The sequence below is a fragment of the Lentzea californiensis genome (assembly GCF_024648825.1).
GTDB classification, from domain to species: domain Bacteria; phylum Actinomycetota; class Actinomycetes; order Mycobacteriales; family Pseudonocardiaceae; genus Lentzea; species Lentzea californiensis.
Genome location: NZ_JANBBE010000004.1, coordinates 337,928 through 394,533, shown reverse-complemented (window position 1 = coordinate 394,533; position 56,606 = coordinate 337,928). Strand labels below are relative to the sequence as shown.

Sequence of the window (56,606 nt, the reverse complement as noted above, 5' to 3'; positions counted from 1 at the left end):
GGCAGGGGTGCTGGTGGCGGTTCCACGGCTTCCGGGGTCTTGTCATCGGGCTCGCCGAACGGCTGGACCATGCGCCACCGGTCGGCGGCGTGTTGTCGGGCCGCGGACAAACCTTCCACGGTCATGTCTTCGGCAGCGCGCCGGACGCGCTTGACCTTCAGCCCGTCGCCCTTGCGGACCTGGACCGGGCGCCACTGCCGGAGTTGTTGCTTCAATGCGGCGGACAGCACGCCGTCGGTGACCACCTGCATGCCCTCGACGGGACGGAGCACGCTCGCCAGCTGCTGGTGCAGATCGGCGGGCTGGCGGTGGACGCCGGAGAACTCGGCGGCGAGCCGGGCACGCACCGCGTAGACGGCGCGCGCACGGCGGCGTTCGGCGGCGTGGGCGGAGCGCAGGTTCGTCAGCGCGTCAGCCAGTTCACCGGACACCTCGTGCACGTGGGCCAGCGCGAGCAGGCTTTCGGCCAGCAACGTGTCGAGCTGGTGGCGTTCGGCGCTCGCCGCGGCCTCACGCAGCATCTCCCTGGCCAGCGCGACCCTGCCGGCGGGCAGGTGCACGCGCGTGGCCAGTGCCAGGCGCAACCACCCCACCTCGGACGCCGACGGCGCACGCACCGGGCGGTCGAGCAGCGGCGCGCCGACCTCGTTCGCGTCGAGGAGGCGGTTCGCGTCCATCAGCGAGAGCACCAGCTCCAGCGTGAGCCGGCCGGCGGTCTGGCCGCTGTCCGCGCACGGATCGGAGAACCTGCTCAGCAGGTCGAGGCCTTCACGGGCGGCACCGATGGCGGCGGCGAGATCGCCCCACCGCCGGTGCTGCGCGGCCTGCACCGCGCGGATCAGGCCGCGCAGCAGCAGACGTGTGTCGTCGTCGAGCGTCGTGTCGGCGACGTAGAGCTGGTCCGCCTCGGCGAGAGCCTGGGTGGGCTCGTCACCGCGGCCGACCGTGACGAGGCATTCGCTGGCCTGCACCAGTGCGGAGGCCCGCAGTTCCGCGGGCACGTCCGGCGCTTCGAGCACCGGCGTGACCGCCGCGAACCCCGTCAGCGGGGCTCCCACGGACCTCGCGCACGCCGCGAGCTCGACCCGCAACAGCCACGCGGTCTCGTACTCACCGGCGGCCTCGGCCGCCTTCAGGGCGTCGATCGCCCTGTCGGCGATGCGGACGCCGCGGCCCATGCGGTTGCCCGCGAAGACCACCAGCGACTCCGCACGAAGGCGGTCGGCTTCGTCGCGGCGGGTGGAGGCGAGCGCGACCGCTCGCTCGCCCAGCACCAGAGCGAGCTCGGGTGCGCGCCAACGCAGCATCCAGGCGGGCACGACCAGCGTGCTCACCTCGACGTTCGCCTGCGTCTCGCCCCTCGCCGCCACGACGTCGCCGTTGCCCTCTCAGTCTCGTGTCAGCTTGCGGTACGTGACACGGTGCGGCCTCGCGGCGTCCGCACCCAGGCGCTCGAGCTTGTTCTTCTCGTAGCCCTCGAAGTTGCCCTCGAACCAGTACCACTTCGACGGGTCCTCGTCCGTGCCCTCCCACGCGAGGATGTGCGTGGCGACCCGGTCGAGGAACCACCGGTCGTGGGAGATGACCACGGCGCAGCCGGGGAACTGCTCGAGAGCGTTCTCCAGCGAGCCGAGGGTCTCGACGTCCAGGTCGTTGGTCGGCTCGTCCAGCAGGATCAGGTTGCCGCCGAGCTTGAGCGTGAGCGCGAGGTTGAGGCGGTTGCGCTCACCACCGGACAGCACACCCGCGGGCTTCTGCTGGTCCGGGCCCTTGAAGCCGAACGCGCTGACGTACGCGCGGGACGGCATCTCGACGTTGCCGACGTGGATGTAGTCGAGTCCGCCGGACACGACCTCCCACACGTTCTTCTTCGGGTCGATGCCGCCGCGGTTCTGGTCGACGTAGGACAACAGGACCGTCTCGCCGACCTTGACCTTGCCGGCGTCGGGCTCCTCGAGACCGACGATGGTTTTGAACAGCGTCGTCTTGCCGACGCCGTTCGGACCGATGACGCCGACGATGCCGTTGCGCGGCAACGTGAACGACAGACCGTCGATCAGGACCCTGTCGCCGAAGCCCTTCTTGAGCTTGTCGGCCTCGACCACGACGCTGCCCAGACGCGGGCCCGGCGGGATCTGGATCTCCTCGAAGTCGAGCTTGCGGGTCTTCTCCGCCTCAGCCGCCATCTCCTCGTAGCGGTCGAGACGCGCCTTCGACTTGGCCTGGCGGGCCTTGGCGCCGGAGCGCACCCACTCCAGCTCGTCCTTGAGGCGCTTCTGCAGCTTCTGGTCCTTCTTGCCCGAGATCGCGAGACGCTCGGCCTTCTTCTCCAGGTACGTGGAGTAGTTGCCCTCGTAGGGATGGGTCTTGCCGCGGTCGATCTCGAGGATCCACTCGGCCAGGTTGTCCAGGAAGTACCTGTCGTGGGTCACGGCGAGCACGGCGCCGGTGTACTGCGCGAGGTGCTGCTCCAGCCACAGGACGCTCTCCGCGTCCAGGTGGTTGGTGGGCTCGTCGAGCAGCAGCAAGTCGGGCTTGCTCAGCAGCAGCTTGCACAGCGCGACACGGCGGCGCTCACCACCGGAGAGCTTGGTGACGTCGGAGTCCGGCGGCGGGCAGCGCAGGGCGTCCATCGCCTGGTCGAGCTGCGAGTCGATGTCCCACGCGTTGGCGTGGTCGAGCTCCTCCTGGAGCTTGCCCATCTCCTCCATCAGCTCGTCGGAGTAGTCGGTCGCCATCAGCTCGGCGATCTCGTTGAAGCGGTCCAGCTTCACCTTGATCTCGCCCAGGCTCTCCTGGACGTTGCCGAGGACGGTCTTCTCCTCGTTGAGCGGCGGCTCCTGCTGCAGGATGCCCACCGTGTAGCCGGGGGCCAGGTAGGCCTCACCGTTGCCAGGTGTGTCCAGCCCCGCCATGATCTTGAGCACGCTCGACTTGCCGGCGCCGTTGGGACCGACCACACCGATCTTCGCGCCGGGGTAGAACATGATCGTGACGTCATCGAGGATGACCTTGTCACCGTGCGCCTTGCGCACCTTTTTCATGGTGTAGATGAACTCGGCCATGGCGGCGATCGTAGAGCGGTGCCCAGAGGCTCCTGACCTCGGTCGCCGACAAGCAGGCGCGCACGTCCGGATCGAGGGTCACGCGACTCGGTGACCAGCCCGTTCCGTTCGAACGTGAACGACTCTCGGCGATCGGTCCTCGGCGGCTCCGATCTACGAGCTTCCCTCCTTCGTGGATCTCGGTACGTGCATTCTTCTCCGGCGGTGCCGCCGGTTCGGGCGTGTTCCCGAAGTCCGGGACCGGGTTGCCCCGAACGGCTCAGAACGGAACGGGTTCCTCGGCGGGATCTTCTGCGGCCCGCGGTTCAACGAGCGGGGCGGAGCCCAGTGACTACACCCGGCTCAAGTCCAGCCCGACGTGCAACGCGTCGAGGCTGAACGCCTGCCGCTTCACGTCGTCCTTCTCGTAGTGACGGATCCGCAGCTTGCCCTGGACGATCACGGGGTCACCCTTGGACAGCGTGGTCTTCACGCTGTCGGCGAGCTTGCGCCAGCACGACACACCCATCCACAGCGTCTCCCCGTCCTCCCAGTCGCCGAGTGCCGTGTTGTACCGGCGCTCGGTCGAGTTGATGCGGAAGAACGCGTTCGTCTTGCCGTCCTCGCCGTGCTTGTACGTGATGTCGCTGACGACAGTGCCAACAACTGTGATCACGGTGGAATTCCAGGACATCGGGCTCGCCTCCAGGTCGCGGGGTTCTGGACCAGGTTGCTCCGGAGGCGGGTGGCCGGGGTGGGGTGGCGGCGGATCTGTGGACAACTCGCGGGTTGTGGACAGGTCGAGATCTTGAACGGCCTCGAACCGCGGAATCGTCGGGGATCCGTGCTAGGGCGACGCTGGAGCGAGACGAGTGAGTGAGCGCCCACTCATTGACATGAGTGAGTACTCACTCATACAGTTGCGGACGTGTCAGAGGAACCACGCCGCCGCCGCGCCCCCGCGATGAGCCCGGAAGACCGCCGCGAAGCGATCGTCCAGGCCACGCTGCCGCTCGTCGTGAAAGCCGGCGCGAACGTCACCACCAGCCAGATCGCCGCCGCGGCCGGAATCGCGGAAGGCACGGTGTTCCGCGTCTTCAAGGACAAGGCGGAGCTGCTCGACGCGTGCATCCAGCGCGCGTTGCACTCGGACGAAGAAGTCGCACGCCTCGAAGCGATCCCGGCGGACGTGCCGCTCGAGGAGCGGCTCACCGCGGGAGTGGCGACGTTCAGCGGCTACCTCGACCGCATGTGGGGTGTCATCGGCGCGCTGCGGGAGTCCGGCTACCAGCCGCGCGACGAGGACCACAAGAAGCACAAGGGACCGCCGATCGGCATGCAGCAGCTGTCCGACGCCGTCGCCGGCCTGTTCGGCGACGCGGAGCTGCGCGTCAGCCCCGACCTCGCCGGGCGGATGCTGCTCGGCGCCGTCTTCACGAACCGCATGGGCTCGGGCTTCGGCCAGACCGAGGCCGAACCCGCCGCCATCGTGGAGCTGTTCCTGCACGGAGCACTCAAAACAGGGGGAACAGATGTCTGAGCTCATGATCGAAGCCCACGAGGTGAGCAAGAAGTTCGGCGACGTGAACGCCCTCGACGGCGTGAGCGTCACCGCGAAGAAGGGCTCCGTCCTCGGCCTGCTCGGCCACAACGGCGCCGGCAAGACCACGCTGGTCAACCTGCTCACCACGATGCTGCCCCCGTCCAGCGGCACCGCGAGGGTCGCGGGGTTCGACGTCGTGAAGCAGAGCCACGAGGTCCGCAGCCGCATCGGCCTGACCGGCCAGTTCGCCGCCGTCGACGAGCAGCTCAGCGGCCACGACAACCTCGTCCTGATCGCCCGCCTGCTCGGCGCCAGCCGCAGGCAGGCCCACTCGCGCGCGGACGACCTGCTGGAGCAGTTCGACCTCGTCGACGCCGCCAAGCGCAACGCCAAGATCTACTCCGGCGGCATGCGGCGGCGTCTCGACCTGGCCGCGTCGCTGGTCGGCAACCCCGAGGTGCTGTTCCTGGACGAGCCGACCACCGGTCTCGACCCGGCCAGCCGCCTCGCGATGTGGGAGATCGTCGAGAAGCTCGTCGCGGACGGCACGACCGTGCTGCTCACGACCCAGTACCTGGACGAGGCCGACCGCCTGGCCGACTCGATCACCGTGCTGTCACACGGGAAGGTCGTCGCGTCCGGCACGAGCGCCGAACTGAAGGCCCAGGTCGGCCAGCGCACGGTCACCGTCACACTCGACTCGGTGTCCGAAGTGGACATCGCGCTGAAGGCCATCGGCTCCGTGGGGCTCAACCCGGTCGCCGAAGGCCTCACGCTCACGACCCCCGTCAGCGCGTCACGCGACCTTGCGACAGTCGTGCGCGCGTTGGACGACAACGGCTTGGAGGCGCACGAAATCGGCCTCAAGGAGCCAACTCTGGACGACGTCTACCTCACTCTCGCTGCGAACTAGGGGGAACTCATGGCGACTTTGACCTGGCACGGAAGCAGCTACCCGACGCAAGTCCTCGTGCTGACTGGCCGTTCTCTGCGCGCACTGCTGCGCACGCCCGCTCTCGTCTTCTTCAGCATCCTGCAGCCGTTGATCATGCTGACGCTGTTCAGCCAGATCTTCGGCAGCATCACGTCCACGGCGAACTTCCCGCCGGGCATGAGTTACATCAACTACCTGCTGCCCGCGATCCTCGTGAACACCGCGATGCAGTCCTCTCTCGCGTCCGGCATCGGGCTCGTGCAGGACATGTCGAACGGTGTGCTCGCACGGTTCCGTTCGCTGCCCATCCGCCCGAGCACGGTTCTGTTGGCGCGCAACCTGTCCGACGCCGTCCGCACGGCGTTCCAGCTGGTGCTGATGATCGCGTTCGGAATCCTGGTGTTCGGGTTCCGGCCGGACGGCGGCATGCTCGGCACCCTCGCCGCGCTGGGCCTGGCACTGGTCGTCGGCTGGGCGCTGAGCTGGGTGTTCATCGCGATCGCCGCGTGGGTGCGCAAGGCCGAGCTCATGCAGACCGTCGGCTTCCTGGCGATGTTCCCGCTGATGTTCGCGTCCAGCGCGTTCGTGCCGGTCAACGGCCTGCCGGGCTGGCTGCAGGCGATCGCGAAGGTCAACCCGCTGACCTACGCGGTCGACGCCGCCCGCAGCCTGGCGCTCGCCCACCCCGTCACGGGGGTGCTCGGCGCACTGGTCACGAGCGGCGCGATCGCGGCGATCGGCGCGTTCTTCGCGGTCCGCGGATTCCGCCGCCCGCTGTCCGTCTGATTCGTGTCCTTGCTGCGCTAACCCTTTCCGGCAATCTTCTTCAGCATCGCGTTGTAAGCCTCGAGGTCGGCTCCTCCATCGGAGTCGGCCTTGCGGTCGTACCGCTTCGCGTCACGGCCGTCCTGCCGCGCCCACTGCGTGAGCAGGGCGACCATGACCACCAGCAACGGGATCTCGCCCGCGGCCCACGCGATGCCGCCACCGAGCCGCTGGTCCTCCAGCAGGTTCTGCACCCACGGCAACGCGAGGCCGCGGTAGAACTGCTCGCCGATGACGTTCGCGGAGCTCATCAGCACGACGCCGAAGAACGCGTGGAACGGGATCGACGCGAACAGCAGCCCCAACCGGCCGAGCGGCGGCAGCTTGTTCGGCGACGGGTCCACGCCGATCACGGGCCAGTAGAAGACGTAGCCCGCGAGGATGAAGTGCGCGTTCATCGCGAGGTGCGCCCAGTGGAACGGCAGCGCGGCCTCGAAGAGTCCCGAGAAGTACAGGGCGTAGAAGGAACCGACGAACAAGGCCAGCGCCACGAAGGGGTTCGTCAGCAGCCGCGCGACCGGTGAGTGCACGAAGGCCAGCACCCACTCCCGCGGCCCCGGCACCTCCTTGTTGACCGGCAGCGCGCGCAACGCCAGCGTGACCGGTCCACCGAGGACGAACAGGATCGGCGTCAGCATGGACAGCACCATGTGCGCCTCCATGTGCACGCTGAACATCGCGGGCGAGTACCGGCCCATGCCCGACGACGTCGCGAACAACAGCGAGAAACACCCGCACAGCCACGCGACGGTCCGGCCCACCGGCCACTTGTCACCGCGCTTGGTCAGCCTGCGCACGCCCAGGACGTAGAGCAGCGCGAGAGCCAGCGCCGCGGTGCCGAAGACCAGGTCGAAGCGCCAGTCGAACAGGATGGCCGCGAGCGTCGGCGGGCCGTCGAGGTCGTAGCCGATCGCGATCTCCGTGCGGCTGGGCAGCTCGGTGCTGCCGCCGGGAGGAGGCGTGCGGGCCAGCGCCACGGCCAGGCCGATGGTGAACATCATCAGCAGGACTTCGAGACCGGCGAGCTTGAGCAACGCGTGCGGCTTGCCGTCGACCACGCCCTTCACACCGCGTTCGCGCTGGAAGTAGCCGAACACGCCGAGCAGCAGCAGGCACGCCAGCTTGCCGAGCGTCAGCCAGCCGTACGTGGACGTCACGAGGTCGGCCGGTGTGATGCGCACCAGCGCGTTCACCACACCCGAGACGGCCATCACGATCCAGCAGACCAGCGCGATCTTCGAGAACCTCGTCGCGGCGAGAGGGAGGTGCGCGCCGCCACGCCTGCCGTGCGCGAGCAACGCGATCAAGCCACCCACCCACAGCACCGCGGCGACGAGGTGGAACAACAGGCTGTTGGTCGCCATGTCGTGCGAGCCGCCGGACGACGAGTGTCCTGTGACCGCGACCGGGACCAACGCGAAGATGGCACCGAACAGCAGGACCGTCGTCCATCCCCACGACAGCACCAGACGGCAGCCCAGTGCGAGCAACGCCACGATGATCGCCGTCAGGAGCCACGCCTTCGACTGCTCCAGCAGCATCGCCGTCGCGATCATCTGGCTGAAGCTGAACGAGCTCACCGGACGGTCGATCGCGGCCGCTGTGGTGAACGGCACTGACAACAGGGCGCCCACGAGCCACACGAGCGCGAACCACCCGGCGGTGCGCATCGCGGCGTAGCCGTCCGCTGCGAGAGTGCCGGACTTCTGCGGTGGCACGAGGAACGCCGCCAGCAACAACGAGCCGATGGTCACCACCGCGCCCATCTCGGTCAGCACTCGCACGATCTGCACCCCGGCTGGGGGGTCGCTCTCGAACGAGCTCAGCACGACGGCCGCGATGGCCGCCACTGCGAAGCCGATGACGACGAGGGGCACCAAACCCGTTCTGGTGGAGCGTTCGATTGCCACGCCCCGGAGCCTACGACCCTCTAGTGTTGCGCCGTGTGAGACGTTCTGTCCTTCTCCTGCTCGTGCTGCTTCCGCTGACCGGTTGCACGTACTCCATCCAGGGCGAACCCATCGCGGCACCGCTTCCGCCGCTCGCCATCGAGACGCCGCGCAAGACCGCCGGCGTCGACCCGTGCGCCCTGGTGACGGAGAAGGACCTCAAGCCGCTCGGCACGCTGAAGTTCAAGCCCGTGCCGCGGACCGAGTTGGCGAACTCGTGCCTGTACACGCTCAACGAGGGCCCGTACGTGATGGTGGCGGTGCCCTACCGGTCGTTCGACGAGTCGAAGAAGTCCCAGGCGGACGGGCGCGAGATCGAGACCGCCAAGCACGCCACGTGGCTCAGCTGCTCCCGGCCGTCCTCGGACAAGGACATGGTGTGCACGGCCACCATCGCCGTGACGCGCGACGAGTCGTTGCTGGTCGCCGTCGGCATGGGCGGCGACGCCACCGAGAGCACGGCGAGCAAGGCGCTGGAGCCGATCCGCCGGGAAGCGCTCAAACGGATGCCGCCTGCCTAGCAGCCCTCCTGGCCAGCAAGGTCGTAGGAATGATCAGCGCCGTGACGAGCGCCACGAACCCGAGTGAGACCACGAGAGAGCTGACGTGCGCGAGCCCGCCCACGATCGGCGGCCCCGCGAGGAACCCGGTGTAGGCGATCGTCGTCACCAGCCCGAGCTCACGCTCGCCACCGCTGCCGTCCGCACGCTTGCCGATCTCGCTCGCGAGGTCCATGACCACGGGGAACGAGAACGCGAGCCCCAGCCCGGCCAGGCCGAACCCGACGTAGCCGGCCGCGGGGAACGGGACGACCACCGCGAGCGCCAGCCCCGTCGCGGCCAGGCCTCCACCCGCGGCGAGCAGGCGGTGCGGGCCCAGACGCCGTTGGATCGGTTCGCCGAACCACCGTGAGAGCGCCATCGTGACGGAGAAGCCCGCATAGGCGTATGCGCCCGCCGCGTCGCCCATTCCACGCTCACGCACCATGAACAACGCCGACCAGTCCGCCGCCGCCCCTTCCGCGATGGCACTGCACAGCGCGACGCTCGCCAACAGCCAGAGGACAGGGCTCTTGAGCACGTTCGCTCGTTCGGTGACTTCTTCCCTATGACGCTCCCCTACTCCTCCGGGGATGCTCTTGGCGATGAGCGCGGTCACCAGCACGCCGGCAACCGCCGCCAGGACGAAGTGCTTCATGGGCGTCCAGTGCGCCTGAGCGGCCGCGGCGCTGCCCAGCGACCCGATGAGCCCGCCCACGCTGAAGCCGGCGTGGAACTGCGGCATCAGCGGCCGTTGCAAGGCGCGGACGACGACGACCGCGGCGATGTTCATCGACACGTCCATCGCCGCGACGCTCGCTCCCAGCGCGATAAGCGTCAGTCCGAACTGCAGCGGTGACTGCGACAACGCGAGCACGGGCAGAAGCAGCGGACTGAGGAGGCTGCTCGCTATCAGGACCCCACGCGACCCGTAGACCGCGCAGATCCGTGCCGCCAGCGGTGCCGTGAACGCCAGACCGGCGCTCGCCCCGAGCAACGCCAGGCCGAGGCTGCCCACCTCCGCGCCGGTCTGTTGCGCGAGCGCGGGCACGCGGGAGGCCCAGGTGCCGAAGACAGCGCCGTTCAAGAGGAAGACGACGAACGTGGCCAGGCGTGGGGACATGCGCTCCAGCATGACTGAAGCGCTTCAGCAGCGCCAGCGATGGGGGTGCGATCTCTCGCATACGATGCGTCCGTGGACTCCGACCGCCGACGCAGGCCGACGCTGGACACCGTCGCCGCAGCCGTCGGGGTCTCCAGGGCAACGGTGTCGAACGCGTACAACCGGCCTGATCAGCTGTCGTCGACACTGCGCGAACGCATCCTCGAGACAGCGCGTTCCCTCGGCTACTCGGGCCCCGACCCGGTGGCCCGCTCACTCGCGACCCGTTCGTCCGCCGCCGTGGGTTTCATGCTGCCGCAGGGCCTGTCCGGCGCGTTCTCGGACCCGGCGCTCTCGATCGTGCTCGACGGCCTGGCCCAGACCGTCGACGGCCACGACCACAGCCTCGTGCTGATGCCAGGCGACTCCACGGGCGGTCCGCGTCCATCGATCGTGTCGCGCGCACAGGCAGACGTGATGGTCGCCTACTCACTACCCGACTCCGCCCCGGCGTTCGACGCCGTCGCCGCCCGCGGACTGCCGCTGGTGGTGATCGACCAGCCGGTGCTGCCGGACTCAGCGCGAGTAGAGGTGCAGGACTACACCGGCACATGCGCGGCCGCGGCACACCTCCTCGCCCTGGGACACCTCAGGTTCGGCATCCTGACGTTCGCACTGCACCCGGACGGCCTATCCGGACCGGTCTCACACGAGCGCCGTTCGGCCGTGCCGTTCCGAGTGAGCCGAGACCGCCTGGGCGGCTACCTCGACACTTTGGAAAAAGCCGGGGTGGAACCGGACAATGTTCCGGTGTGGGAGGCCCGCGGCAGTGATCGCGAACTCGGACGTCTAGGCGCGCGGTGGCTACTCACCCGCACGCCGCGCCCGAGCGCTTTGCTGTGCACGTCCGACCAACTGGCCTTCGGAGCCCTCCAAGCAGCCCGAGACCTGACGCTCACCGTCCCGGGAGACATCTCGATCGTCGGCTTCGACGACGTCCCCGAAGCGGCCTACAGCGACCCGCCGTTGACTACCGTGCGTCAACCCCTGGCTGACAAGGGCCGCAGAGCCGGCGAGCTGGCACTGAAATTACTGGCCGGCGGAAGACCGCCACGGCCAACGAGACTCGACGTTTCCCTCGTGGAGAGAGCCTCAACGGCCCCACGAAAGTGATCCGTGTCACGTTTAGACAGTTTTCGTAACCCGTTTGGACGTAGGGCCGAAACAGTCGATCGACTTCGGACGATGTGTCCGGTGGGGGCACCGGTGGTCGCACTTCGTGGCGGCCTTCGCACCCCTCCAGCCTCTGTAGCTCAGTGGAGAGAGCGAGGGACTTCTAATCCCGAGGTCGCAGGTTCGAATCCTGCCAGGGGCGCTGGTAAGTGGTACGTGGAGAGGGTCTGCCGTCATGACGGCAGACCCTCTCCACATCTAGACGCCCGCCATCTCAAGCTCACGCCGCTTCTTCTCGCGCAGAGCCAGAACACTGTCGTGTGCGGCACGCACCAACTCAGCATCCAGCTGGCTGTCCTCCATCGCCTCGAAGCACATGAACGGCGCGAGCCTGAGCAAACGCTTCAGGAAGTCGCGAAGAACCTCACGCTCGCTCACGCCGCTGCGCTCCAGCCCACCCCACACCCGCAGAATTGCCTTCACCAGGTAAGGGCTCCCGCCCAACGCTTTGCGGCGAGCGTAGATCTGGTCGAACGCGGCTTCTCCCAGAATCGCCAGTGCCGCGTAGGGGTCCTGCTCGCTCGGATCGTGGACGAGGTGCGCCCGCCACCAGAGCCGACCAAACACGTGACGGGTGATGTCGGACGCCTGTACGCGGTCAGGACCTGGGGCCGGATAACGCCAGTAGGCGACATCCGGGAGGAGCACCAGCGACAGGAATGCCCAGACGTCTCCGGACGCCGCTTCTGCCGGCACCAGCCCCATCTCGCTGTGCAACATCTCCGCAAGGGCCAGGTCGAAGCTGGCTCGGGCGGCCTGATCGGACGCGCCTGGATAGCCCGCCTCTGTGGCCAGTCCGACCACCTTGGTCCGTAGTGCGGTGAGCTCGGCTGAGCCGACACGGTCTCCACCTGTTGCCACGAACACGGCAGAGAGGTGGGTCACGTCATGGCGCAGGGTGAGTTCGGGCAGGTCCAGATCGCGGTACTCGTTGTGGAGTGCCTTGGCGTGCCAGGGCAGAAGGCGGGGATAAAGGCGGCTCATCACGCCTCCTCGAAGATGCTCACGGCGGCCTGAATCTCGGACGCGAAGAGGCTCGGGGCCTGGTCACGTCGTCGGCGAAGATGCTGAACAGATGTGTGCGGGAAGAGGTTGGACAGCAGGTTCTGGAGCGTCGCGCCCAGGCTGTCCTCCGCGTAGTCGCTCTCCTCGCTGAAGTCCGGGTCCGCTATCGCGTGCTCGATCATGGTTCTGGCGATGTCGGCGTACGCCGCGGACAGGTACACCTTGTCGATCGCCCTGGGCGACGCGGCGTTCTGGAAGGCGGCCACCACCGCCTTCTTCTGTTCGTTGACGAGCAGGAGCAAGGCTCCCATCGTGGCGGTGTTCAACTCTTCGCTGAGCTGCACGTGCCACGCGGCATCGGCAGGGAGCGGCGTGGACGCGAAGTCGACCACGGCGATGGGGAACTGCGGTGCGTCGCCTTGGAGGTGCAGGGCGCGTTTGTTCGTCCACAACACCGAACCACCGCGGCGTGGAGCCGCGATCGAACCGGTCTCCTGCGCTTCTGCGAGTACCAGCTGCGTGTCGAGGGTGAGCAGCCCTCCCAACTGGGTACCGGACAGTTCGATGTCCAGGACGACGTTGTGGGCCCCTCCTCCGGACAGGGAGGCCCGCTGGGCCGTCCCACGCAGACCTGATCCGGTCGCGGTCCACACGACCACGAGCGACAACCGGGCTTCCGGTGACAATCCTGTCGACGAGTACACGGCGTCCAGGTCGACATGAACCTCGTTCCTGAGTCTGAGGCTCATCTGGTAATCCCAGTCCGGCAACGCCTCTGGCAGGTCGACGCTCTCACCGTCTACGACAAGCATCCACTGCTGTGCCTTGACGGCCTCGTCGCCCGGCGTGCGGTACGGAAGTGCTCTGCGACTCACCTCGCCACCTCCGCACGCTTCACAGCGACGCCGATCTCGGTCACCGTGTCAGGCGCGGGAACTACCAGCAGCCGCCAGATGCCCGGGCCTCCCGAGACGACGAGGTCGTTCGTGCGGTCGAGCAGTCCTCGTTCACTCTCCCAACCGAAGAACTCCGGTCGAGCCGCGCCGATGGGGGGATCCATCTCCCGCACACCGTTGCCCGGCAACAGGATCGCCAGTTGGGGCGAGACCTGTTGTGTGCCGGGCACCGGCAACCGGAACTCCTGCACCAGAACCACGTTTCCGTCGCGGATCTCGTAGTAGGGCTCGGCGACGTACTGCACCTTCGGGCGTGCGGCCGGCGGCTGTGGTCGAGGTGCCGCAGGGAGCGTGCCGGCCAGAGAATCCCAGCCAGGCCGCGCGTCCTGCGTCGGCATGTCCGGTCGAAGCCCGGTTCGATCATCGGGAACCTCGTCGCCACCGGGATACCGTCCGCCGTCCCAGGCAGGCGTGTCAGGCACAGGATTCGAGCCCGGCGAGAGAGTTTCGGCCACGAACACATCGCGCCTTTCCGGCTCCCACTCGACGTCCTCGTCGTCGTTCTGCGCCACCGGGTTCACCTTCGGCTTCCCGAATCGGACGCCGCCGCCGATGCCCCACGATCCGGTCACCAGACTGGAGAACTCCCTGCTCGCCGCGCCTAGTGGCACCTCCGCGCCAGGCGACCTGACCTTGTCGTTGATCGCGACGAGTGCGTCGAGCTTCTCCTTCAAGCGTGTGAAGGCGACCCTCACGAAGGTTTTGTCTCGGCCCTCCAACGATTGCCACGCCCAGGCGTCGTGAGTCGGCGGCTCGGACGAAGCGAACGTCGCGTCCATCTCCTCCGTCACGCGGAACACACCGGCATAGGACAGGTACTCCGCAGCCGGTTTCGGACCTTGGTGGTAGGTCACGACGAGTTCAGCGGTTCGCATCAGACAGACGTGGTGAACCGTCTTCTCGATGCCCATCCCGGTGGCGGCCGGCGTGGGTTCCAACGGCAACGCGGGCCGCTTCTCCAGCCCTAGCCTGCCGAGCACGCGCCTCGGATTGAACGACTCGAGCACGTGGCCCTTCTCCGCCGAGCACATGTTCTCGTACGCCTCGACGAAGAGGTCGATCGGTCGAGTGTCCCTGGGGTCCGGGACGGTGACCTCAGACCCCTGATGCCGCACGGAGAAAGTCATCGGTGGCCGCTCGTCTGCAACGGACAGCATCTTCGGCCACAGATTCCACAGGATGGCGTCGGCCAGGTAGTCAGTCGCCTCGTGCGGTTCGCGGTCACCGAGTTCGGGATCAATCACCACGATGCTGGTCCCGGTCTCATCTGCTTCGAAAGCGCGCAGGCCGAGCCTGTAGGCCATCATCTCCGCGTCTGGGCCGGTCAGAGGCTCTACGACATCGGCCTTCCTGTTTCCCCACCAGTGACGCCCTGTGTAGCGCGTCGCCTTGGAGCCGTTGCCCTTGACGTGGCTCTGCCAGAGAGCACACCCGATGAGCCGGGTCTCGAATCCGCCTTCGACACGGCACCGGGTGTGCACGAGCACAGCACCGGATTTTGCGATCAAGTAGAAGATGCCCTTGCCGAAGCCGTAGGTGCCGCCGCCGTGGGCGGTGTCCCGAGGCTCACCGATGTTGCGCACGAAGGAGACGAAGTCGTGGTCCTGGGTGACCGCGCTGTCCGCTCGCGTCGGTCCGCCCAGTCCGCTGGTCCCCCGATCCGAGATCGTCAGGATGTCGATCGTCGACGCCGACAACGACGCTCTGAGCGGCAGATGTTCGGTCTGGGGTGCGTCCCGCAGGAGCTCATCACGCCAGACCGGAGCGTGAGCGGCGCCGACCGTCTGGTAGTCGATCCGGTAGTCGACGGTGTGTCCAGGAAGCCTTGCGTCCCAACTGTTCTGAGCAGACTCCCGCACCAGAACGGTCAAGAGGTCCAGCTCTGGACGGCCGAGCTGGTTGCGGATCCCTTCGGCAGCACTCGCTCCATCGGGCGGAAAGGGCTGTGAGTACCACGCGGCGTTGTTCATCAATTCCCCCGAAGGATCTCGGCGAGGCGATCCTCGATCTGCGACTTGTTCAGCGGCTGCGTCGCGACGGTGTCCAGGTCCACGGTGTAGTGAACGTCTCTGACGGACTCCGGAATCGACTCGGAGCGAACTCGTGGGAACGAGTCGTCGATCTCGTACCACCGCTCCTCGTGAACGATGAACCGAACATCTCGGTAGAGGTCCGCGTCCACCGGCCGATAGCCCACCATCGACAACTTGGTGAAGAAGCCGCTCTCGTCGTCGGCAAGTCGCCTGATCTGATCGAGCAGGTCCAACAGTCCCGCGCCCTGCCCCTGTGATCGGGAGAGCCTGAACCACACAAGGTCGAGGTCACCTCCCGCAGGTACCTCCAGCTGTGCGGCACCGTGAACGCGAAATCTGCGCTCTTCCGGAGCAAGCGACGACTTGACCTCGATGGCGTGCCCTTCCGCGACGAAGTCGTGTCGGGCACCATTCGGTCCGAACCACCAGTCGGTGGCGGTCGGCCACGACTCCAGCAGCCTCTTGAGCACGAGGAGCTCGCCGAACAGTCCGGCGAGTTGTTCGGGCCCGAGCTCCGAGGACGACTTCTGGAACAAGGACCGCCACCGGTTGAGCACCGAGTACAGCGCCTTCAACGGTCGGTCCGGCTTCGCCTCAACGGCCTGAAGCACGTCCACGCACAGACTCGTGAACACGTCGTTGAGATCGGTTCGTGTACAACACAAATCGGCGTACCGAACGTAGGACGCCTCGTCTTCGAGAGGTCGTTCCCTCAGGCGCAGTGCCGATCCGTCTCCACTCGTCCGCACGTGTTGCGTCGAGGACAACGGCACGAGCAGGTGGCGGAGTCCTTCGTGGTCCATGGCCGCGTTGAGACTCCCGTTGTCCGAAACGGACGGAAGTCGGGACGTTCGAAGCCTGTTCGGGGCGGAGGCCACCTCTTGTTCGAGCTTGTTCCAGTGCTCGTCCAACAGGCTTCGGAGATGGTCGGCCATCACCTCTCCTCTTCGTACAGGCTGGTGAGGTCTTCCTCCTCGATGTCGACCTTCGACAGGTCCGCGCTGACGTACGTCCACTTGACGGCGTTGTCCTGACCGCTCGGCTTCGGGAACACCAATCCGACGCCGATGGCGTCCTCTTCCAAGCCGAGCGGATCACGATGCGTCTTGTGAGGCTTGGAGTCCTTGTCGATCGCGTAGAGAACGAGGAGTCCGGTCGATGGCGACTGGGAACGACGCAGATCCTCGATCTCTCCCTCGCTCAGGCCGCTCTTGCTCTTGGGTGTCCGCAGGTCGATGGCCGCGTCCCTGCGGCTCATCAACGTCTTGATGTCGACGGTTCCGTCGGTGATGGCTCCCGGCAGTCGAGCGCGGGTGTTCTGTCCGATCTCGACGCCGGACGCGAACTCGAAGGACCTGGTGTTTGGCTTGCCCAACGGGTTACCGACGATCGCGACGTTCCATCGACGCAGCGCCGAGGCCGCGGTCACGCGCTTCTTGATGTAGGCGGAGATCAGGCCCGCGTCGCATTCCTGGGACCTCTCATGGAACTCGTAGGTCTCCAGGAAGTCCAGAACCCGCTCATGATCGACATCGCGGAACAGGAACCGTCCAGCAGGCACATCGGAATCCTGGAACGCCCCGTCGGCGATCGAGCCTGCGACAAGACTCTTGGCCGCCTGCTGGTTGTTCAACAACCACTTGGGGTCCGTCTTGAAGTACCTGGTCTGAATGCGCTGCCCGCCGTAAGCGAACTCCGCCTTGACGGCGTCCTTCATCTTCGCCGCCGCGGTGACTCTCAGCTTCGGATGGGTCCTGAGCCGTACCGCGAACTGCAGCGGTGTCTTGTCCTCGACCATGTAGACATCGACGTCACGCCGCATCTCGTTCTCCACCGTGGCGAGATGGCGGAACCAGTCACGAAGCTCGACGGTCATCCAGATCCGGGGCAAGTCCGCGTAACCGTTGCGATATCCGAACCAACGCCCCATCTGCAGCAGCGTGTCGTACGCCGAGACGGCCCGCACGAAGTAGCTCACCGCCAGACCTTCGAGAGTGAGGCCACGGGACAACGTGTTGCCGCCGACCGCGATGGCGGTGACCGGACCGCCCTCGTAGTCGAGCCTGTCCTTGCTGCTCGAGTTGTCCATGATGATCCGACACGACCGGATGGCCTCCGCCAGCATCGGCTCGAGTTCGCTGAACTCCAGTGTGCGTTCACCGAAAGCCGCGGCGTCGACTTTGCCGGTCTCCTTTTCCCAGATTTCACGGAACTCGTCGAGCAGGCCCCGATCGCCTGCTTCGACCGCTTGCAGGCACTTCTCTCGCAACCCTCGAAGCGGTGGACCGAAACTGTTGTGCACCGAGGTGTTCACACTCGTGTGGATCAGCATGGTGCAGTGGGCCTTGCCGGTGCCGCGCACACGCCGAGCCGCCGTGGTCAGCCAGAAGTAGAGAATCGCCTGGCGGAGACTTCCGGAGATCGTAGGCATGAAGCCGTCGACGTCCGTCTTCGAGACGGGCCGGACGAGGTGCACCTCGTCATCGGGCACATCACGGATCATGTCATGCCCGTCGAAGACGTCTTCCGGATCCTCGCCGTCCAACGCGTCCCGACCGAACAGCACCTCGGTGCCGAAGTGACCCTCCGGTTGGGGCAGGTTGACGATGAAGTCCTTGGGATAGAGGTCTTCTGGCACCGACGGGTCGATCAGGAGGTTCGCGAACGGCGTGGCCGTGTAGCCGACGTACGCGGACTTCGGCAGCCGGTTGAGGATCCGGCAGATCAAAGGGTTGATCGTGCCGGTCGCGACCGTGGCCTGGTCCGCCTCGTCGTCGATGATCAGCGCGGGGCTGTCGCGCAGATGTTCCTTCGCGGAAGCGAGCCACTGGTCGAACTTCTCGAGCACGGCCCGGTTCTTCTTTATGACGCACAGGACGTGCTGCTTGTTGGCCGTGGCGAAGTACGCCGTGGCGTTGGCGGGCGGAGAGAAGTCCTTGTCCGGGTCGGTGAGCTGCATCCAGCCCGAGGGGTTGGGCCTGACCAGCTGCTGCTCCAACCGCAACTGCGTTTGCCTGCGCAAACCGTTGTGGATACCCGCCAGCACGATGAACAACTTGTACCCGCGATCGGCGGCTTTGGCCATGACCGCGGTGAAGTTCGTGGTTTTACCTGATTGAACGTACCCGACGACCAAGCCGCGAGCGGAGAACGCCTTTTCCTTCGGATGACTGAGCATCGAGACGACCTTGGTCGACGCCGTGTCGAGATTATCGATCGACGACTCGGACCATCCGTCCTTGACCAGCAGGCCCTTGATAGCGGGCCAGCACTTGTCCTTGGGACGAGGTCCGGTGTACCAGGTGAAGCGATTACCAAGGACTACCGACCTCGGCTCCTCACGTTCCTTGATCTTGATCGTCTCTTGTTCGTGACGATCCCTGACCTGTTGCAACAGCTCCTGCTCGACGCTGAGGATCTCCATCTTTTTGATCGCCTCGTCCGGCGTCCCGGACTCGAGCAAATCCATGAAGACGTCGTACACCTGATCGAGCTTGGACGACACAGATCCTCCACCAGTGCGGGCAGAACGCGTTTCCGAGGCGCTTTTGAGCGAATACGCCCCAGGCCTCTCATCTGCCAAGTAACAACTACGATCGCACAAGCCGACCCATTCGTTACTCGAATCGCCACCATCTGGCGGAACTGACCTCAGATGGAGTACAAACGGATACCGCCCGCGATCCCGCGCCACGCCGGCGGGCATGGTAGATGCAACGACATCCGCCGGCTAGCATGTGAACACAGGTTCGATCAGCTGGTCGAACCATCCGAGGTCACAACGACCTCACCGGCTACGCAGAGTTGGAGCTCGATGTCCGATCGGTCCAGAGCCAGCGCGAAGACGCCACCGCTCAAGGTGATCGATCTGTTCGCGGGGTGCGGTGGTCTGTCCGAGGGGTTCCGCGAGTCGGAGCGCTTCACCCCGGTCGCCGCGGTCGAGAAGGATCTCTACGCCGCGGCGACCTACGCGGCGAACTTCGGCGAGGAGCACATCTACCAGGGCGACATCGCGGACTGGGTGAAGGGCGATCTGCCCGAAGCCGATGTCGTCGTGGGAGGCCCGCCGTGCCAGGGCTTCTCCAACCTCGGTGCCAAGCGCGAGGACGACGAGCGCAATGATCTGTGGGAACGCTACGTCGACACGCTGCTCAAGGTGAGGCCGAAGGCCTTCCTCCTCGAGAACGTCGACCAGTTCCTGAAGACGACGCAGTTCGCCGCGCTTCGCAAGCTGACCCAGCGAGGTGGCGAGCTCAGCGACTACAGCATCGACTTCGGCATCCTTCGAGCCACCGACTTCGGCTCGTCACAGCTCCGTCGCCGTGCGATCGTGATCGGCACGCACCGCGACGTGGAGCAGATCCCACTCCCCGCCGTCCAGGTCGCGCCTGCGGCATGGCCGACGGTCAAGGATGCCATCAGCGACCTCAACCAAGCAGTGCCTGAGACACAGGTCGACCTGCCGCCTGGCCGCGTGTACGAGGTCTTCGGTCGCGTGGTCCCCGGCAAGTACACCGCGAACGAGCTGCACATCACACGGAACTACCAACAGCTGTCGAAGGACAGGTTCGAGGCGATCCCGGAAGGCGGCAACCGGTTCGACCTTCCCGATCACTTGAAGGCCCCGTGTTGGATCAAGCACACGACCGGGTCAGGCGATGTGATGGGCCGGCTGCGATGGGACAAGCCGTCCGTCACCATCCGCACGGAGTTCTTCAAGCCGGAAAAGGGCCGCTACATCCACCCGTCCGAGAACCGTGCGCTGACTCATCACGAAGCCGCCAGGTTGCAGGGATTCCCTGACACTTTCGAGTGGTGTGGCCCGAAGCTCGAGATCGCACGCCAGATCGGCAACGCGGTACCGGTGCAGTTGGCCCAGTACCTGGCCAGGCACATCGCGAACGGATTGGCCGACCGACCGGCGAAGTGACCGCGATGAGCATCGAACGTCCGACGAAGGCCGCCAACGCCGGTGTGCGCCGCAGCATGCAGAGCAACAAGAGCCGCGACACGAAGCCGGAGTTGGCGATCCGCAGGCTGCTGCACGCGCGCGGCCTGCGTTATCGTGTCTCCTACCGACCGCTGCCGGGGGTCCGGCGCACTGCGGACATCGTGTTCACCCGGCTCAAGGTGGCCGTGTTCGTCGACGGCTGCTTCTGGCACGGTTGCGAAGAGCACCACACCGTCGCCGCGACGAACGCGACCTACTGGGCCGAGAAGGTTCGTGGGAACAGGGAACGCGACCAGGAGACCGACCAAATGCTGCGTGATGCCGGTTGGTTGCCCGTCCGCATCTGGGAACACCAGGACCCTGCGACGGCAGTGGAACAGATATCAGCCCTAGTGGAGTCGTCGGGCGAGCGAGGCGCACCTCCGAGCACCCCTGAATAATCAAGCTCGTGGACAAGACGCGGTTGGGCATCGGGCTGGTCGTCGGCGTGCTCGTGGTGCAGACGGCGGCGACCCTGCTGTGGAACCCCGGCGCGACGCTGACCGGCATCGCGCTGGCCTTCAACGCCGTGGCCGCGGTGTCGGCGTTCCTGTTCGCGCGGCGGGGCGGGCAGGCTGCCTGGGTGGTCGGCGGGTGGTGTGCCGGGTTCTTCGGGTGGCACGTGCTGGGGCTCGGTGAGCTGGCCGGCTGGTGGACGACCGGGCTGGACGCCGCGTTCCTCGTCGGGGGCGGGTACCAGGGGTCGGTCGTCTACCAGGCGGTGCTGGCCACGGCGGCTGGGTTCGCCGTGCACCTGTTGTTGCCTCGTCAGCGCCAGGTTTCCGCGACGTAGGCGTCGAAGCTGGTGGCTGGGCGGTTCAGGAGGCGGGCCACGTCGTCGGTCGGGGTGGCCAGCTGGCCCTTGCGCATGCTTTCGAACATGCCGTTCAGTTCGGTGGCCACCTCTTCTGGGGCGCCTTGGGCCAGCAGGGCTTCGCGGTACTCGGCCGGGGTGAGTTCGACCAGTTCGATGGTGCGGCCGGTGGCTGCGGCGATCTTGGCTACGGCGGTGGCGAAGGTGACTCCCTCCGGGCCGGTGAGGTCGTAGGTCTTGCCCTGGTGGTCGTCGGTGGTGAGGGCCAGGGCGGCTACCTCGGCGATGTCCTGGACGTCCACGAACGGTTCCGGGGTGTCGTCGACGGGCAGGGAGAGGCGGCCCGCGTCGATTTCGGGCTGCCAGACCTGCTCGGAGAAGTTCTGGTTGAAGTTGTTGGCGCGCAGGATGGTCCACGGCAGGTCGCTCGACCTGACCGCCTTCTCGGCGGCGTGCATGCCCCGGAAGACGTCCGGTGGGGTCTGGTCGAGGCCACGGCCTGAGAGCAGGACTACGCGGCGCAGGCCTGAGGCCGCGGCCAGTTCCACGAACGGTGACGCGGCGGACGGGTCTTCCGGGGCGATCAGGTAGGCGGCGGTGGCGCCGTGCAGGAACTGCTTCCAGGTCGACTGGTCGTTCCAGTCGAAGCCGGTCGCGCGGGAGGCCTTGCGGAGGGTGGCGCCGGCGGCTTCGAGGGTGCGGACCACGCGGCGGCCCGTCTTGCCGGTTGCGCCCAGGACGAGGATCTCTTCGGTCATGTGCTCAGCCAACCCGTGTGGGCGGGGAGAGGACATGGGTGAGAGTTCATCGACGATGTTCGATCGTTCGGGCCGTATCGTGGAGGGCATGGAGCCGTTCGACGAACTGCTGCGCGGGGTGCGCGCGGATGGTGCCGGTGTGCGCCGGACCGAGATCGACGGAACGCGCGTGTTGCCTGGGCTCACGTTGTACGCGGTGGCGTCGGGTGAGATCAGCGTGCGCGGGCAGACCGCCAGGGCCGGGGACATCCTGGTGGTGCAGGAGTCCGTCGCGACGCAGGGGCGTGCGTCGGTGGTGAGCGGGACGTACGAGGTCACGGGCGCCGTGGCGCGGCGGCTCACCGCGGTGTTGCCGGACGCGCTGGTGGCGCCGGGGGTGGACGGGTGCGCGGAGTTCTACGCCACCATCGGCATGGAAGGGCCGGGGGTGGTGGCGGACCGGTTGCTGGACTGGCTGATGGTGTGCGCGCTCAAGGAGTGGTTCGACCGCGAGCACGGCGACGGGTGGCTGGGTGCCCGGGCCGACGTGGTCGTCGGGCCGGTCCTCGAGGCGATGCACGCGAGTCCCGAACGCGCCTGGACGCTCGCCCTGCTGGCCAAGGAGGCCGGGGTGGCGCGGACGACGCTGGCGGGCAGGTTCGCGAAGCTGGTCGGGGTGCCACCGCTGACGTACCTCACGGAGTGGCGGATGGCGCTGGCGGCCGATCTGCTGGCCGAGTCGTCGGCGACGGTGGCTTCGGTGGCGCGCAGGGTCGGGTACGCGGACGCGTTCGGGTTCAGCGCCGCGTTCAAGCGCGTGCACGGGTTCAGCCCGAGCGAGTGCCGCACCCGGTGCGCCGCGAGCGCGTGACGTCGAGGCAGCAGCGGACGAAGTCGACGGCCGCCTCACCGGGGTCCGGCAGCCACGCAACGGCCACCTCGCTGGGACTCACGCCCCTCACGGGCACGTAGACGATGTCCGGCCGCGAGTAGAAGTGGGACGTGGACGCCGGAACCAGGGCGATGCCGCAGCCGCCGGCGATCGCGCCGAGGAACTCGTCGGGGTGTTCGGTCACGGCGCCGACGCGCACCTCGCGACCGTCCCTTTCGGACAACGCCAGCCAGTGCTCGCGCCAGGTTCCCTTCAGAGCGGGGGCGACGATGACCGGGTCGTCCCACAGCTCGGGAAAGTCGATCGAGGAACGGCCGGCCAGCCGGTGCGCGGAAGGCAGTGCCACGCAACGGGATTCGCTGAACAACGTCCGCACGCCGAACGTCTCCTCGCCCGGGAAGGGTAATCGCAGCAACGCGACGGGCACCTCCGCACCGGCGAGGCCTGCCGACGGGTCCGACCAGGGAGCCTGCTTCAGATCTACCCGCCAGCCCGGCCGGAGCCGCCCGAACTCGCGGACGATGGCCGGCGTCGCGTCGTTCGCCGCGCTGGCCAGGAAACCGACGCGCAGCACACGGGCGGCGCTCCTGGTCTCGCTCACCGCCACGTCCCAGCCCGCGAGCATCGGCGGGACGCGCGCGGCGAGGGCGTGACCGGCCTCCGTCAGCCTCATCCCGGTGCTGGACCGCGTGAACAGCCGCACGCCCAGCTGCGATTCCAGGTGCTTGAGCTGTTTTGTCAGTGATGGTTGTGACACGAAGAGCCGGTGCGCAGCGCGCGTGAGGTTGCCCTCCTCGGCGATGGCGGCGAAATACCTCAGCAGCCTCGTGTCCACGTCCATGCCGCCCAGGCTATGGAGCCGGACATCAACCACAAGTGAGCACACCCGCCAATTGGTGATCCACGAGGTACACGGCCGCCTCCGGGGGGACCTGACCGATCAGCACCTGGAGCATCAGGCCGTCGACGAACGCGAGCAGCGCCATGGCGTCTCGTTCGGCATCACCACCGGGACGTACCTCGGTGATCATTCCCGCCAGCCACGCCACCATCTCGCCGTTGCCCCGCCGCAACGGCTCCCCCAGGCGCGGTTCGACCACGGCCTGCGCGAGGAACGCGGCGAGCACCGGCGCCTCCGCACGGGCCGCGGGACTCAACGGCAGCAACTCCAGCAGGATCGCCCGCAGGTGCTGCGCGGGGTCGTCGGCCCGGACGGCGCCGAAACGCGCCGCCACACGGTCGCTGATCAGCTCGAACGCGAACATCAGCATCTCGTCCTTGGCCGCGAAGTAGTGCTGGACGCGTCCCATGGACACCCCGGCCTCCGCGGCCACGTGACGCAGGCTCACCGCTTCCAGCCCTCGTGCGGCGATCAACCTGCACACGGCGTCACCGATCTGGCGTCGGCGTTCGTCGTGGTCGACCTGCTTCGGCATGCACCAACTCCAATGCAATCGCATTGCAAACGACGAGCTCGGCCTCAAGCCCGGCAACGCCGTACTCGACATCGGCTGCGGCAGCGGAGCGCTGATTCCCGCGCTCGTGGAAGCCGTTGGACCACAAGGACGTGTGGTCGCCGAGCTGAGGGAGGTGTTCGAACGCGTGGAGCCGGTGTTCGCGGCCGAGGGCGAGACGACGACCGTGGTCGTGGCGACGAAGGTCATGGATACGGCCACCCGTTCGGCGCGCACACCTTCCCGTCCTGCGGAATGAACGCGCCCTGAGGAACTCCGCCGGTGATGCGGACGATCTCGTCGTTGGACACGCCGAACGTCTGCTGCATCATCACCGGCGCCGGGCCACCGGCGACGCCACAGGGCTGGTGTCCCTGCCCGAACGCGTGCCCGACCTCGTGGTTGACCATGTAAGTCCGGTACGTGTGGAGGTCCGGCAGGAAGGCCACGGCACCGCGGATCCAGCGGGCCGCGCTGAGGAACACGAAGTTGCCGTCACGGCACGAGACGTCGACCGGGATCTCGAACCCGCAGGCGGTGCGGGCGGTCTGCTGGGACGTCAGCCGCACACGCACCGACGCGGCACCGGAGACGCGCTGCACAGAGCGCGCGCCTCGAGCCGTCCAGCCACGCGGGTCGGTGAGAGTTGCGTCCACGAACGCCGCGAAAGCCTGTTCGTCGACGGTGATGCCGTTCTCGACTTCCACGGCGTAGGTGCGCAACGGACCCGAGCCGACCACCGGACCGCTGCCGGGGACGACGTGGAACGTGCCGGCGCCGGCCACCGGGAACTCCGGGCCGTCGGGCAGGTCGGAACTGGACGCGTAGACGCGCGGCGGTGGCGGTGCCGGCGAGGACGGGACCTCGGCGGACGTGACGGCGGACGTGACCGGTGGCGTGGTCGGAGCGGCAGCGGGGGACGTCTCGCCTGCCAACTGCGTCGTCGTCAGCAGGACCGCGGTCAGCCCGACCGCCGCCAGAGCCAGGTGCACCCTCATGACGGCAACGCTCGCCGGAACTGATGAAGAACCTGTTTGCGTTCCGCTTGACTGTCGTGAAGGCCTGCATACTTCGGACTGTGTGCGCTCACATTCTCGTCGCGGAGGACAACGTTCACCAGGCTGAACTCGTCCGCCGGTACCTGGAGCACGACGGGCATTCCGTGGTGGTCGTCCACGACGGGCGGGCGGCGATCGACGAGACCCGGCGCCGCAACCCCGACCTGCTGGTCCTCGACGTGATGATGCCGCTGGTCGACGGCATCGACGTGATGCGCGCCGTCCGGACCGAGTCGGACGTGCCGATCGTGCTGCTCACCGCGCGGTCCACGGAGGACGATGTGCTGCTCGGGTTCGACCTGGGCGCCGACGACTACATCACGAAACCGTTCCGGCCACGGCAGATGGTCGCGCGGGTGCGGACGATCCTGCGGCGCACCGGTCGTGCGCGCGAAACGAACGCCACGGTGCTCAAGGTCGGCGATCTGACCGTCGACCCGATCCGGCACGAAGTGCGCATCAAAGAGGAGCTGGTGAGCCTCACGCCGGCGGAGTTCCGTTTGCTGGCCAAGATGGCCGCACAGCCGCAACGGGTGTTCACACGCGAGCAGTTGCTGGAGGACGGGTTCATCACCGCGCGCACGGTCGACGTGCACATGATGAAACTGCGCCGCAAGATCGAGCAGGACTCGCGCCGGCCGGAACGGCTTCTCACCGTCTACGGCATCGGGTACAAGCTCGTTTGACTTCCTCTCCCTCGTGAACGAGGGAGATTCCCACGGCTCGCGCCGCAGGTTTTCTGCTTCGTCACCGACTGCCCGCCCGGAAGGTTTCGTTGAGGTCTTACACCGGCTCCACAAACTGTCACCGCCAGCCCGGCGGCCAGGATGTTGCGTGCCGCGTTCACGTCTCGGTCATGGGTCACACCGCAGACGCAGGTCCATGTGCGCACGCCCAGCGGCATCGCCGCAGCCAGCGCGCCGCAGACCGAGCACAGCTTGGACGACGGGAAGCAGCGATCCACGACGATCACATCCCGCCCGTACCAGTGTGCCTTGTACTCCAGCAGCTGCCGGAACTGCCGCCAGCCCGCATCACTGATGGCACGGGCCAGGCGAAACGCCAGCTCCTCCGTTCGCTTCCACGCGGTGAGCAAACCCGACGTGGCCTCGTAACCGACCCGCTCCCCACGCAGCGCCTACGCAACCGCACGGGCCCGCAACGCCAAGTTGTAGATCTTGCGGACACACCCGAACGTGCGCGACAGCTCCGCAGCCTGCGCCTCGCTCGGATAGAAGCGGTACCGGAACGCCCGCTTCACCAGCCCATTCACCGTTCACACACTACCCGGCAACTGCGTGTGCCCGTACGACTGAGGCGTGGACGCCGTATCGCCCTGAAGGCGCCCCCGCTGTTCCCTCTCTATTTCGCAGAGGTCCGATTCCTCCACGTCCAGAAGGACGAGGTCTCCTCGAAGGACTTCAGATGAAAAGCCTGCTGGTTCGGTTCTTCCTGTTCTCCTTGGTGATCGCGGCCTGCTCGATCGCCGTCACGGCGTGGCTCGCGTCGCAGGCGACGACGGGGGCGATCCGGCAGGAGCAGGGCGACGTGCTCGAGACGGACGCACAGATATTCGACGAGCTGGTGCGCCACGCGGCCACGCACGAGGACTGGACGGATGCGAAGTCCGCTGTGGACGGTATCGCGCAGAAGTACGGCCGCCGGATCGCGCTGACAGACGGCAACGGTACGACGCTGGTCGACACCGGCGGCGAGAACGCGCCGCAACTGCCCATCACCCCCAAGGCACTGGTCGACCCGCTGAACGTCAACGGAAAGATCGACCCCAGGGCGGTCGGGCCGTTCAAGCTCAACGACGAGGAGTACCGCACGCTGTACGCCTATGCGGACCAGCTCCTCCAGTGCAACAACAGGATCACGCTCGTGGAAGCGCCCAACGGCCGGCCGCGGCTGCCCGACCTCGGGCCCGGCGAGCTCTCGATCTGGGAGGACTGCCCGGTCGGCAATCGCCTCTACACGCTCACGGTGACGGAGAAGGCCGCGTACGGACAGCTCCAGGCGCTGTTCTCGAAATGCCTCGACCAGCGAGGCTGGAGCGGCAGGAACTACGGCAAGTCGCTCACTCCCACCACCTTCGACTGGGAGATCACGACCGTCGACGGCGCGCCGCCGGAGGTGGTGGCGTGCATGGACAGCTCGCGTCGCGAACAGCTCCGGCCGCACGTCGCGGCGCCGGCGCAGCTGTTCCTCACCTCACCGACCGGCGACGAGCCGATGGCGATCGACCTCTCGACGACCGGCGCCACCCGGATCACGTTGGTGGCGCTGGGAATCCTTGCACTTGCCGGGTTCGCGTCGTGGCTCACCGCCACACAGCTCGTGCGGCCGATCCGAGCCCTCACCGCCGCCACGAAACGCACTGCCGAAGGCGATCGGACGGCACGGGTGGACGGCGGCTCGGGTGAGATCGGCGAGCTCGCGCGGTCGTTCAACGCGATGTCGGAGAAGCTCGCCGAGACCGAACGCCAGCGGCAGGCCATGGTCAGCGACGTCGCGCACGAGTTGCGCACGCCGTTGGGCAACATCACCGGCTGGCTGGAGGCGACGCAGGACGGGCTGGCCGAACCGGACCCGCACCTGATCGACATGCTGCTGGAGGAATCCCTTCTGCTGCAACGACTCGTGGACGACCTGCACGACCTCGCACAGGCCGACGCGGGCACGCTGCGGCTGCACCCCGAGCCGATCGCGCTGGACGACGTCGTGGACCAGGTCGTCAACGCGCAGCAGAACCGCGAGATCCTGCTGCGCGCCGAGACCACGCCGGTGCACGTCACCGCGGACCCGGTGCGACTGCGGCAGGCGCTCGGCAACCTCGTCGCGAACGCCGTGCGCTACACCCCTCCGGGCGGCGAGGTCGTCGTGAAGTTGTTCCGGTGGCAGGACGAGGCCGTCCTGGAGGTCACGGACACCGGTACCGGCATCGCGCCGGACGACGTGCCGCACGTGTTCGACAGGTTCTGGCGGGCGGACAAGTCCCGCAGCCGCCGCACGGGCGGCAGCGGGCTCGGTCTCGCGATCACGCGGCACCTCGTGGAGGCGCACGGCGGCACGGTGTCGGTGACGAGCACCCTCGGCGAGGGGTCGACGTTCCGGATCAGCCTGCCGGCATGAGACCCAGCAGGTCCACGTTGATCATCCCGGCCGCCTGGGCGCCCTGAGCGGCGGCGACGATCACGATGGCTGTCGGGTCCGTGACGTTGCCGGCCGCGTAGACGCCGGGCACGCTCGTGCGGCCCTTCGCGTCCGTGCGCACGAACGGGCCGGCCATCGTCTCTGCGGTCTCGGCACCCAACGCCAGCAGGAACTCGTCACGCGGTTTGACCGGTGCGGAGTACACGAGCGCGTCGGCCGGTACCCGCTTACCGCCGGAGATCACGGCGACCAGCCGGTCGTCCTCGACCTCGATGCCGTCGACCGAAGGCACGTGGGTGACGTCGTCCGACCACTGCCGGACCAGCGCGACCTTCATCTCCTCGCCGAACACGACGAGCTTCTGGTCGCGGACCTCGTAGCCGTGGCAGTACGGGCAGCCGAAGACGTCGCGGCCCCAGCGTTCGCGCAGGTTGTCCGGCACCTCGTCGACCAAGCCGGTCGCGAACAGCAAGCGCTTGGCACGCACCGTGCGCTCGCTCAGGTCGACCGCGAACCCGTCGTCGAGCTTGGTCACGCCTCGAACCTCGTCGTTGACGATCTCTCCGCCGTACCCCTCGACCTCGGCCCTGCCGTGCTTGAGCAGTTCCAACGGTGAGAAGCCGTCGCGAGAGAGGTAGTTGTGCATGTGCGCGGCCGGGGCGTTGCGCGGCTCGGCACCATCGACCACGAGCACGCTGCGGCGCGCCCTGGTCAGCATCAGAGCGGCGCTCAGTCCGGCCGCTCCCCCACCAATGATCACCACTTCGTACGTCATGGTTCGAGAGTGCGGTCGACAGTCCAGTTTTGGCAAAGTAAGTTGCTGTTATGGCAACAACCGTGGGGCAACGGCTCGCCGCGCTGCGGGCCGAGCACGACCTGACGCTGGCGTCGTTGTCCGAGATGACGGGCATCTCGAAGTCGACGCTGTCGCGCCTGGAGACCGACCAGCGCAAGCCGACGCTGGAGCTGCTGCTGCCGTTGTCGCGGACCTACCAGGTGTCGCTGGACGACCTGGTCGGCGCGCCCGAGGTGGGTGATCCGCGCGTCACGATGAAGCCGCGCGAGCTCAGCCACGGCCGGGTCGGCATCCCGCTGACCAGGTCGATCGGGCCGCTGCAGGCGTGGAAGATGATCATCTCAGACCCGGAGCTGCACGAACCGCGCGCGCACGAGGGATACGAGTGGTTCTACGTGTTGAGCGGGCAGATCCGGCTGCGGCTCAGCGACAAGGAGGTCGTGCTGCGCGCGGGCGAGGTGGCCGAGTTCGACTGCCGGCAACCGCACAGCTTCAGCAGCGCGGACGGCAGGCCCGCCGAGATCCTCAGCCTGTTCGGCAAGCAGGGGGAACGCATCCACACCCGCGCGGCGCCGCCGAACAGGTCATAGTGGAGGCATGTGCCGAAACATCCGGGTGCTCCACAACTTCGAACCGCCCGCCACGTCCGACGAGGTGCAGGCCGCGGCGCTGCAGTACGTGCGGAAGGTGGGCGGGGCCGCGAAACCGTCCGCGGTGAACCAGGCCGCGTACGACAAGGCCGTCGCGGCCGTGGCGGCGGCTACGCAGGAACTGCTCGACGCGCTGGTGACCACCGCACCGCCGAAGGACCGCGAGGTCGAGGCGGCGAAGGCCAAGGCCCGTGCCGCCGAGAGGTACGGGAGCTAGTTCCGGACGCGGGTGTCGAGGTACATGCAGATCAGCTTGGCCGCGATGCCCGCGGAGCCGACGATGAAGGCCTGGTCGGGGCCGAGCGTGACGGCGATGGCCCACAGCAGCAGTGCGATCAGCACGAGGATGATCGTCACCTGCATCGCGTGCGGCCAGTTGCCGGGGTGGACGAGCCACCTCTCCAGCTGCCGAGGCTGCGGAACCTCCACGTCACCCGCTCTATCGGGTGAACGCTCCGCCTTGACCGCCATCGTGCTCCCTCGTCGCGACGCCTCCTGGTGAACTCCATTCTCCTGAGTTGATCTTCTACGGAGTGTTACTCCCGCTGGTCTTGCGGCAAGCGTTCGGTGAGCGTCGGCGAACGGCAGACGAACGGTCATCCGCATGATCGGTTACCGGCCGGTCACCATCCGTTTACCGATTGCGACGTAGGTCGCAACGCTATGTGTCACCCACTCGGGTGACTGCTCGACGCTGAGTAGCGGTTGCGCCGTTCGGAGCAGTCCCGTTTCTGTCAGACCTCTCGGATAACGTCAGGTGAAGCTCGCGGTACGAGGGGAGAAAACGTTGCCGGACAACAACGTCAGCGTCACCGCACTGTCGTTCACCGAGTACGTCATGAGCGGTCAGCGTGGGCGCATCAACATCGTGTCGGAACAGCGGGGGATGTACCTGGCCTCCGATACGCGGGTGTGCGGGTTCTACAACCCGATCCGCGACGCCATGCGACGAGCGGTCAACGCGACCGAACCCGAGATCGAGCTCAAGAAGGCGATCATGAACGCCAACCGCACGGGGCAGCCGCGGGCGTTCGAGGAGATCGCCGACGGCTTCCTGCCCTGGCTGGCGTCGTTCAAGGCGACGGGGGTGCCGGTGGAGGGCGCCACCTACCGCGCCGGCGAGCTGACCCTGAAGGTGCGGCCGCACCTGGGGCTGCGCAAGAAGGACGGCACGACGTACGCGGTGCTCGTGCACACCAAGGAGGTGCCGCTGACCAGGGAGGCCGCCAACGTGGGGCTGCGGATCCTGCAGCACACGGTCGCGGACACGCTGCCGGGCGCCATCCCGATGGTGCTCGACGCGCGGCGCGGCAAGGCGTACCAGATGCCGGCGCGCACCAACCTCGGCAAGCTCGACGTGCTGATCGCCGCCGAGGCGATGGGGTACGTGACGCACTGGAAGCTGTCCGGCCTGTTCGAGTCCGTTCAGGTCGGGTAGCGGGATGAGACGACGCGGCCCGCCTGGGGGGTCGGGCCGTGTCGTCGGCGAGTTCCCGTGATCGTCAGCAGGTCTTGAGCAACGCGGCCAGCGCGTCGTGCTCCGGCTGGTCCACGGTCAGCTTGTAGCTGACCTTCACCGAGATCCAGTGCCGCGCGTACGTGCACCCGTACGTCGTGACCGGCGGCTTCCACTTGGCCGGGTCCTGGTCGCCCTTGGAGCGGTTGGACTTCGCGGTCACCGCGATCAGCTGGATGCCGCCGAGGTCGTTGGCGAACGCCTTGCGCTCGTCGTCCGTCCACTTGTCTGCGCCGGACCGCCAGGCTTCCGCGAGGGGGATGGTGTGGTCGATGTCGACCTCGCCGGCGTCCTTGATCACCACGCCGTCGTACGCGCTGTTCCAGGTGCCGGAGACCGCCTTGCAGTCCTTGTCCTGCTTCACGTCGACGCCCTGCTTCTGCAGCACGATCTCCCTGGTGTCACAGGAGTTCCCCTGCGAGGCCCAGTGCGGGAAGCGGTCGCGGCTGTAGCCGGCCATCTTGCCCTCGGGCGCGATCTTCAACGCGGCGAGGTCCGACGAACCGGTCGGAACGGGCGCAGGGGTGTTGGGCGGATTCTCCTGGGACGACTGGAGATTCGTGAGGTACCAGCCGACTGCCACGAGCAGCACGAAGACCACCAGTGACGTCACCGCCGCGCGATTCATGCGGCAATGATCGACCATGCTGATCACGGACCGGTCACCCGGCCCGTGATCAGCGTGTCGGAGCTACGGGCGCGAGGTCAGGTAGCCGCCCATGTGCCGGAAGTACTCCTGCGCCTCGAGCTCGGTGCCATCCGCGGTACGAACCTTCTTGACCAGCAACGCCTTGCTCTTGCCGCGGCGGGCCTCGGCGCCGGCGACGACCGTCACGCCGTCGCCCTCGCGGTAGAAGATCCGGCCGGGAGTGCCGCCGTAGACCTCGGCGGAGACGTCCGCCTCGATGATCTCCAGGCGCTGGCCGCGGTGGAAGCAGAACGCGCTCGGGTACGGCGCGCACTGCGCTCGCACCAGGCGGTCCAGTTCCTCGGCGGTCCAGGTGAAGTCGATGCGCAGGTCCTCCTCGGCGCGCTTGTGGAAGAACGAGGCCTGCGAACGGTCCTGCTTCACGAAGTCGGTGCGGCCGGACGCGATCTCGGCGAGGCCGTCGACCGTGATCGGGCCGAAGAGCTCCAGCGTCTTCTCGAACAGCACGGCCGTGGTGTCGCGCGGGCCGACCGGCACCGAGCGCTGCAGCACGATGTCGCCGGCGTCGAGCGTGTCGTCCATCATGTGCGCCGTCACGCCGACTTCCTTCTCGTCGTTGAGAAGCGCCCAGATCAACGGCGAGAAGCCCGCGTACTTCGGCAGCAGCGAGTCGTGCACGTTCAACGTGCCGTGCTTGGGCAGCGCGAAGACCTGCGGCGGGATCCACGTCCGCCAGTTGCAGGCGACGATCACGTCGGGCTCGGCGGCCTTGAGCGCGTCGAGCAGCTCCTGGTCCTCCGGGCGTTCGCGGACCAGGACGTCGACGCCGTTCTCGCGGGCCAGGTCCTCGACCGAGTCGCTCCAGACCTTCTCGTACGCGCCTTCACCCTTGGGGTGGGTCACCACCAGGACGACCTCGTGCTCGGACGCCAAAAGTGCCTGCAGGGTGCGATGACCCCAGGTCTGGAACCCGAACATGACGACCCTCATGGGGGTGTCCTCCTTCACTCCGGTGCGATACGGTCAGGCTAACCTAACTGACGGCTTGCGAAGAGAGCTTAGGCTGCCCTAAGTTCAGTGCTCATGCATCCGATCTACGACATCGTCGGTATCGGGTTCGGTCCCTCGAACCTGGCGCTCGCCATCGCTTTGACCGAGCACAACGAGCAGGCCGAAATCCCCGTCACGGCGGTGTTCCTGGAACGCCAGCAGGCGTTCGGCTGGCATCGGGGCATGCTCCTGGACGACGCCACCATGCAGGTGTCGTTCCTCAAGGACCTCGTCACCATGCGGAACCCGACCAGCCGGTTCTCGTTCCTCTGCTACCTGCGGGACCGGGGACGGCTGATCGACTTCGTCAACCACAAGAACCTGTTCCCGCTGCGCGTCGAGTTCCACGACTACTTCGAGTGGGCCGCCGCCCAGGTCGACGACATGGTCGCGTACGGCACCGAAGCCGTTGGCGTGGAAGCGATCCACGACGACCTGTACGAGGTGACAACGGGCACGGGTGACGTGTACCACGCCCGCAACCTGATCTTCGCGACCGGACTGCGCCCGGCCGTGCCCGAGGGCATCGCGCTGTCGGACCGCGTGTGGCACAACAGCGAGTTCCTGCACCGCGTCGGCACGCTGGAGAACCCGAAGCGCTGCGTCGTCGTCGGTGCCGGGCAGAGCGCCGCGGAGGCCGTGGCGTACCTGCACCGCGAGTTCCCCGGCACCGAGGTGTGCTCGGTGTTCTCCCGCTACGGTTACTCCCCCGCGGACGACAGCTCGTTCGCGAACCGGATCTTCGACCCCGAGGCCGTCGACCACTACTTCGACGCCCCGGACGCCGTGAAGCGGCGGTTGATGGACTACCACCGCAACACCAACTACTCCGTGGTCGACGTCGACCTGATCGCGCAGCTCTACCGCACCGAGTACCAGGAGAAGGTGCTGGGCACCGAGCGCCTCAAAATGATGAAGATGACCCGGCTCGTCGCGGTCGAGGAGTCGGCGGACGGCGTGCGTGCGGTGGTCCAGTCGCTCGTCACCGGTGAGCAGGAGTTCGTCGACGCCGACCTCGTGCTGCTCGCGACCGGGTACGACGAGGCCGCGCCGATGCTCGGCGCGCTCGACGAGACCTGCTCCCGAGACGAGACGGGCCGTCTCGTCGTGGGCCGCGACTACCGCGTGCAGACCTCGCTCAGGGGTGGCATCTACCTGCAGGGCGGCACCGAGCACTCGCACGGCATCACGTCGTCACTGCTGTCCAACGTCGCGGTGCGGTCGGGTGAGATCCTGACGTCCGTGCTGACCAACACTCCTGTCCCGGTCCTCGCGACCGCGTGAAACTCGATCTCAAGCTGACGGGCTGCCGGGCCATCACGATGGACCCGGCTCGCCCCGCCTCGCACACGATCGGCATCTGGCAGGGCCGCATCGCGGGACTGGACGAGCAGGTCGCGGACCTGCCCGCCGCCGAGACCGCCGACCTGGGCGGAGCCGTGGTGCTGCCCGGTTTCATCGACGCCCACACGCACCTCGCGTGGAACGGCCGCCGCACGATCGACATCACCGGCCTGACCGCGGTCACCCAGGTCCTCGACCGGCTCGCCGATGCGCCCGGCACGGGCTGGATCGAGGCGTCCGGCTACGACCGCCGGAGCATGGACCGCCCGCTCACCGCGCTCGACCTGGACCGGATCAGCGGCGCCAGGCCGGTGTACGTCGCCGACCTGTCCGGCCATGCGTGCGTCGTGAACTCCGTGGTGCTGAAACAACTCCCGGGGATCACGAGCGACGGCTGGCTGACCGAGAACGAACAGCTGGCCGCGCGCACGTTGCGGCTGCCGTACTCGCTCGGCGAGATCACCGCCGAACTGCACGAGAGCGCCCGCCAGGTGCTGTCCGAGGGCGTCACGATGTGCGCCGAAGCGGGCATCGGTGCGGGCCTGATCGCCAGCAGCCCGCTCGAGGCCGCCGCCTACCAACGTGCCCGGCTGCCGATCCGCGTGCAGCTCATGGTGTCCGCGCACGTCCTGCACGACGTCTCCGCCGACCCGTCCGACGGTGTTCCGCGCGCGATCGACCTCGGCCTGCACACCGGGTTCGGCGACGACATGCTGTCGCTGGGAGCCCTGAAGCTGTGGACCGACGGCGGCATGATGGCGCGCACGGCCGCGTTGTCCGAGCCGTACCTCGGGACCGGCGGCTCGGGCCAGCTCGCCGACTCCGAGGAGTCCATGCGGGCGGCGATCGCCGACGGCCACCACGCCGGCTGGCAGCTCGCGATCCACGCGATCGGCGACAGGGCCATCGACTTCGCCTTGGACGCCGTCCAGGAAGCGCAACGGCAACGCCCGCGTCCCGAAGCGCGGCACCGCATCGAGCACTGCGGTCTCGTCCGCCCGGACCAGCTCGGCCGGATCGCCGAGCTCGGTGTCGTTCCCGTGATCCAGCCGTCGTTCCTGCACTCCTACGGCGACGACTACAGCGAGGTCATGGGCGCGCACCGGGCCCCGTGGATGTACCGCGGACGTGCGTTCCTCGACCACGGCATCACGATCGCGGGCAGCTCGGACCGGCCGGTCGCGGACGGAGCCCCGTTGCGCGCCATCGAGTTCATGGTGCACCGGAGGTCGTCCAGCGGCCGGGCGGTCGGGCCGGACGAGGCGATCACCGTCGAGGAGGCGATCCGCGCGTACACGCTCGGTGGCGCCTACGCGTGCCGCAAGGAGCACGTGCTGGGCAGCCTCACCCCGGGCAAGCTCGCGGACCTCGTCGTGCTCGGCGACGACCCGCGCACGAGCGACGCGATCGCGGAGATCCCCGTGCTGGCCACCATGGTCGGCGGCACCCTCATGACTCAGCGATCTTCTTGATCGCGGCCAGCCGCTGGTCCCACTGGGAGGCGAGCGAGGCCATCCAGGAGGCGGTGGCGTCGAGCGCGACCGACCGGACGGAGAAGTTGTTCTCCCGGCCGGCGCGCTCGGAGGCCACCAGCTCCGCCTTCTCCAGCACTGCCAGGTGTTTCACGATCGCCTGCCGGCTCACCGGCAGTTCGGCGGCGAGCGCCGACGCCGACGCGGCCCCCTTCGCCGCGACCAGGTCGAGGATCCGCCGGCGCATCGGATCGGCGAGCGCGGCCAAGACGTCGTCGACCTGACTCACGCGCACACCCTTTCTGCAACCGGACGGTTGCAGAACAGGCTACTGCAGGTGGAAGGTCGCGGCCAACGTCGTCAGGCGGTCGGTGATGTCGGCGTGGACGTTCGCGCGCCGGACCCAGTTCTCACTGCCCGACGCCGCGGACGGCGGGGTGCCCAGCGGCGTGACCGCGTCCGTGACGCCGTACTCCAGCCGGTACGCGAGCACCGCGGTCGCCGACTCGAGCCAGAACGACGGGTCCGGCGTGGGGATCTCGCCCAGTCCGACCCGGAACCACACCGGCATCCGCGCGTACTGCCCGAGCGCGTCCGAGAGGCGCCGCGCGGCCGCGTCCTTGATCTCGCCGCGAGCCTTGTCCCCGGCGAGCACGGCCTCGGTGCGCCACTCCTCGCTCATCGCGTCCTCGTCGGCCTCCAGCCGTTCGGCGGCCCGCTGCGCGCTGGCCTCGTTCGCGTTGATCAGCCACTCCATCTGACGCACCTCGTGCGACAGCGCGTCCCGCTCGAACCGGGGCACCCGCCCACCGTCCAGTTTGGACCTGGCGTCGTCGCGGCGGGCCTTGAGCCCGTCGAACTCCAGCACCTCCTGCCGCAGGGCGACCCGGGCCGGATCAGCGAGGATCTCCTGCTCCGCGTCCCACGCCCTGCGCAGCGCCTCGACCAGCGGCTCGATCTCGCCGGTCACCGCGTCGAGCTCGGCCGGCGGCCCGTCCCCGGCACCGGACAACCGCCGCTGCAGCACCGTCAGCCGGGCCGTGACGCGCTCGAGTTCCGCCGTGAGCTGACCGACGTGACTGATCAACGTGGCGACCTGCGGCTCGACCACGTCGAGCCGTTCCTTCTCCGTGGGCACCCGGCCAGCGAACCGGACACAGTGGACCGCGAAAAGCGGGTACCCGGTGAATGCACGCATTAGAGGCGTGGTTCCGCCCGGCCGTGGAACCACCCTCACGCACCGTCACCACACTGGGTGAACCCGGACAAAACGAGGTATTAATAGAAAATGGCGACCTCCGTTACTGAGACCGAACGCAAGTACGAGGCACCATCGGACGCGAGTCTGCCGGACCTCACCGAGATCACCGGCGTGGCGACCGGCCCGGAGGAGTTCGACCTCGAAGCCACCTACTTCGACACGGACGACTACCGCCTGGCCCGCGCGGGCGTGACCCTGCGCAGGCGGGTGGGCGGCAACGACGAGGGCTGGCACCTCAAGCTCCCGGCAGGTGAAGACTCCCGCCAGGAACTCCACGTCCCCCTGGGCCGCGCGGTGAAGAAGCCCCCGAAGGACCTCTCCTCCCTGGTCCGGGCGCACACCAGGGGCGGCGACCTGGCCCCGGTGGCGGAGATCCGCACGAACCGCCGCCGCTGGCAGCTCACCAACGGCAAGGGCGACATGCTCGCCGAGGTGGTCGACGACGTGGTCACCGCCCAGACCATGGGTTCCTCCACGACGACCACGTCGTGGCGTGAGATCGAGGTGGAACTGGGCGAAAGCGGCGACCGAGCCCTCCTCGACACCGTGGAGCGCCACCTGGGCGACGCGGGCATCGTCCCGTCGTCCTCGAAGTCCAAGCTCTCCCAGGTGATCGGCGTGAAGCGCGACTCCGGCCCCGCCCTGGGCAAGAAGCCGACGGCGGGCGACGTCGTCCTCGCCTACCTCTACGAACAACGAGCAGCACTCCAGAACCAGGACCCGCGAGTCCGCCGCAACGAGGACGACGCCGTCCACCAGATGCGAGTGGCCACCCGCCGCATGCGCTCGGCCCTCCAGGCCTTCGGCAAGATCGTCGACCGCGAACAGACCCGCGCCCTGACCGACGAGCTGAAGTGGCTGGCGTCAGTCCTGGGCACCTCACGCGACCTGGAAGTACTCCGCGCACGCTTCGAGGAGGGCCTGCACGCCCTCCCGCCAGAACTGGTCCTCGGTGACGTGGCAGCCCGCATGACCCGCCACTTCGCACCGCTGGAAGCCAAGGCGCACAAGGACTCCGTGGCGGCACTGAACAGCGAGCGCTACTTCACCCTTCTCAACACCATCGACACGCTGCTGACCACACCTCCCCTGACTTCCTCGGCCTCGGGCAAGGCGAAGGACGTCCTCCCTCGCCTGGTCGAAAAGGCCCGCCACCGCCTGGACGTCCGCGTGGAGGAGGCACTCGCCACCAGCGACAGCGACGAACCGCTCCACGAGGCCCGCAAGGCGGCGAAGCGCCTGCGCTACTCGGCCGAGGTCGCCGAGCCCGCGCTCGGCAAGCACGCCAAGACGTTGCGCGTGCGGGCGAAGGACGTCCAGACACTGCTGGGCGACCACCAGGACTCGGTGGTCGCACGCCCGGTCCTGCTGGAACTGGGCAGGGGCGACGAGAACGGCTTCACGTTCGGCCTGCTCTACGGCAAGGAGGTGGAGCTGGCGCACACGACGGAAGCAGCTCTCCCCGCCCTGTGGCACAAGCTGAGCAAGGAACACCTCTGACCACACGGGCAGAGCGGCGAAATTGGTCTGAACCTTGACACCGAATCCCCGCCACTGGAACCGTGACCGAACGCCGCCAGGTCCCCCCATGCCCCGTGGAGGATGGCGTGAAAGCGAAACGACTGCAGGCCGCGCTCGCGGCACTGGTGATCGCCGGATCAGGAGTGCTGGTGACCAACACGGCAGAAGCGGCAGCCCCGACCACACTGCAAGAGCTGGTCCCCCAGCCGGTCCAGGTGCAGCCCCGCCCGGACATCACCTTCACCCTCACCGCGGCCTCCAAGATCCAGCTGGCGACCCGGGACGCCCGCAAACCGGCCGAACTGCTGGCGAAGGTCCTCCGCCCGTCCACGGGCTACGCACTCCCGATCACGGACGGCGTCTCCGGCGCCGGCGTGGTCCTGACCGGCGGCGCGGACCCGAAGACCGGCCCTGAGGGTTATCAGCTGGACGTGACCCCGGAACAGGTGGTCATCCGGGCGAGCTCACCGGCCGGCCACTTCAACGGCATCGCGACCCTGCGCCAGCTGCTCCCGCCCAAGGCCGAGGCCAAGACCAGGCAGCCAGGCCCGTGGACGGTGCCGGGGGCAAGCATCCTGGACCACCCCCGGTACCACCACCGAGGCGCGATGCTCGACGTCTCCCGCCACTTCTTCACCCCGGACCAGGTGAAGCGCTACGTGGACCAGATCGCCGCCTTCAAGATCAACTACTTCCACCTCCACCTGAGCGACGACCAGGGCTGGCGACTGGAGATCAAGAGCTGGCCAGAGCTGACCAGGATCGGCGGCAGCACGGAGGTGGGCGGCCGGACGGGCAAGCTCTTCTACACGCAGGACCAGTACAGGGACATCGTCGCCCACGCGGCGAGCAGGGGCATCACGGTCATCCCGGAGTTCGACATGCCGGGCCACACCAACGCCGCCCAGGCGAGCTACGCCGAGCTGAACTGCGACGGCAAGAAGCGCCCGCTCTACACCGGCACAGAGGTCGGCTTCAGCTCCCTCTGCATCAACAACGACATCACTTACAAGTTCGTGGAAGACGTGATCCGGGAGGTCTCCGCGATCACCCCGGGCCTGTACTTCCACATCGGCGGCGACGAGGCCCTCAGCACCCCTGACGCCGACTACGTGACGTTCATGAACCGAGTCCTGCCCATCGTGGAGAAGTACGGCAAGACCACCGTCGGCTGGCACGAGTTCATCAAGACCACCAAGGACACGACGGTGATCCCGCAGTTCTGGGGCACCACCACGACCGACGCCAACGTGGCCGCGGCGGCACAGCGCGGCAACAAGGTCCTGATGTCGCCGGCGAACCGCATCTACCTCGACATGAAGTACGACAAGAACACCAAGCTCGGCCTGGACTGGGCGGGCCTGGTCGAGGTCAGGGACGCCTACAGCTGGAACCCCGGCGCGTACCTGAACGGCGTGACCGAGGCCAACGTGCGCGGCGTCGAGGCTCCTCTGTGGACGGAGACCATCAGGACCTCCGCCGACATCGAGTACATGGCGTTCCCGAGGCTGCCGGTCGCGGCCGAGCTCGGCTGGTCTCCGGCAGCCGTCCACGACTGGGACCGCTTCGCCCCGCGACTGGGCGCACAGGGACCGCGCTGGAAGGTCCAGGGCGTCAACTTCTACGCGAGCACCCAGGTGCCCTGGAAGCGTTAGAAGTAACCCTGCCCGCGGTCCGAGTAGCTGACCAGCAGGTGCTTCACCCGGCGGTACTCGGCGAGCACGGCGGTGTTCGCCGGGTACGCGTGGTAGTTGTTGACCCACACCCGTTCGGCGCGCAGGTCCTGGCCGACGTTGTGCGCGAGTGCGACGTCGCGGCACCAGATGCCGGCGCCGAACTGGGCGGCGGACTCGTTGGCGATCTTCAGGGCGTCGTCGCGGTCATCGAACCTCGTCACCGACACGACGGGACCGAGCACGTCGTCGGAGAACACGCCCGAACGGTGGTCGCCCTCGAAGATCGTGGGCTGCACGAAGTGGCCGGAGGCCTCGCCACCCGTCACCAGGCGGGCGCCCTCGGCCTTGCCGCGCTCCACGTACGCAAGAACTCGATCGCGCTGCGCAAGACTCACGACAGCGCCGATCATCGTGTCCGTGTCGAGCGGGTCGCCCGCACGCAACGCCTCCGTGCGGACCGTCGCGAGGTGCAGGAACTCCTCGTAGACGGCGGTCTGGATCAACGCGCGCGACGGGGCCGTGGAGATCTCGCCCTGGTTGGCCGCGAACATCGCGAAGCCCTCCAGCGCCTTGTCCAGGAAGCTGTCGCGCCGCGAGGTGACGTCGGAGAAGAAGATGTTCGGGCAGCGGCCGGCGACGACGGGGTGGTCGTCGGAGCCGGTGACGACGTTGACGACGCCGGGCGGCAGCAGGTCGGCGATCACACCCAGCAGGACGTGGATCGACGCCGGGGTCTGCAGGGCGGGCTCCAGCACCACGGCGTTGCCGGCGGCCAGTGCGGGCGCGAGCACGCGGCAGGCGTTCATCAGCGGGAACGTCCACGAGACGCGCTCGTGCACGACGCCGACCGGCTGGAACGAGCGGTAGTCGAAGGTGTCGCGGCCGAGCTGCTCGACCTCGCCCACCTCGGCGCGGACGACGGCGGCGTACTGGCGGAACAGCTCGATCAGCATCGGCAGGTCGGCGACCAGGGCCTCGCGGACCGGCTTGCCGTTGTCCCACGTCTCGGCGACGGCGAGTTCGGTCGCGTGCTCCTCGATGCGGTCCGCGATCTCGCACAGCACGGTGGCGCGCTCTCGGGGAGTGGTGTTCCCCCACGCGCGTGCGGCGCCGCTGGCCGCGTGCATCGCACGGGCCCGGTCGGCGTCGGTGCCACGGGCGACCTCGGTGAAGACGTCACCGGTCACCGGAGAGACGTTCTCGACGTACTCGCCGGTCACGGGCGACACGTAGTCGCCGCCGATGAAGTGGTCGTACCTCGCCCGGTACGCGACCACGCTGCCGGGCTGCCCCGGCGCCGCGTACTGCGTCATTTTCGACTCCCTGCCAAAGACGGCCCACCGGATACCTGGGATGGGGAAAATGAGAAAGTAGGCAGCAGAACGTTGCATGCTCGTTGCAAGCCGTGGATGGATCAGTGACCCACGAACCCGGGCAACACGCGCTGTTGCTGAGTCGAGTCAGAGATGCCGTGTTGAGTGGTACTCACACGGTTGATTTGCCACGCTCAGTGATTTCTGCGTCGTGGCAGCGGTCACTCGCCGCCAACGTCGATCCCGACCTGCACACCGCGCCGACCGTGTTCGCCGCCGACGAGCTTTCCGACCTGCGCGAACGGCATCCGCTGCACCCGACGCTGCCGCTGCTGCGCGAGACGTTGCTGGGCTTCGCGGAAGAGGCGAAGCACATCATGATCGTCGCGGACGCCCAGGGCCACATCCTGTGGTGCGAGGGCTCCAAGGACACCCGCGGCAGTGCCGAGGACGTCGGCCTGGCGGAGGGAACGCTCTGGTCAGAGGGCGCGGCGGGAACGAACGGCATGGGCACGGCGCTGGCGGTGAACTCGCCCGTCACGGTCCACTCGGCCGAGCACCTGGTGCGGACCTACCACCATTGGACCTGCGCGGCGAGCCCGATCCGCGACCCCGACACGGGCACCACGATCGGGGTCGTCGACCTCAGCGGCCCGATCGAGACCGTCCACCCCTCGATGGTGGCGCTGGTCTCGGCGTCGGCCCGGCTCGCCGAGTCGGAGATGCTCGCCAGGATGCACGCGCAGGACGAGGAACTGCGTGCGCGCAACATGCGCCACCTGATCGCGTTGCGCGGTGAGCCCGGCGCGTTGCTCAGCCCGACCGGCCGGGTCGTGGCCGTCGAGCCGTACGGGCTGCTGCCCTCTCGCGTCGACGTCTCCACGGATCGGGTCGAGCTCCCGGACGGCCGCGAGGCGGTGCTGGAACCGCTCGCCCACGGCTACCTGCTGCGCATTCCCCGGCAGCGGCACGTGCGGCGCAGCGTGCTGTCGCTGTCGTTCCTGCTGCCGGAGCCCAAGGTCGTGCTGGACGGCCGCGAGGTGCCGATCTCGTTGCGGCACGCGGAGATCCTGGCGGCGCTGACGTTGCAGGGCAGGCTGACGGCCGACCAGCTCGCGTTACGCCTCTACGGCGAGCGCGGCAACCCCACGACCGTGCGCGCCGAGCTGCACCGGCTGCGCGCCCAGCTGGGCCCGGACGTCCTCGCTACCAGGCCGTACCGGCTCACCGCCGACGTCGAGACCGACTTCCTGGCGGTGCGCGCCGCGCTCAAGGCAGCCGACGTGCCGCTGGCCGCGAGCAGGTACCGCGGCTCACTGCTGCGCCGCTCCGAGGCACCCGTCGTGCTGGCCGAACGGGACGACCTGGCGACCGGGGTGCGCAAGGCGGTCCTGCAACGCGGCGACGCGAACGCGCTGTGGACGTTCACCCAGACCGACTCGGGCGAACACGACGTCGAGGCGCTGGAACAGCTGGTCAAGCTGCTGCCGCCGGACGACGTCAGGCTCGCCCTCGCCACCGCGCGCCTCCGGAGACTCAGTCAGGACGATTGACAAGACTCTCGACAACTGAATATCTTCGTTGCTAAGAGACTTAGCGACGGGGGTTGTCATGCGCGTACTCATCATCGGAGCGGGGACCGGTGGCTTGTGCCTGGCGCACGGGCTGAAGAAGGCCGGCGTGGACGTGGCGCTGTTCGAACGCGACCGCACGCCGCGCAGCATGCTGATCGGCTACCGGGTCGGGATCAGCCCGGACGGGAGCAGAGCGCTGCACAGCTGCTTACCCCCGGACGTGTTCGCCGAGTTCGTCCGCACCACCGCCCGGCCGCCGAAGCACATCGTCATGCGCACCGAGAAGTACGGGGAACTGCTGGTCGGCGACGTCGACACCGACCGCGACGACAGCCGCAGCGAGAAGTCGGTCAGCCGGATCGCGATGCGCACGGCGTTGCTCGGCGGCCTCGACGACGTCGTGCGGTTCGACAAGACGTTCACGCGCTTCACCCAGAACGACGACGGCACCGTCACCGCGTTCTTCGACGACGGCACGTCCGAGACCGGTGACGTGCTGGTGGGCGCGGACGGCGCGCAGTCCAGGGTGCGCAGGCAGTACCTGCCGGGCGCCAAGGTCGTGGACACCGGCATCACGTCGGTCGCGGGCAAGCTGCCGCTGACCGACGAGAACGCCAAGCTGCTGCCGCCCCTTGCCGACGGCGGCATCACGTTGCTGTTCGGGACGCGCGGCGAGTTCGTGATCATCCACGTGATGCGCTTCGACGGCACGGGTGTCGAGGACGACTACATCATGTGGGGCTACGCGGCCTCGCACGACAAGTTCCCGGACATGAAGGACATGAGCCAGTCCGAGCTCAAGCAGGTCGTGCTGAACCTGACCCCGAAGTTCCACCCGCACATGCGCAGGCTCTTCGCGCTGGCCACGCCGGAGACCGTGTTCCAGGTCAGGGTCCGCACGTCCGAGCGGCCGCGGCCGTGGCAGCCGAGCAACGTCACGATGATCGGCGACTCGGTGCACCTCATGACGCCCGGCCGCGGCATCGGCGCGAACACGGCGCTGCGGGACGCGGAACTGTTGTGCCGCAAGCTCACCGAGGGCAAGGACACCGTGCAGGCGATCGGCGAGTACGAGCGGGAGATGGTCGAGTACGGCTTCCAGGCCGTGGAGGCGTCGCGCGAGATGATGAACGGCGGCAGCCTGGTCCACAAGCCCGTGATCGGACCGGTCGCGGCGGCGTTCCAGCGGACGTTCCTGCGCGTGACCAACGCCGTGCCCGTGCTCAAGCGCAAGATGCTGGCCGAGGACGCGGCGGAGCGTGATCACGTAAGTTCTGACCATGAGGTTGTTCACGCCCGGTGAGGTCGTGGTGCGGCGTGAGGTGCTGCACGGCAAGGTCTGGTCGGAGATGCCGACCAGGGTGATCGTCGACGAGCCGGGACTGCTCGCGGTGTTCGTCGAGCCGGGCACCAGGCTCACCTACCCCGACCACCACCACCCGCACCCGTGGGACAAGCCCGAACGCGGTTTCTGGCGCGGTCACGGCAAGCTCATGCTGCACCGCCCGCAGGACGCCTACTCCGTCGACCTGTTCTGGAAGGGCGACGACCGGGTGTTCGGCAACTACTACCTGAACCTGCAGGCGCCCTACCGCCGCGTCGAGGACGGGTTCGAGACCCTCGACCACGCGCTGGACTACACCCTGGCACCGGACGGCACCTGGGCGCAGCGCGACCTCGACGAGTTCGAGGAGCAGGTCGCGTCGGGCAAGTACTCCGCCGGAGAGGCCGAAGCGATCAGAGCCGAGGGGCTCGAGATCGAGAAGATGCTGGCGTCCGGCGAGATCTGGTGGGACACGGCCTGGGCGGACTGGCGACCCTCATCGGACTGGCGGTGAAGGTCCGGCCGCTCACGTTCGACACGCTCGTCGCCGAGATCGTCGGCCAGGTGTCGGAGATCGACGGGCGGGTGCGCGTGCTGATCGACGGCGCACCCGCCGCCGAACCCGGAAGGCTCGCGGACGCCGCCGTGGAACCGTTGCGCGCGTTGGGCCGCGCGGTGCAGCGAGTGTCCCTTCAGGACTTCCTGCGCCCGGCCTCGGTGCGGCTCGAACACGGCCGCACCGACTCGTACTCCTACCGGCACGACTGGTTCGACTACGGCGGCCTGCAGCGCGAGGTCCTCGACCCGGCGATGGACGGCAAGGTGCTGCCGTCGCTGTGGAACGCCGCCACGGACCGCGCCAGCCGCGCCGAGTACGTCGACGTGCCGCAGAACGGGGTCGTGCTCGTGGACGGCACCCTGATGCTCGACCGGTGGCTGCCGGCCGAGCTCACCGTGCACCTGTGGCTCTCCCCCGGCGCGCTCAAGCGCAAGACCACCGAGGAGTGGACGCTGCCCGCGTTCGAGGACTACGAGCCGGTGGCCGACCTCTTCGTCCGCTACGACCACCCCGGACGGCCGGGCCTGGTCGAGTCGTGAACCGCTCTGCCCGCCGCGGACATAGGCGGGACAGAGAGGAGGGTCCGTGACCGACGAAGAACTCTGGGGGCAGGTCCGGGCCGGTGTGAGCGAGGCGTTCGGGCAGCTGTTCGAACGCCACGCCCAAGCCGTGTTCGCCTACTGCCTGCGCCGCACCGGTACATGGGCGGTCGCCGAGGACCTGGTGTCCGTGGTGTTCATGGAGACCTGGCGCAAACGCACGTCCGTGACCGTGGAGGGCTCCTTACTGCCGTGGCTCTACACCGTCGCACTGGGCGTCACCCGCAACCACCAACGCGCCCGCAAGCGGTACAAGGCCGCGCTGGGCAAGGTTCCGCCGCAGCACGCCGACGACGACCACGCCGATGACGTGGCGCGGCGGGTGGACGCGGAGGCCAAAACTCGGGAGGTGATCGCGGAACTGGAGAAGCTGCCCGCCGCAGACCGGGAGGTGCTGGAGATGTCCGCGTGGTCGGACCTGAGCCAGGCGCAGATCGCCCAGGTGCTCGGCATCCCGGTCGGCACGGTGAAGTCCCGACTCGCTCGCGCGCAACGCACCGTGCGTGGCGCCCTGGTTGAGGAGGCCCTGTGAACATCACCCCCGACATCCCGCAGCTCGACCCGATGCGGCTCCAGGTCCGCAAGCACGCGCTGCTGAACGAGATCAGCTCGAAGCCGTCCCGCCGCTGGTGGCGCTTCACGGTGCCCGCGACGGCCCTCGTGGCCGCCGTCGCCGTGACGCTGGTGCTGTGGACGCCGACGAACCAGGACGCCTCCGCGGCGTGGACCGCCGAACCGAGGGCGCCCGGCGACCTGACACCCGTGCTGGCGGACTGCGGGAGGACGCTCGACCAGCACGACGCCGGACGGGGGGTGAACGGGCCGGACTGGCCGGCCCCCCGGGACGTGGCCGTCGTCGACCAGCGCGGGGACATGACGATGGTGCAGTACATCGGTCCGCAGTCCGAGATGCTGTGCCTGCGGACACCGGCAGGCGTCGACATGAACGGAAGGGGAAAGCTCCAGGACCAGGACCCGCTCGGCGACAGGCTGTTCGCCGACTTCCTCCCGTCCGTGAGAATGCACGACGTGGGCGGTCGCAACGCCATGACCGTCCTGACCGGATGGGTGAGCCGCGCGGTCGGCAAGGTGGTCATCAGCACCGAGGACGGGCTGGAGGTGACCGCGACCATCGGCAACGGCCGGGTTCTGGCCTGGTGGCCGAGCCTGGGCAAGGCGAAGGACGTCAGGCTCTACGACGAAGCAGGCGTTGTCCTGCAGACCGCCCCCATTCCCGTCAAGTCCAGGTAACCTGCAAGGCATGTGGCGGCCGGAGACCCGACAGCGAGCGATGCTGGTGCTCGCGGTCTTCCTGCCTGCCCTCTACGCCTTCACGTTGTTCTCGTCTCCGACCGAGGTCGTCGCGGCCGTGACCGCGCTCGCCCTCGCGTTGATCGTGGTCGTCGCGCTGGTGCCGCTGTCGGTGGCACCGGCGCGGTCGCTCTCGATCCGCGGACGGGCCCAGCGAACAGCACAACTGCGGCTGCGAAACCCTGACGCCGCAGGCAAGTCCCGTCCTCGAGCACCGGGATGCCGGACGTTCTGACACGTCCCGCACATCCCCAACTCAAGACGGAGAAACCTCCCTTGTTCGCTGACCTGGGCGCTGCCCTGGCGGGCTTCGGCATGCCCGCGCTCGCCATCGTTCTGTTCACGGTCGTCGTGCGGCTCGCGCTGCACCCCTTCTACCGCGCGGCCGTGCGCGGGGAGAAGGCCAAGGCCAAGCTCGCACCCGAGATCCAGAAGCTGCAGAAGAAGTACGGCAAGGACATGATGCGGTTCTCGGAGGAGTCGCAGAAGGTCTACAAGAAGAACGGCGTGTCGATGTTCGCGGGCATGCTGCCGATGCTCGCGACGGTCCCGTTCTTCATGGTCATCTACCAGGTGGTCACGACGCCGAACCCGTTGCTGGAGGGCACCTTGTTCGGCATCTCGCTCGGCACGCACTTCACGTCCGGCTTCGCGTGGGTGTTCTTCGTGCTGTTCGGGCTGCTGGCCGTGGTCGCCTATGTGACCGTGAAGTGGCAGCAGTCGCGGATGACCGCCACGCCCGCGCCGGGGTTCATGACCGGGCTGGTCAAGGTGCTGCCGTTCGGGACGATCCTGGTGGCCGCGTACCTGCCGCTGGCCGCCGGGCTGTACCTGCTCACCACGACGACGTGGACGATCGCGGAACGGGCGCTGCTCTACCGCATCCTGAGCTGAAGCTGGGCGACGAGCCGGACGAGCGGGTCGTCCAAGTCCAGGTCGATCCGCTTGAGCCGGTACCTGAGCGTGTTCGGGTGCACGTGCAGCCGGTCCGCCGCGGCGCGCACGTCCCCCAGCGCGTCGAGGTAGGCCAGCAACGACTTCGCGAGCTCGGAGTCGAGCGCGTCGATCCTCGGGTCCCTGATGCGTGGGTTGTCCTGGAGCAGAGCCAGGATTTCGCTGACCAGGACCTGCGAGCGGACGTCGGCGAGCGTCGAGACCTCGGCGTCGAGGTCGCGGGCCATCGCGTCCAGCACGCGTTCGGCCTCCTGGCGGGAGATCTGCGCGTCGTCCAGTGTGGACACCGTCGAGCCGACCGCCGCCTGGACCGCCGTGTGCAGGTGGCGGCGTGCGGTGGTGACGATTTCTCGCGTGAGGCTCAGGAGTTGGGCGTTCGGGGCGAGGTCCGGCAGCAGGACGTAGGTGCGGCCGCCGGACTCGCTGACCAGCGCGCTGCGCCGGTACGCCGCCGCGTGCACGGAGATCAGGCCGGTCATCTCGGCACGGCGCAGTTCGTGTTCGCTGCGGTCGCCCTCGGCGCTGCGCACCGCGAACACCACGACGGCGGCGGGTTTCTTCGGGTCTGCGCCGATCTGACCGGCGACCGTGGCGGCGTCCATCCGGCCGGTGAGCAGGGCGGCGAGGAGGTTCTCGCGGAACCGCGACGTGGGCTGGTTGCGCTGCTGGATGAGGTGCGGTGCGGTGACGCGGGCGGCGCCGAGCAGGGCCCGTTCGGCCTGCTCGGTCAGCGGCTGGTCGCCCTCCTGCACCCAGATCGTGCCCAGCGGCTGCTGGCCAGCGTGGATGCCCACCGCGATGCGCCGGCGGATGCCCAGCTCAGGGCGTTCGTCGATGCGGACGACCTCCTCGCCTGAACGCAGCAGGTTGTAGACGCCCCACTCGCGCAGCATCTTCAGGTACGGCTCGGGGCCCTGGCGGCCGAGGATCGACAGCCGGCGCAGCTCGTCGACCTCGTCGGACGAGCGGGAGTAGGCGAGCACGCGGCTCGCGGTGTCCTCGATGCTGACGATGCCGCCGGTCAGCGTGGCAATCGTTTGCGCTAGCGCGAACAGGTCGCCGAGGACCTCGCCGTCGTCGGTCGTGGTCGTGAGAACGCTCTTGGCCAGGGACTCCAGGTGGCCCCAGCGGACCTCGGGCCGGACTTCCAGCAACGCCACGCCCGCGTCCGTGGCGGCCTGCACAAGGGCTGAGGACGACTCCTTGACCGCGACGGCGGCGGCTTTGGCTCGTCCGGCGGCTCTGACCAGCGGCAGTGCCGCCCGGCCCCGTGCCCCGATGAGCAGGGCCAGGTCACCCTGGGCGACGTCCGGCGGGTCGTCCGGATCCATGATCACCACATCGCGCACGTCCACCTCCAGGCCGCGCGGGGCGACCTGGAGTTCGACGAGCGGATCGCCGAGCGCGATGAGGATCTGGCGGAGGCTCATACCCCGAAGGCAATCAGCACTGTTCGATCGTACATCTGACCTGGTGAATCTTGGCGTTTCGCACAACCGAGGCCAGGTCGCGCGGACTTACGGTTTGCGTACCGAACAAGCCCATAAGGAGTTGCGAGTGGACGCGGTCACCCAGGTTCCCGCCCCGGTCAACGAGCCGGTCCTGCAGTACGCCCCCGGTAGCCCGGAGCGCGCTGACCTGCAGGCCAAGCTGGTCGAGCTGCAGAAGGAGCCCCTCGACCTGACGCTGACCATCGGTGGCGAGCAGCGCATGGGTGGCGGCGAGCGCTTCGACGTCGTCCAGCCGCACAACCACCGCTCGGTCCTCGGCACGCTGGCCGGTGCGACCCAGCAGGACACGACCGACGCGCTGCAGGCCGCCCGCGAGGCCGCCCCGGCGTGGCGCGCGATGTCGTTCGACGACCGCGCGGCGATCATCCTGCGTGCGGCCGACCTGCTGGCCGGCCCGTGGCGTCAGACGCTGAACGCCGCGACGATGCTCGGCCAGTCGAAGACCGCGATCCAGGCGGAGATCGACGCGGCGTGCGAGCTGATCGACTTCTGGCGCTTCAACGTGCAGTTCGCCCGCAACCTGATGGCCGAGCAGCCGATCTCCTCCCCCGGTGTGTGGAACCGCACGGACCACCGTCCGCTCGAGGGCTTCGTCTACGCGATCACGCCGTTCAACTTCACCGCCATCGCCGGCAACCTGCCGACCGCGCCCGCGCTGATGGGCAACGTGGTGCTGTGGAAGCCGTCGCCCACCCAGTCGTTCGCCGCGCACCTCACCATGCGGCTGCTGGAAGAGGCGGGCATGCCGCCCGGCGTCATCAACCTGCTGCCCGGTGACGGCCTCGCGGTGTCCGAGGTGGCGCTCAACTCCCCCGACCTCGCGGGCATCCACTTCACCGGCTCCACCCCGACGTTCCAGAAGCTGTGGGCGCAGGTCGGCGCGAACATCGCGAACTACCGCTCGTACCCGCGCATCGTCGGCGAGACCGGCGGCAAGGACTTCATCCTCGCGCACCCGTCGGCCGACCCGGACGTGCTGCGCGTCGCGATGATCCGCGGTGCTTTCGAGTACCAGGGCCAGAAGTGCTCCGCCGCGTCGCGCGCCTACGTGCCGCGCTCGGTGTGGAACAAGATCAAGGACCAGTTCCTGGCCGAGGTCGACGCGCTGACCTACGGCGACGTCACCGACTTCTCGAACTTCGGTGGCGCGGTGATCGACCGCCGTTCGTTCGACAAGCTGTCGGGCGTGCTGCAGGCCGCTCGCACGGACTCCTCGCTGGAGATCGCCGCCGGTGGCACCGCGGACGACAGCGACGGCTTCTTCGTCCGGCCGACCGTGCTCGTCGGTTCCGACCCTGCGAACTCCGTGTTCACCACCGAGTTCTTCGGCCCGGTGCTCGCGGTCCACGTGTTCGAGGACGCGGACTACCTGACCGTGCTCAAGCAGATGGAGAGCGCGGCGCCCTACGGTCTGACCGGCTCGATCATCTCCCGTGACCGCGCCGCCGTGGCGCACGCGCAGGAAGAGCTGCGGTTCGCCGCCGGCAACTTCTACGTCAACGACAAGCCCACCGGTGCCGTCGTGGGCCAGCAGCCGTTCGGCGGCGGCCGCGCGTCCGGCACGAACGACAAGGCGGGGTCGGTCCACAACCTGCTCCGCTGGGTCAGCCCGCGCTCCATCAAGGAGACCTTCGCGGCGCCCACCTCCCACCTCCACCCGCACCAGGGCTGACACCCAAGCCCGAAATTGATGAGGGGAGCTTTCATCAACCACAAGTTGATGAAAGCACCCCTCATCAACCTCACCCCGAGGAAGTGATCTTGATGCGCAGTGTGCTGCTCGCGGCGTCCCGCAGCGCGGGTGCCCGCAAGCTCGTCGAGTCGACGCCGCTGACCCGGCCCGTCGTCGAGCGGTTCGTCGCCGGTGCCGACGTCTCCTCCGCGATCCGCGCGACCGCCGAGGTGCTCGGCGACGGCCGCCTGGTCACGCTGGACCACCTCGGTGAGGACACCTTCGAGGAGTCGCAGGCCAACGACACCGTCGAGGCGTACCTGACGCTGCTGTCGAGGCTGGAGTCGCAGGGCCTCACGCAGGGCGCCGAGGTGTCGGTCAAGCTGTCCGCCGTCGGCCAGTCGCTGCCGATCGACGGCGAGAAGATCGCGCTGGAGAACGCCCGTCGCATCTGCACGGCGGCCGCCGTCGTCGGCACGACCGTGACGCTGGACATGGAGGACCACACCACCACGGACTCCACGCTGGGCATCCTGCGTGAGCTGCGGGTGGACTTCCCGTGGGTCGGCGCGGTGCTGCAGGCCTACCTCCGCCGGACCGAGCAGGACTGCCGCGACCTGGCGTACGCCGGTTCGCGCGTGCGGCTGTGCAAGGGCGCGTACCAGGAGCCTGCTTCCGTCGCGTACCAGGACAAGCACGACGTCGACCTGTCGTACGTGCGGTGCCTGAAGATCCTGATGGAGGGCGAGGGCTACCCGATGGTGGCCTCGCACGACCCGCGCCTGATCGCCATCGCCGCCGACCTGGCGTCCGCGCGCTCGAAGGACACCTACGAGTTCCAGATGCTGTACGGCATCCGGCCCGAGGAGCAGCGCCGCATCGCCGCCGAGGGCAACCGCATGCGCGTGTACCTGCCGTACGGCGACGAGTGGTACGGCTACTTCATGCGCCGTCTCGCGGAGCGTCCGGCCAACGTGGCGTTCTTCGCGCGGTCGCTGCTCACCAAGAGCTGAGGTCCTCGACCGTTTCCAGGGCGAACTGCAACTTCACCGGCTCACCCGCCCCGCGGAGGATCTCGACCGCGCGGCGGGTGAGCCGGAGTGCTTTCTCCGTCCCGTACCCCGTCTCGGCGCAGAGCCGGCCGTAGATCGTCAGCGCGTCGGCGTAGTCGGCGTGCGCGTCGAGGTCGAGCCCGGCCATGTGCCACAACACGATCGCGATGTGCGCGGTGTGGCGCGCCTCTTCCTTCCGTTCCGCGGCAAGGAGTCTGCACACGTGCCTCTGCAGAGACGAGAGGTAGACGGTCGGCGCCGTCCTCGGGCGCAACGCCCGGCAGACCTCGACCGTGAACTCGGACATCCCCACCGCGCGGACGTGGTGGTCCGAATCGGACAGTGCGCGAGCCGTGTTCTGCAGCGGTGGCGCCAGTTTCGCGCCGAAGAACTCGACCAGCTGTGACGGCAGGCGCTGACAGAGGTCGAGGCACTCGTCGGCCGTCGTCATCGCCTGACCGTCCTGGCCGTGCAGGAGCTGCTGGTCGACCAGCGTCGCCAGGGCGATCACGAGGTCGGCCTGGTTCCGGACGAGGTCCTCGGCGACCAGTTCCCGGTACACCTCGACGGCTTCTTCGGCCGCGCCGACGTCACCGACGACCTTGGCGACGTTGAGCAGGGCGGCGGCCAGACCCTTGCGGTCGCCCGTCTCACGCCAGAGCATGACGGCTTCTCGCGCGGTGAGCGCGGCGTCGATGTCGTCGGCCAGCTCCAGCAACGCCTGGCTGCGCCGCGTCAGCGCGTCGGCGAGTTCGGTGCCGAACGTCTCGGGGTGGGCGACGGCGAGGCGGCGGAACAGGTCCACTGCCTCCTTCAAGGCCTCGTTCGCGGCCTCCGCCCTGTCCAGGTCGACGAACATGGCGCCCGCCGCGACGAGGTTGCGGGCCAGCTCGGGCTCGAAGCGCGGGTCCTCCTGCGCGACCACCCTCCAGTTCGCGATGGAGAGCTGCATCGAGTCCGCCGCGTGCTCCCCGTTGCCCTCGAACTGGAAGCGGCGGGCCATCACGGCGGCGACCCTGGCGAAGTCGGCGCGGAAGAGCGCCGGGTGGGTCTTCGCCAGTTCCTGGAAGAGCAGGGTGGCGCGGCTGATGGCGGTCGTCGCGTCCTCGTCGCGGCCGAGCGCCTGGTAGCGGTAGCTGATCTGCTCCAGCGCGGACGCGAGCTGCGGGATGGTCTCCGGGTCGTCCTCCGCGATCTCGCGCCAGAGGTCGATCGCCTCCTCAGAGACGGCGAGCACCTCGTCGTTGCGCTGTGCGTTGATCAGCCTGAGCGCCAGGTCTCCCAGCGAGTCCGCGAGCAGCGGCCGGTTCTCCCGGTCGCGCGCCACGAGCTCGCGGTAGCACCCGACCTCCGCCTCGGAGGCCTCGACGGACTCCTGGCGCAGGCCGCACAGCATCGTGCGGGCGCTCAGCATCCCGTACATCTCGGCCCGTTCGAGGACGTCGTCGGCACGTTCGAGCAGCCGGCGGGTGAGGATCGACGGGATCGCGTCGGTGGCGAACCGCTCGTCGCGGAAGACCTCACGGGCGATGGCCTCCGCGGTGGCGGTGGAGCCGATCTCCGCGGCGATGCGGAGGCTGTCGCGGGCCATGTCGCGCACGATCTTCGGGTTCCCGGTGACGAGCTCGTCGAGCCGGGGCCTCAGCGCGGGCCACCTGTCGGCGGCGCGCGCCAGCAGGTCCGGGTCCGGGGTGTCCGGGGTGGCGACCGCCAGGTAGTCCTCGGCGATGCGGCCGGTCTTGCGGCCGGTGTCGCGCTTGAGGAGCTGACGGACGAGCTGGGTGCGGTTCACGTCGCACGGATCGCCGTGCACCGCGGTCAGCGCGGCCATGTGCAGGTCGAGGACCGTCTCCTGGGCGATGTTCGGCGGCGGCTCGTCCGGGGCCGTGACGTCGAGCTCCTTGGCGAAGTACTGGCAGGCGAGCGTGAACGACTCCTCGCGGTCCTCGAGGCTCGCGGCGAGTTCGACGGCCATGACCTCGTGGTCGAAGTCCGCGATGCGCTGGCGCGTGGAAGACCACCACCAGCCCGTGGTCCTCGCCGCCAGCAGCACCCGCGTGCGCTCCGGTCCGTGCCGAAGCGTGTCCTGCAGCAGCAGGAAGACGTCCTGCCACCGGAGCCGGTCGGCGTCGTCGATCACCAGCAGCCTGCCGTGCGCGGCATCGTCCCAGCACTCCTCCTGGAACTGCTGGAGCAGCCTGGTCTTGCCCGCGCCCGCCGGGGCGTGCAGCAGCAGGGACGCCTGGGGCACGGGGCTGTCGCGCCAGAGCGTGAGCGTGTGCAGCTCGGTTTCTCTGCCGTGAAAGGGGACCACCTGCTGGGTGGGATCCAGCAATGCGGCAACGCTGAGTGCTCGGTCCACCGTCCCATAGTCGGTCGCTGGTCAGCCCGAGGGTAGGAAGACCACACCATCGTGGCCTTTTCCCGTTTTTCCTTCACCCCAATGTCTACTGGCTTGGAGAAGGTCCAACAGCTACCTGCGAGGGCGTCGGTTTCACCCTGGACTGAAATTGTCAGACCTCCCCGGCACAATCGGGGACGTGCTGGTCGCCCTCGTCATCGACGCTGACGGCGCCGGCCGGTGGCAGAAGCTGCACGACGACGGGACTCCGGCGGGTCCCGCGATGACGGCTTCGTCGCCGGCCGCCGCCGTCGCGTCGCTGGAGCGCGCCCACAGACCGCGCTGGGTCTGGGCGGACACGTCCGAGGTCTACCCCGTGCTGCTCGCCGCCGGGGTGCGCGTCGACCGGTGCTGGGACCTGCACCTGACCGAGGCGCTGCTGCTCGGCGTGGAGGGCCGGCACCGCGAGCCGAAGGAGCTCGCGGGTGCGTTGGCGCGGGTGCTCGGGCTGCCCGCGCCGGCCGACGCCGGGCCGCCCAAGAAGGACGACGCGCTGACGTTGTTCGGGCCGGATCCGGTGGTGCTGCCGGCCGGCACCGACCCGCTGGCCGCGTTGTCGCTGGTTTTCCGCGCGCAGCAACGGAATCCGGCGCTGGGACTGCTGATCGCGGCCGAGTCGGCGTCGGCGCTGGTGGCCGCGGAGATGACGCACCACGGGTTGCCGTGGCGCGAGGACGTGCACAACAGGCTGCTGGAGGAGGTCCTCGGGCCGCGTCCGGCTCCCGGCCAGCGCCCGAAGTTGTTGCAGGACCTGGCGGATGAGATCCAGGAGGCGTTCGGCGGCCGGGAGATGAACCCGGACGCGCCGGCCAGCATCGTCCGCGCGTTCGCCCGCGCGGGCATCGAGGTGCCGTCCGCACGGCGGTGGGTGTTGAAGAAGGTCGACCACCCCGCGGTGAAACCTTTGCTGGACTACAAAGAGCGTGCACGGCTGTGGGTGGCGCACGGCTGGTCGTGGCTCGACACGTGGGTCGAGGACGGGAGGTTCCGGCCGGACTACGTCGTGGGCGGCGTCGTCACCGGGCGCTGGGCGTCGCGAGGCGGAGCCGCGTTGCAGATCCCGCGGCTGATGCGGCAGGCGGTGATCGCCGACGACGGCTGGTGCCTCGTCGCGGCGGACGCCTCGCAGCTCGAACCGAGGATTCTCGCTGCCCTGTCAGGGGATCCGCGGCTGACCGAGGTCTGCGGCGACGACGACCTCTACGCGGCGCTGGCGGAGGACTCGTTCAAGGGCGAGCGGCCGCGGGCGAAGATCGCGATGCTGTCGGCGATGTACGGCGGCACGTCCGGTGAGGCCGGGCCGCTGCTCGCCGTGCTGCGCAAGAGGTTCCCGGTCGCGGTCGGTTATGTGGAGGACGCCGCCAGGGCCGGCGAGCAGGGCCGGATGGTGCGCACGCGGCTGGGCCGCACGTCGCCGACGCCGTCCGCGGCGTGGCAGGAGCTGACCGGGGGCGCCGACGACTCCGGCGAGTCGTCGAGCTCGTCGCGGCAGGCGGCGCGCAACTGGGGTCGGTTCACCCGGAACTTCGTGGTGCAGGGCAGCGCGGCGGACTGGACGGCGGCGTTGCTGGGCGTGCTGCGGGGAAGGCTGCCCGCCGACGCGCACCTGGTGTTCTTCCAGCACGACGAGGTGCTGGTGCACTGCCCGCGCGCCGATGCCGACGCGGTGGTCGAGGCGATCGCCGCGGCCGGGCGCGAGGCGACGCGACTGCTGTTCGGCGAGACATCGGTGCGCTTCCCGATGAACGCGGTGCCCGTGACCTGCTACGCCGACGCGAAGTAAGTCCGAACGAGACGGTTCGCCTCGGGTCGTTGGTCCGAACGGGCGCTTGCTCTTACGCCGTGAGAGCGCTCTCATAAATGGACTGCACCCGTGACAAGGAGGTCACCCGCGCATGAGGCAACGACGCCGCATCCTGGCGGCCACGACAGCTCTTATTGCCGCGGTACCCCTGGCGATCGCCGCCATGTCCGCCAACGCCGCTATCCCACCCCCTGCCCCGGGATGGACGCAGGTGTGGGGTGACGACTTCAACGGTTCCAACGGATCGCTGCCGTCGAGCGCCAACTGGATCATCGACACCGGCCACGGTTACCCCGGCGGACCTGCCAACTGGGGCACCGGGGAGATCCAGAA

56 protein-coding genes and 1 tRNA gene (2 of these 57 running past the window's edge) are annotated in these 56,606 nt (G+C 68.3%); 32 read left to right on the top strand and 25 right to left on the bottom strand.

Annotated elements, in window-relative coordinates; translation table 11 throughout:
* From LX88_RS43745 to ssb, 3 genes are all read right to left on the bottom strand, one after another.
* Positions 1 to 1,370, bottom strand: the 5' end (the start) of a protein-coding gene (locus tag LX88_RS43745; RefSeq protein ID WP_307790522.1) for a hypothetical protein. Its footprint begins 2,395 nt before the window's first position; 1,370 of the gene's 3,765 nt are visible here — the first part of the coding sequence; the start codon lies at positions 1,368 to 1,370; its stop codon lies off the left edge, out of view.
* A gap of 18 nt (positions 1,371 to 1,388) precedes the next feature.
* Positions 1,389 to 3,065 (bottom strand): energy-dependent translational throttle protein EttA, encoded by a 1,677-nt coding sequence (ettA, locus tag LX88_RS18900; protein ID WP_258949084.1) that lies wholly within the window; start codon positions 3,063 to 3,065, stop codon positions 1,389 to 1,391.
* A 331-nt stretch (positions 3,066 to 3,396) separates the two neighbouring features.
* A complete protein-coding gene (gene ssb / locus LX88_RS18895; RefSeq protein WP_258949083.1) occupies positions 3,397 to 3,720 on the bottom strand; it encodes a single-stranded DNA-binding protein in 324 nt (107 codons plus the stop codon).
* Between the two features lie 252 nt (positions 3,721 to 3,972).
* On the opposite strand from ssb, the gene LX88_RS18890 reads away from it, so the two are divergent.
* The 3 genes from LX88_RS18890 to LX88_RS18880 are packed head-to-tail and all read left to right on the top strand — an operon-like array spanning position 3,973 to position 6,307.
* Positions 3,973 to 4,584, top strand: a complete 612-nt coding sequence (locus LX88_RS18890) for a TetR/AcrR family transcriptional regulator (protein ID WP_090071325.1) — start codon at positions 3,973 to 3,975, stop codon at positions 4,582 to 4,584.
* Positions 4,577 to 5,500, top strand: a complete 924-nt coding sequence (locus LX88_RS18885) for an ATP-binding cassette domain-containing protein (RefSeq protein WP_258949082.1) — start codon at positions 4,577 to 4,579, stop codon at positions 5,498 to 5,500. Before LX88_RS18890 ends, LX88_RS18885 begins: the two co-directional genes overlap by 8 nt.
* Before the next feature lie 9 nt (positions 5,501 to 5,509).
* Positions 5,510 to 6,307: an ABC transporter permease gene (locus tag LX88_RS18880; protein ID WP_258949081.1), complete on the top strand. Its 798-nt coding sequence runs from the start codon at positions 5,510 to 5,512 to the stop codon at positions 6,305 to 6,307.
* Between the two features lie 17 nt (positions 6,308 to 6,324).
* Here the strand turns inward: LX88_RS18880 and LX88_RS18875 are convergent, their stop codons facing one another.
* Complete coding sequence (locus LX88_RS18875; protein ID WP_258949080.1) at positions 6,325 to 8,256, bottom strand: bifunctional copper resistance protein CopD/cytochrome c oxidase assembly protein; 1,932 nt, start codon at positions 8,254 to 8,256, stop codon at positions 6,325 to 6,327.
* A 35-nt stretch (positions 8,257 to 8,291) separates the two neighbouring features.
* On the opposite strand from LX88_RS18875, the gene LX88_RS18870 reads away from it, so the two are divergent.
* On the top strand, positions 8,292 to 8,816 hold the full coding sequence (locus tag LX88_RS18870) for a DUF3558 domain-containing protein (protein ID WP_258949079.1): 525 nt from the start codon (positions 8,292 to 8,294) through the stop codon (positions 8,814 to 8,816).
* On the opposite strand, the gene LX88_RS18865 is transcribed toward LX88_RS18870, so the two are convergent.
* Positions 8,794 to 9,957, bottom strand: a complete 1,164-nt coding sequence (locus tag LX88_RS18865; RefSeq protein ID WP_258949078.1) for an MFS transporter — start codon at positions 9,955 to 9,957, stop codon at positions 8,794 to 8,796. The two genes, LX88_RS18870 and LX88_RS18865, sit on opposite strands and share 23 nt — an antisense overlap.
* A gap of 72 nt (positions 9,958 to 10,029) precedes the next feature.
* Here LX88_RS18865 and LX88_RS18860 point away from each other — a divergent pair, with 72 nt between their 5' ends.
* Together LX88_RS18860 and LX88_RS18855 are read left to right on the top strand one after the other, a co-directional pair.
* Complete coding sequence (locus LX88_RS18860) at positions 10,030 to 11,109, top strand: LacI family DNA-binding transcriptional regulator (RefSeq protein ID WP_258949077.1); 1,080 nt, start codon at positions 10,030 to 10,032, stop codon at positions 11,107 to 11,109.
* A gap of 129 nt (positions 11,110 to 11,238) precedes the next feature.
* Positions 11,239 to 11,311 (top strand) — tRNA-Arg (locus LX88_RS18855).
* 56 nt (positions 11,312 to 11,367) lie between these two features.
* On the opposite strand, the gene LX88_RS18850 is transcribed toward LX88_RS18855, so the two are convergent.
* The 5 genes from LX88_RS18850 to LX88_RS18830 form a co-directional block, all read right to left on the bottom strand.
* On the bottom strand, positions 11,368 to 12,153 hold the full coding sequence (locus LX88_RS18850; RefSeq protein ID WP_258949076.1) for a DUF6339 family protein: 786 nt from the start codon (positions 12,151 to 12,153) through the stop codon (positions 11,368 to 11,370).
* Positions 12,153 to 13,049, bottom strand: coding sequence for a hypothetical protein (locus tag LX88_RS18845; RefSeq protein WP_258949075.1), 897 nt, complete (start codon positions 13,047 to 13,049; stop codon positions 12,153 to 12,155). The genes LX88_RS18850 and LX88_RS18845 overlap by 1 nt, the downstream gene beginning before the upstream one ends.
* Positions 13,046 to 15,001 carry a hypothetical protein gene (locus LX88_RS18840; protein ID WP_258949074.1) on the bottom strand — a complete coding sequence of 652 codons (1,956 nt, stop codon included), beginning with the start codon at positions 14,999 to 15,001 and terminating at the stop codon, positions 13,046 to 13,048. Before LX88_RS18840 ends, LX88_RS18845 begins: the two co-directional genes overlap by 4 nt.
* A gap of 98 nt (positions 15,002 to 15,099) precedes the next feature.
* The gene (locus tag LX88_RS18835; RefSeq protein ID WP_258949073.1) at positions 15,100 to 16,098 is read right to left on the bottom strand and encodes a PD-(D/E)XK motif protein; all 999 of its coding nucleotides are present in this window, start codon (positions 16,096 to 16,098) and stop codon (positions 15,100 to 15,102) included.
* The gene (locus LX88_RS18830; protein WP_258949072.1) at positions 16,098 to 18,668 is read right to left on the bottom strand and encodes a Z1 domain-containing protein; all 2,571 of its coding nucleotides are present in this window, start codon (positions 18,666 to 18,668) and stop codon (positions 16,098 to 16,100) included. The genes LX88_RS18835 and LX88_RS18830 overlap by 1 nt, the downstream gene beginning before the upstream one ends.
* Before the next feature lie 150 nt (positions 18,669 to 18,818).
* On the opposite strand from LX88_RS18830, the gene LX88_RS18825 reads away from it, so the two are divergent.
* From LX88_RS18825 to LX88_RS18815, 3 genes are read left to right on the top strand one after another with little or no spacing between them, the layout of a single operon-like run.
* The gene (locus LX88_RS18825) at positions 18,819 to 20,093 is read left to right on the top strand and encodes a DNA cytosine methyltransferase (RefSeq protein WP_258949071.1); all 1,275 of its coding nucleotides are present in this window, start codon (positions 18,819 to 18,821) and stop codon (positions 20,091 to 20,093) included.
* A 5-nt stretch (positions 20,094 to 20,098) separates the two neighbouring features.
* Positions 20,099 to 20,554, top strand: coding sequence for a very short patch repair endonuclease (locus tag LX88_RS18820; RefSeq protein WP_258949070.1), 456 nt, complete (start codon positions 20,099 to 20,101; stop codon positions 20,552 to 20,554).
* A gap of 8 nt (positions 20,555 to 20,562) precedes the next feature.
* Positions 20,563 to 20,946 carry a hypothetical protein gene (locus tag LX88_RS18815; RefSeq protein ID WP_258949069.1) on the top strand — a complete coding sequence of 128 codons (384 nt, stop codon included), beginning with the start codon at positions 20,563 to 20,565 and terminating at the stop codon, positions 20,944 to 20,946.
* Here the strand turns inward: LX88_RS18815 and LX88_RS18810 are convergent.
* Positions 20,922 to 21,725: an NmrA family NAD(P)-binding protein gene (locus LX88_RS18810; RefSeq protein WP_258949068.1), complete on the bottom strand. Its 804-nt coding sequence runs from the start codon at positions 21,723 to 21,725 to the stop codon at positions 20,922 to 20,924. The genes LX88_RS18815 and LX88_RS18810 overlap by 25 nt on opposite strands.
* An 88-nt stretch (positions 21,726 to 21,813) precedes the next feature.
* On the opposite strand from LX88_RS18810, the gene LX88_RS18805 reads away from it, so the two are divergent.
* Positions 21,814 to 22,575, top strand: coding sequence for an AraC family transcriptional regulator (locus LX88_RS18805; RefSeq protein ID WP_258949067.1), 762 nt, complete (start codon positions 21,814 to 21,816; stop codon positions 22,573 to 22,575).
* Here the strand turns inward: LX88_RS18805 and LX88_RS18800 are convergent.
* Both LX88_RS18800 and LX88_RS18795 read right to left on the bottom strand, forming a co-directional pair.
* Positions 22,532 to 23,437 carry a LysR family transcriptional regulator gene (locus tag LX88_RS18800; RefSeq protein WP_258949066.1) on the bottom strand — a complete coding sequence of 302 codons (906 nt, stop codon included), beginning with the start codon at positions 23,435 to 23,437 and terminating at the stop codon, positions 22,532 to 22,534. The genes LX88_RS18805 and LX88_RS18800 overlap by 44 nt on opposite strands.
* A 25-nt stretch (positions 23,438 to 23,462) precedes the next feature.
* A complete protein-coding gene (locus tag LX88_RS18795; protein ID WP_258949065.1) occupies positions 23,463 to 24,032 on the bottom strand; it encodes a TetR/AcrR family transcriptional regulator in 570 nt (189 codons plus the stop codon).
* Between LX88_RS18795 and LX88_RS18790 the strand changes: the two genes are divergently transcribed.
* Positions 24,031 to 24,309: a class I SAM-dependent methyltransferase gene (locus tag LX88_RS18790; protein ID WP_258949064.1), complete on the top strand. Its 279-nt coding sequence runs from the start codon at positions 24,031 to 24,033 to the stop codon at positions 24,307 to 24,309. The genes LX88_RS18795 and LX88_RS18790 overlap by 2 nt on opposite strands.
* Here LX88_RS18790 and LX88_RS18785 read toward each other — a convergent pair.
* Positions 24,257 to 25,048 carry a DUF3152 domain-containing protein gene (locus tag LX88_RS18785; RefSeq protein WP_258949063.1) on the bottom strand — a complete coding sequence of 264 codons (792 nt, stop codon included), beginning with the start codon at positions 25,046 to 25,048 and terminating at the stop codon, positions 24,257 to 24,259. The two genes, LX88_RS18790 and LX88_RS18785, sit on opposite strands and share 53 nt — an antisense overlap.
* A gap of 80 nt (positions 25,049 to 25,128) precedes the next feature.
* Between LX88_RS18785 and LX88_RS18780 the strand changes: the two genes are divergently transcribed.
* Positions 25,129 to 25,794: a response regulator gene (locus LX88_RS18780; protein ID WP_258949062.1), complete on the top strand. Its 666-nt coding sequence runs from the start codon at positions 25,129 to 25,131 to the stop codon at positions 25,792 to 25,794.
* Here LX88_RS18780 and LX88_RS18775 read toward each other — a convergent pair.
* Positions 25,767 to 26,081, bottom strand: a complete 315-nt coding sequence (locus LX88_RS18775; RefSeq protein WP_372511359.1) for a zinc ribbon domain-containing protein — start codon at positions 26,079 to 26,081, stop codon at positions 25,767 to 25,769. The two genes, LX88_RS18780 and LX88_RS18775, sit on opposite strands and share 28 nt — an antisense overlap.
* Before the next feature lie 165 nt (positions 26,082 to 26,246).
* Positions 26,247 to 26,381, bottom strand: coding sequence for a helix-turn-helix domain-containing protein (locus tag LX88_RS18770; RefSeq protein ID WP_258949060.1), 135 nt, complete (start codon positions 26,379 to 26,381; stop codon positions 26,247 to 26,249).
* 152 nt (positions 26,382 to 26,533) lie between these two features.
* On the opposite strand from LX88_RS18770, the gene LX88_RS18765 reads away from it, so the two are divergent.
* On the top strand, positions 26,534 to 28,243 hold the full coding sequence (locus LX88_RS18765) for a sensor histidine kinase (protein ID WP_258949059.1): 1,710 nt from the start codon (positions 26,534 to 26,536) through the stop codon (positions 28,241 to 28,243).
* Here the strand turns inward: LX88_RS18765 and LX88_RS18760 are convergent.
* Positions 28,227 to 29,039 (bottom strand): NAD(P)/FAD-dependent oxidoreductase, encoded by an 813-nt coding sequence (locus LX88_RS18760; RefSeq protein WP_258949058.1) that lies wholly within the window; start codon positions 29,037 to 29,039, stop codon positions 28,227 to 28,229. The genes LX88_RS18765 and LX88_RS18760 overlap by 17 nt on opposite strands.
* Positions 29,040 to 29,089: 50 nt before the next feature.
* Between LX88_RS18760 and LX88_RS18755 the strand changes: the two genes are divergently transcribed.
* Both LX88_RS18755 and LX88_RS18750 read left to right on the top strand, forming a co-directional pair.
* The gene (locus LX88_RS18755; RefSeq protein WP_258949057.1) at positions 29,090 to 29,650 is read left to right on the top strand and encodes a helix-turn-helix domain-containing protein; all 561 of its coding nucleotides are present in this window, start codon (positions 29,090 to 29,092) and stop codon (positions 29,648 to 29,650) included.
* Between the two features lie 7 nt (positions 29,651 to 29,657).
* Entirely contained in the window at positions 29,658 to 29,927 is a 270-nt protein-coding gene (locus LX88_RS18750) for a DUF2277 domain-containing protein (protein ID WP_258949056.1), read from the top strand.
* On the opposite strand, the gene LX88_RS18745 is transcribed toward LX88_RS18750, so the two are convergent.
* Complete coding sequence (locus tag LX88_RS18745; protein ID WP_090071354.1) at positions 29,924 to 30,139, bottom strand: hypothetical protein; 216 nt, start codon at positions 30,137 to 30,139, stop codon at positions 29,924 to 29,926. The genes LX88_RS18750 and LX88_RS18745 overlap by 4 nt on opposite strands.
* A gap of 358 nt (positions 30,140 to 30,497) precedes the next feature.
* Between LX88_RS18745 and LX88_RS18740 the strand changes: the two genes are divergently transcribed.
* On the top strand, positions 30,498 to 31,148 hold the full coding sequence (locus LX88_RS18740) for a hypothetical protein (protein WP_245983795.1): 651 nt from the start codon (positions 30,498 to 30,500) through the stop codon (positions 31,146 to 31,148).
* A gap of 64 nt (positions 31,149 to 31,212) precedes the next feature.
* Here the strand turns inward: LX88_RS18740 and LX88_RS18735 are convergent, their stop codons facing one another.
* Complete coding sequence (locus LX88_RS18735) at positions 31,213 to 31,854, bottom strand: HNH endonuclease family protein (RefSeq protein ID WP_258949055.1); 642 nt, start codon at positions 31,852 to 31,854, stop codon at positions 31,213 to 31,215.
* A gap of 63 nt (positions 31,855 to 31,917) precedes the next feature.
* Positions 31,918 to 32,865 (bottom strand): methionyl-tRNA formyltransferase, encoded by a 948-nt coding sequence (locus LX88_RS18730; protein ID WP_258949054.1) that lies wholly within the window; start codon positions 32,863 to 32,865, stop codon positions 31,918 to 31,920.
* Between the two features lie 93 nt (positions 32,866 to 32,958).
* Here LX88_RS18730 and LX88_RS18725 point away from each other — a divergent pair, with 93 nt between their 5' ends.
* Both LX88_RS18725 and LX88_RS18720 read left to right on the top strand, forming a co-directional pair.
* Entirely contained in the window at positions 32,959 to 34,209 is a 1,251-nt protein-coding gene (locus tag LX88_RS18725) for a lysine N(6)-hydroxylase/L-ornithine N(5)-oxygenase family protein (protein WP_258949053.1), read from the top strand.
* Positions 34,206 to 35,741 carry an amidohydrolase gene (locus LX88_RS18720; RefSeq protein WP_258949052.1) on the top strand — a complete coding sequence of 512 codons (1,536 nt, stop codon included), beginning with the start codon at positions 34,206 to 34,208 and terminating at the stop codon, positions 35,739 to 35,741. The genes LX88_RS18725 and LX88_RS18720 overlap by 4 nt, the downstream gene beginning before the upstream one ends.
* Here LX88_RS18720 and LX88_RS18715 read toward each other — a convergent pair.
* Positions 35,719 to 36,030 carry an ArsR/SmtB family transcription factor gene (locus LX88_RS18715; RefSeq protein ID WP_090071500.1) on the bottom strand — a complete coding sequence of 104 codons (312 nt, stop codon included), beginning with the start codon at positions 36,028 to 36,030 and terminating at the stop codon, positions 35,719 to 35,721. The genes LX88_RS18720 and LX88_RS18715 overlap by 23 nt on opposite strands.
* A 39-nt stretch (positions 36,031 to 36,069) precedes the next feature.
* Positions 36,070 to 36,879: a hypothetical protein gene (locus LX88_RS18710; protein WP_258949051.1), complete on the bottom strand. Its 810-nt coding sequence runs from the start codon at positions 36,877 to 36,879 to the stop codon at positions 36,070 to 36,072.
* Between the two features lie 150 nt (positions 36,880 to 37,029).
* Between LX88_RS18710 and LX88_RS18705 the strand changes: the two genes are divergently transcribed.
* Together LX88_RS18705 and LX88_RS18700 are read left to right on the top strand one after the other, a co-directional pair.
* A complete protein-coding gene (locus LX88_RS18705) occupies positions 37,030 to 38,502 on the top strand; it encodes a CYTH and CHAD domain-containing protein (RefSeq protein WP_258949050.1) in 1,473 nt (490 codons plus the stop codon).
* A gap of 107 nt (positions 38,503 to 38,609) precedes the next feature.
* Positions 38,610 to 40,178 carry a beta-N-acetylhexosaminidase gene (locus LX88_RS18700; protein ID WP_372511351.1) on the top strand — a complete coding sequence of 523 codons (1,569 nt, stop codon included), beginning with the start codon at positions 38,610 to 38,612 and terminating at the stop codon, positions 40,176 to 40,178.
* Here LX88_RS18700 and LX88_RS18695 read toward each other — a convergent pair.
* Positions 40,175 to 41,512, bottom strand: a complete 1,338-nt coding sequence (locus tag LX88_RS18695; protein WP_258949049.1) for an aldehyde dehydrogenase family protein — start codon at positions 41,510 to 41,512, stop codon at positions 40,175 to 40,177. The two genes, LX88_RS18700 and LX88_RS18695, sit on opposite strands and share 4 nt — an antisense overlap.
* Before the next feature lie 92 nt (positions 41,513 to 41,604).
* On the opposite strand from LX88_RS18695, the gene LX88_RS18690 reads away from it, so the two are divergent.
* The 8 genes from LX88_RS18690 to LX88_RS18655 are packed head-to-tail and all read left to right on the top strand — an operon-like array spanning position 41,605 to position 47,773.
* Entirely contained in the window at positions 41,605 to 43,065 is a 1,461-nt protein-coding gene (locus tag LX88_RS18690; protein ID WP_504928585.1) for a GAF domain-containing protein, read from the top strand.
* 58 nt (positions 43,066 to 43,123) lie between these two features.
* Positions 43,124 to 44,389, top strand: coding sequence for an FAD-dependent oxidoreductase (locus LX88_RS18685; protein ID WP_258949047.1), 1,266 nt, complete (start codon positions 43,124 to 43,126; stop codon positions 44,387 to 44,389).
* Positions 44,367 to 44,924, top strand: a complete 558-nt coding sequence (locus tag LX88_RS18680; protein ID WP_258949046.1) for a ribonuclease FAU-1 family protein — start codon at positions 44,367 to 44,369, stop codon at positions 44,922 to 44,924. Before LX88_RS18685 ends, LX88_RS18680 begins: the two co-directional genes overlap by 23 nt.
* Entirely contained in the window at positions 44,921 to 45,508 is a 588-nt protein-coding gene (locus LX88_RS18675; RefSeq protein WP_372511358.1) for a nucleoside/nucleotide kinase family protein, read from the top strand. Before LX88_RS18680 ends, LX88_RS18675 begins: the two co-directional genes overlap by 4 nt.
* Positions 45,509 to 45,554: 46 nt before the next feature.
* A complete protein-coding gene (locus tag LX88_RS18670; RefSeq protein WP_258949044.1) occupies positions 45,555 to 46,100 on the top strand; it encodes an RNA polymerase sigma factor in 546 nt (181 codons plus the stop codon).
* Complete coding sequence (locus LX88_RS18665) at positions 46,097 to 46,819, top strand: hypothetical protein (protein WP_258949043.1); 723 nt, start codon at positions 46,097 to 46,099, stop codon at positions 46,817 to 46,819. Before LX88_RS18670 ends, LX88_RS18665 begins: the two co-directional genes overlap by 4 nt.
* 10 nt (positions 46,820 to 46,829) lie before the next feature.
* Complete coding sequence (locus LX88_RS18660; RefSeq protein WP_258949042.1) at positions 46,830 to 47,114, top strand: DUF6412 domain-containing protein; 285 nt, start codon at positions 46,830 to 46,832, stop codon at positions 47,112 to 47,114.
* A gap of 41 nt (positions 47,115 to 47,155) precedes the next feature.
* Positions 47,156 to 47,773, top strand: coding sequence for a YidC/Oxa1 family membrane protein insertase (locus LX88_RS18655; protein WP_258949041.1), 618 nt, complete (start codon positions 47,156 to 47,158; stop codon positions 47,771 to 47,773).
* Here LX88_RS18655 and LX88_RS18650 read toward each other — a convergent pair.
* Entirely contained in the window at positions 47,755 to 49,263 is a 1,509-nt protein-coding gene (locus tag LX88_RS18650) for a PucR family transcriptional regulator (protein WP_258949040.1), read from the bottom strand. The genes LX88_RS18655 and LX88_RS18650 overlap by 19 nt on opposite strands.
* 127 nt (positions 49,264 to 49,390) lie before the next feature.
* On the opposite strand from LX88_RS18650, the gene pruA reads away from it, so the two are divergent.
* Positions 49,391 to 51,016 carry an L-glutamate gamma-semialdehyde dehydrogenase gene (pruA, locus tag LX88_RS18645; RefSeq protein ID WP_258949039.1) on the top strand — a complete coding sequence of 542 codons (1,626 nt, stop codon included), beginning with the start codon at positions 49,391 to 49,393 and terminating at the stop codon, positions 51,014 to 51,016.
* An 89-nt stretch (positions 51,017 to 51,105) separates the two neighbouring features.
* Positions 51,106 to 52,029, top strand: coding sequence for a proline dehydrogenase family protein (locus LX88_RS18640; protein ID WP_258949038.1), 924 nt, complete (start codon positions 51,106 to 51,108; stop codon positions 52,027 to 52,029).
* On the opposite strand, the gene LX88_RS18635 is transcribed toward LX88_RS18640, so the two are convergent.
* Complete coding sequence (locus LX88_RS18635; RefSeq protein ID WP_258949037.1) at positions 52,016 to 54,430, bottom strand: hypothetical protein; 2,415 nt, start codon at positions 54,428 to 54,430, stop codon at positions 52,016 to 52,018. The two genes, LX88_RS18640 and LX88_RS18635, sit on opposite strands and share 14 nt — an antisense overlap.
* 178 nt (positions 54,431 to 54,608) lie before the next feature.
* On the opposite strand from LX88_RS18635, the gene LX88_RS18630 reads away from it, so the two are divergent.
* Positions 54,609 to 56,252 (top strand): bifunctional 3'-5' exonuclease/DNA polymerase, encoded by a 1,644-nt coding sequence (locus LX88_RS18630; protein WP_258949036.1) that lies wholly within the window; start codon positions 54,609 to 54,611, stop codon positions 56,250 to 56,252.
* 112 nt (positions 56,253 to 56,364) lie between these two features.
* Positions 56,365 to 56,606: the start of a carbohydrate-binding protein gene (locus LX88_RS18625; RefSeq protein ID WP_258949035.1), read on the top strand. It continues 1,141 nt past the right edge of the window; 242 of the gene's 1,383 nt are visible here — the first part of the coding sequence; it begins with the start codon at positions 56,365 to 56,367; its stop codon lies off the right edge, out of view.

Bases quoted from the DNA above. Each gene is read 5' to 3' on its own strand.
- LX88_RS18650 (WP_258949040.1), bottom strand. From the start codon at position 49,263: ATGAGCCTCCGCCAGATCCTCATCGCGCTCGGCGATCCGCTCGTCGAA.
- LX88_RS18850 (WP_258949076.1), bottom strand. From the start codon at position 12,153: ATGAGCCGCCTTTATCCCCGCCTTCTGCCCTGGCACGCCAAGGCACTC.
- LX88_RS18800 (WP_258949066.1), bottom strand. From the start codon at position 23,437: ATGGACGTGGACACGAGGCTGCTGAGGTATTTCGCCGCCATCGCCGAG.
- LX88_RS18725 (WP_258949053.1), top strand. From the start codon at position 32,959: ATGCATCCGATCTACGACATCGTCGGTATCGGGTTCGGTCCCTCGAAC.
- LX88_RS18810 (WP_258949068.1), bottom strand. From the start codon at position 21,725: ATGACCGAAGAGATCCTCGTCCTGGGCGCAACCGGCAAGACGGGCCGC.
- LX88_RS18695 (WP_258949049.1), bottom strand. From the start codon at position 41,512: ATGACGCAGTACGCGGCGCCGGGGCAGCCCGGCAGCGTGGTCGCGTAC.
- LX88_RS18885 (WP_258949082.1), top strand. From the start codon at position 4,577: ATGTCTGAGCTCATGATCGAAGCCCACGAGGTGAGCAAGAAGTTCGGC.
- LX88_RS18685 (WP_258949047.1), top strand. From the start codon at position 43,124: ATGCGCGTACTCATCATCGGAGCGGGGACCGGTGGCTTGTGCCTGGCG.
- LX88_RS18790 (WP_258949064.1), top strand. From the start codon at position 24,031: ATGCACCAACTCCAATGCAATCGCATTGCAAACGACGAGCTCGGCCTC.
- LX88_RS18785 (WP_258949063.1), bottom strand. From the start codon at position 25,048: ATGAGGGTGCACCTGGCTCTGGCGGCGGTCGGGCTGACCGCGGTCCTG.
- LX88_RS18825 (WP_258949071.1), top strand. From the start codon at position 18,819: ATGGAGTACAAACGGATACCGCCCGCGATCCCGCGCCACGCCGGCGGG.
- LX88_RS18795 (WP_258949065.1), bottom strand. From the start codon at position 24,032: ATGCCGAAGCAGGTCGACCACGACGAACGCCGACGCCAGATCGGTGAC.
- LX88_RS18835 (WP_258949073.1), bottom strand. From the start codon at position 16,098: ATGGCCGACCATCTCCGAAGCCTGTTGGACGAGCACTGGAACAAGCTC.
- LX88_RS18755 (WP_258949057.1), top strand. From the start codon at position 29,090: ATGGCAACAACCGTGGGGCAACGGCTCGCCGCGCTGCGGGCCGAGCAC.
- LX88_RS18660 (WP_258949042.1), top strand. From the start codon at position 46,830: ATGTGGCGGCCGGAGACCCGACAGCGAGCGATGCTGGTGCTCGCGGTC.
- LX88_RS18760 (WP_258949058.1), bottom strand. From the start codon at position 29,039: ATGACGTACGAAGTGGTGATCATTGGTGGGGGAGCGGCCGGACTGAGC.
- LX88_RS18880 (WP_258949081.1), top strand. From the start codon at position 5,510: ATGGCGACTTTGACCTGGCACGGAAGCAGCTACCCGACGCAAGTCCTC.
- LX88_RS18735 (WP_258949055.1), bottom strand. From the start codon at position 31,854: ATGAATCGCGCGGCGGTGACGTCACTGGTGGTCTTCGTGCTGCTCGTG.
- LX88_RS18680 (WP_258949046.1), top strand. From the start codon at position 44,367: ATGAGGTTGTTCACGCCCGGTGAGGTCGTGGTGCGGCGTGAGGTGCTG.
- LX88_RS18730 (WP_258949054.1), bottom strand. From the start codon at position 32,865: ATGAGGGTCGTCATGTTCGGGTTCCAGACCTGGGGTCATCGCACCCTG.
- ettA (WP_258949084.1), bottom strand. From the start codon at position 3,065: ATGGCCGAGTTCATCTACACCATGAAAAAGGTGCGCAAGGCGCACGGT.
- LX88_RS18865 (WP_258949078.1), bottom strand. From the start codon at position 9,957: ATGTCCCCACGCCTGGCCACGTTCGTCGTCTTCCTCTTGAACGGCGCT.
- LX88_RS18750 (WP_258949056.1), top strand. From the start codon at position 29,658: ATGTGCCGAAACATCCGGGTGCTCCACAACTTCGAACCGCCCGCCACG.
- LX88_RS18705 (WP_258949050.1), top strand. From the start codon at position 37,030: ATGGCGACCTCCGTTACTGAGACCGAACGCAAGTACGAGGCACCATCG.
- LX88_RS18805 (WP_258949067.1), top strand. From the start codon at position 21,814: ATGGAGCCGTTCGACGAACTGCTGCGCGGGGTGCGCGCGGATGGTGCC.
- LX88_RS18820 (WP_258949070.1), top strand. From the start codon at position 20,099: ATGAGCATCGAACGTCCGACGAAGGCCGCCAACGCCGGTGTGCGCCGC.
- LX88_RS18765 (WP_258949059.1), top strand. From the start codon at position 26,534: ATGAAAAGCCTGCTGGTTCGGTTCTTCCTGTTCTCCTTGGTGATCGCG.